At 70.9% G+C, this 57415-nt stretch carries 47 protein-coding genes and 1 tRNA gene (2 of these 48 only partly in view); 23 read left to right on the top strand and 25 right to left on the bottom strand.

Features of this window, described 5'->3' with window-relative positions; translation table 11 throughout:
* The 3 genes from gcvP to ASG60_RS04345 form a co-directional block, all read left to right on the top strand.
* Positions 1-1747, top strand: partial view of an aminomethyl-transferring glycine dehydrogenase gene (gene gcvP / locus ASG60_RS04355; protein WP_056384346.1) — the 3' portion only. 1100 nt of this gene lie to the left of the window's left edge; the window shows 1747 of its 2847 coding nt (coding positions 1101-2847); the start codon falls outside the window, past its left edge; the stop codon is at positions 1745-1747.
* Between the two features lie 63 nt (positions 1748-1810).
* On the top strand, positions 1811-2323 hold the full coding sequence (locus tag ASG60_RS04350) for a methylated-DNA--[protein]-cysteine S-methyltransferase (protein ID WP_056358174.1): 513 nt from the start codon (positions 1811-1813) through the stop codon (positions 2321-2323).
* Between the two features lie 177 nt (positions 2324-2500).
* Complete coding sequence (locus ASG60_RS04345) at positions 2501-4192, top strand: cyclic peptide export ABC transporter (protein WP_056171358.1); 1692 nt, start codon at positions 2501-2503, stop codon at positions 4190-4192.
* On the opposite strand, the gene ASG60_RS04340 is transcribed toward ASG60_RS04345, so the two are convergent.
* On the bottom strand, positions 4171-4869 hold the full coding sequence (locus tag ASG60_RS04340; protein WP_056171306.1) for a GyrI-like domain-containing protein: 699 nt from the start codon (positions 4867-4869) through the stop codon (positions 4171-4173). The genes ASG60_RS04345 and ASG60_RS04340 overlap by 22 nt on opposite strands.
* A 230-nt stretch (positions 4870-5099) precedes the next feature.
* Here ASG60_RS04340 and dapF point away from each other — a divergent pair, with 230 nt between their 5' ends.
* Together dapF and mtaB are read left to right on the top strand one after the other, a co-directional pair.
* Positions 5100-5987 carry a diaminopimelate epimerase gene (gene dapF, locus ASG60_RS04335; protein ID WP_056384345.1) on the top strand — a complete coding sequence of 296 codons (888 nt, stop codon included), beginning with the start codon at positions 5100-5102 and terminating at the stop codon, positions 5985-5987.
* A complete protein-coding gene (mtaB, locus tag ASG60_RS04330; RefSeq protein ID WP_056384344.1) occupies positions 5988-7229 on the top strand; it encodes a tRNA (N(6)-L-threonylcarbamoyladenosine(37)-C(2))-methylthiotransferase MtaB in 1242 nt (413 codons plus the stop codon).
* Between the two features lie 1150 nt (positions 7230-8379).
* Here the strand turns inward: mtaB and ASG60_RS04325 are convergent.
* Genes ASG60_RS04325 through ASG60_RS04310 form a run of 4 tightly spaced genes read right to left on the bottom strand, consistent with a single transcriptional unit; the run spans position 8380 to position 11789 of the window.
* Positions 8380-8985, bottom strand: a complete 606-nt coding sequence (locus tag ASG60_RS04325) for a pyridoxamine 5'-phosphate oxidase family protein (protein ID WP_056384343.1) — start codon at positions 8983-8985, stop codon at positions 8380-8382.
* Positions 8982-9302 carry a lipid-A-disaccharide synthase N-terminal domain-containing protein gene (locus ASG60_RS04320; RefSeq protein ID WP_056097410.1) on the bottom strand — a complete coding sequence of 107 codons (321 nt, stop codon included), beginning with the start codon at positions 9300-9302 and terminating at the stop codon, positions 8982-8984. Before ASG60_RS04320 ends, ASG60_RS04325 begins: the two co-directional genes overlap by 4 nt.
* A gap of 4 nt (positions 9303-9306) precedes the next feature.
* Positions 9307-10032, bottom strand: a complete 726-nt coding sequence (locus ASG60_RS04315; protein ID WP_056168039.1) for a glycosyltransferase — start codon at positions 10030-10032, stop codon at positions 9307-9309.
* Positions 10033-10049: 17 nt separating this feature from the next.
* Complete coding sequence (locus ASG60_RS04310; RefSeq protein WP_156398782.1) at positions 10050-11789, bottom strand: glycosyltransferase family 39 protein; 1740 nt, start codon at positions 11787-11789, stop codon at positions 10050-10052.
* Positions 11790-12039: 250 nt separating this feature from the next.
* Here ASG60_RS04310 and ASG60_RS04305 point away from each other — a divergent pair, with 250 nt between their 5' ends.
* The 6 genes from ASG60_RS04305 (at position 12040) to ASG60_RS04280 (ending at position 19749) form a co-directional block, all read left to right on the top strand.
* Positions 12040-12744 carry a DJ-1/PfpI family protein gene (locus tag ASG60_RS04305; protein ID WP_056384342.1) on the top strand — a complete coding sequence of 235 codons (705 nt, stop codon included), beginning with the start codon at positions 12040-12042 and terminating at the stop codon, positions 12742-12744.
* A gap of 153 nt (positions 12745-12897) precedes the next feature.
* Entirely contained in the window at positions 12898-14274 is a 1377-nt protein-coding gene (locus ASG60_RS04300; protein ID WP_056384341.1) for an O-antigen ligase, read from the top strand.
* A complete protein-coding gene (locus tag ASG60_RS04295; protein ID WP_056384340.1) occupies positions 14271-15440 on the top strand; it encodes an acyltransferase in 1170 nt (389 codons plus the stop codon). The genes ASG60_RS04300 and ASG60_RS04295 overlap by 4 nt, the downstream gene beginning before the upstream one ends.
* A 9-nt stretch (positions 15441-15449) precedes the next feature.
* Entirely contained in the window at positions 15450-17363 is a 1914-nt protein-coding gene (locus ASG60_RS04290) for an acyltransferase family protein (protein WP_082478826.1), read from the top strand.
* A gap of 121 nt (positions 17364-17484) precedes the next feature.
* A complete protein-coding gene (locus ASG60_RS04285; protein WP_056384339.1) occupies positions 17485-17820 on the top strand; it encodes a hypothetical protein in 336 nt (111 codons plus the stop codon).
* Between the two features lie 111 nt (positions 17821-17931).
* On the top strand, positions 17932-19749 hold the full coding sequence (locus tag ASG60_RS04280) for a methanol/ethanol family PQQ-dependent dehydrogenase (RefSeq protein ID WP_056384338.1): 1818 nt from the start codon (positions 17932-17934) through the stop codon (positions 19747-19749).
* A gap of 133 nt (positions 19750-19882) precedes the next feature.
* Here ASG60_RS04280 and ASG60_RS04275 read toward each other — a convergent pair whose 3' ends face one another.
* Entirely contained in the window at positions 19883-20341 is a 459-nt protein-coding gene (locus tag ASG60_RS04275; RefSeq protein WP_056384337.1) for a hypothetical protein, read from the bottom strand.
* Positions 20342-20454: 113 nt separating this feature from the next.
* A complete protein-coding gene (locus tag ASG60_RS04270; RefSeq protein WP_056384355.1) occupies positions 20455-21588 on the bottom strand; it encodes a replication protein RepA in 1134 nt (377 codons plus the stop codon).
* 539 nt (positions 21589-22127) lie between these two features.
* Between ASG60_RS04270 and mazG the strand changes: the two genes are divergently transcribed.
* Complete coding sequence (gene mazG, locus ASG60_RS04265) at positions 22128-22979, top strand: nucleoside triphosphate pyrophosphohydrolase (protein WP_056384336.1); 852 nt, start codon at positions 22128-22130, stop codon at positions 22977-22979.
* Between the two features lie 127 nt (positions 22980-23106).
* Here the strand turns inward: mazG and ASG60_RS04260 are convergent, their stop codons facing one another.
* The 4 genes from ASG60_RS04260 to pabB are packed head-to-tail and all read right to left on the bottom strand — an operon-like array spanning position 23107 to position 26327.
* Entirely contained in the window at positions 23107-23466 is a 360-nt protein-coding gene (locus ASG60_RS04260; RefSeq protein WP_056168124.1) for a DoxX family protein, read from the bottom strand.
* A gap of 41 nt (positions 23467-23507) precedes the next feature.
* Positions 23508-24326: an aminotransferase class IV gene (locus ASG60_RS04255; RefSeq protein WP_056384335.1), complete on the bottom strand. Its 819-nt coding sequence runs from the start codon at positions 24324-24326 to the stop codon at positions 23508-23510.
* Positions 24313-24936: an aminodeoxychorismate/anthranilate synthase component II gene (locus ASG60_RS04250; RefSeq protein ID WP_056303666.1), complete on the bottom strand. Its 624-nt coding sequence runs from the start codon at positions 24934-24936 to the stop codon at positions 24313-24315. Before ASG60_RS04250 ends, ASG60_RS04255 begins: the two co-directional genes overlap by 14 nt.
* Positions 24933-26327: an aminodeoxychorismate synthase component I gene (gene pabB / locus ASG60_RS04245; RefSeq protein WP_056384334.1), complete on the bottom strand. Its 1395-nt coding sequence runs from the start codon at positions 26325-26327 to the stop codon at positions 24933-24935. The genes ASG60_RS04250 and pabB overlap by 4 nt, the downstream gene beginning before the upstream one ends.
* A gap of 242 nt (positions 26328-26569) precedes the next feature.
* On the opposite strand from pabB, the gene rimO reads away from it, so the two are divergent.
* Positions 26570-27916: a 30S ribosomal protein S12 methylthiotransferase RimO gene (rimO, locus tag ASG60_RS04240; protein WP_056384333.1), complete on the top strand. Its 1347-nt coding sequence runs from the start codon at positions 26570-26572 to the stop codon at positions 27914-27916.
* Here the strand turns inward: rimO and pncA are convergent.
* The 3 genes from pncA to ASG60_RS04225 all read right to left on the bottom strand — a co-directional run bounded on the left by pncA (position 27898) and on the right by ASG60_RS04225 (position 31057).
* Positions 27898-28533, bottom strand: coding sequence for a bifunctional nicotinamidase/pyrazinamidase (gene pncA, locus ASG60_RS04235; RefSeq protein WP_056167998.1), 636 nt, complete (start codon positions 28531-28533; stop codon positions 27898-27900). The genes rimO and pncA overlap by 19 nt on opposite strands.
* A gap of 43 nt (positions 28534-28576) precedes the next feature.
* Positions 28577-29551 carry a quinone oxidoreductase gene (locus ASG60_RS04230; RefSeq protein ID WP_056384332.1) on the bottom strand — a complete coding sequence of 325 codons (975 nt, stop codon included), beginning with the start codon at positions 29549-29551 and terminating at the stop codon, positions 28577-28579.
* A gap of 114 nt (positions 29552-29665) precedes the next feature.
* On the bottom strand, positions 29666-31057 hold the full coding sequence (locus ASG60_RS04225; protein ID WP_056384354.1) for a GntP family permease: 1392 nt from the start codon (positions 31055-31057) through the stop codon (positions 29666-29668).
* Positions 31058-31280: 223 nt separating this feature from the next.
* Between ASG60_RS04225 and ASG60_RS04220 the strand changes: the two genes are divergently transcribed.
* The gene (locus tag ASG60_RS04220) at positions 31281-32474 is read left to right on the top strand and encodes an FAD-dependent monooxygenase (RefSeq protein WP_244476573.1); all 1194 of its coding nucleotides are present in this window, start codon (positions 31281-31283) and stop codon (positions 32472-32474) included.
* Positions 32475-32477: 3 nt separating this feature from the next.
* On the opposite strand, the gene ASG60_RS04215 is transcribed toward ASG60_RS04220, so the two are convergent.
* Positions 32478-33725, bottom strand: coding sequence for a patatin-like phospholipase family protein (locus tag ASG60_RS04215; RefSeq protein ID WP_082502496.1), 1248 nt, complete (start codon positions 33723-33725; stop codon positions 32478-32480).
* Positions 33726-33925: 200 nt separating this feature from the next.
* Here ASG60_RS04215 and ASG60_RS04210 point away from each other — a divergent pair, with 200 nt between their 5' ends.
* Positions 33926-34978: a CoA ester lyase gene (locus tag ASG60_RS04210; RefSeq protein WP_056263906.1), complete on the top strand. Its 1053-nt coding sequence runs from the start codon at positions 33926-33928 to the stop codon at positions 34976-34978.
* A 68-nt stretch (positions 34979-35046) separates the two neighbouring features.
* Positions 35047-35400, top strand: coding sequence for a heat shock protein HspQ (gene hspQ, locus ASG60_RS04205; RefSeq protein WP_056263904.1), 354 nt, complete (start codon positions 35047-35049; stop codon positions 35398-35400).
* Positions 35401-35507: 107 nt separating this feature from the next.
* On the opposite strand, the gene ASG60_RS04200 is transcribed toward hspQ, so the two are convergent.
* The gene (locus ASG60_RS04200; RefSeq protein WP_056167979.1) at positions 35508-36284 is read right to left on the bottom strand and encodes an invasion associated locus B family protein; all 777 of its coding nucleotides are present in this window, start codon (positions 36282-36284) and stop codon (positions 35508-35510) included.
* A 461-nt stretch (positions 36285-36745) separates the two neighbouring features.
* On the opposite strand from ASG60_RS04200, the gene ASG60_RS04195 reads away from it, so the two are divergent.
* Positions 36746-37954: an AMP-binding protein gene (locus ASG60_RS04195; RefSeq protein ID WP_244476572.1), complete on the top strand. Its 1209-nt coding sequence runs from the start codon at positions 36746-36748 to the stop codon at positions 37952-37954.
* Positions 37955-38243: 289 nt separating this feature from the next.
* Positions 38244-38585: a hypothetical protein gene (locus ASG60_RS04190; protein WP_056167974.1), complete on the top strand. Its 342-nt coding sequence runs from the start codon at positions 38244-38246 to the stop codon at positions 38583-38585.
* A gap of 127 nt (positions 38586-38712) precedes the next feature.
* On the opposite strand, the gene mfd is transcribed toward ASG60_RS04190, so the two are convergent.
* On the bottom strand, positions 38713-42312 hold the full coding sequence (mfd, locus tag ASG60_RS04185; RefSeq protein WP_056384331.1) for a transcription-repair coupling factor: 3600 nt from the start codon (positions 42310-42312) through the stop codon (positions 38713-38715).
* 104 nt (positions 42313-42416) lie between these two features.
* Positions 42417-42710 carry a succinate dehydrogenase assembly factor 2 gene (locus ASG60_RS04180; RefSeq protein WP_056097355.1) on the bottom strand — a complete coding sequence of 98 codons (294 nt, stop codon included), beginning with the start codon at positions 42708-42710 and terminating at the stop codon, positions 42417-42419.
* A 227-nt stretch (positions 42711-42937) separates the two neighbouring features.
* Here ASG60_RS04180 and recG point away from each other — a divergent pair, with 227 nt between their 5' ends.
* A complete protein-coding gene (gene recG / locus ASG60_RS04175) occupies positions 42938-45082 on the top strand; it encodes an ATP-dependent DNA helicase RecG (RefSeq protein ID WP_056384330.1) in 2145 nt (714 codons plus the stop codon).
* A 46-nt stretch (positions 45083-45128) separates the two neighbouring features.
* Here the strand turns inward: recG and ASG60_RS04170 are convergent, their stop codons facing one another.
* The 6 genes from ASG60_RS04170 to ASG60_RS22445 form a co-directional block, all read right to left on the bottom strand.
* A complete protein-coding gene (locus ASG60_RS04170) occupies positions 45129-45887 on the bottom strand; it encodes a DUF502 domain-containing protein (protein ID WP_056167963.1) in 759 nt (252 codons plus the stop codon).
* 123 nt (positions 45888-46010) lie between these two features.
* A complete protein-coding gene (locus ASG60_RS04165; protein WP_056384329.1) occupies positions 46011-47279 on the bottom strand; it encodes a PHB depolymerase family esterase in 1269 nt (422 codons plus the stop codon).
* Between the two features lie 28 nt (positions 47280-47307).
* Positions 47308-47727: a hypothetical protein gene (locus ASG60_RS04160; RefSeq protein ID WP_056358216.1), complete on the bottom strand. Its 420-nt coding sequence runs from the start codon at positions 47725-47727 to the stop codon at positions 47308-47310.
* Between the two features lie 143 nt (positions 47728-47870).
* Positions 47871-49712: a glutamine--fructose-6-phosphate transaminase (isomerizing) gene (glmS, locus tag ASG60_RS04155; RefSeq protein WP_056167954.1), complete on the bottom strand. Its 1842-nt coding sequence runs from the start codon at positions 49710-49712 to the stop codon at positions 47871-47873.
* Between the two features lie 149 nt (positions 49713-49861).
* Positions 49862-51238: a bifunctional UDP-N-acetylglucosamine diphosphorylase/glucosamine-1-phosphate N-acetyltransferase GlmU gene (gene glmU / locus ASG60_RS04150; RefSeq protein ID WP_056384328.1), complete on the bottom strand. Its 1377-nt coding sequence runs from the start codon at positions 51236-51238 to the stop codon at positions 49862-49864.
* Between the two features lie 144 nt (positions 51239-51382).
* A complete protein-coding gene (locus ASG60_RS22445; RefSeq protein WP_056167940.1) occupies positions 51383-51628 on the bottom strand; it encodes a hypothetical protein in 246 nt (81 codons plus the stop codon).
* Positions 51629-51931: 303 nt separating this feature from the next.
* On the opposite strand from ASG60_RS22445, the gene ASG60_RS04140 reads away from it, so the two are divergent.
* The 3 genes from ASG60_RS04140 to ASG60_RS04130 all read left to right on the top strand — a co-directional run bounded on the left by ASG60_RS04140 (position 51932) and on the right by ASG60_RS04130 (position 55787).
* Positions 51932-53479 (top strand): glucan biosynthesis protein D, encoded by a 1548-nt coding sequence (locus ASG60_RS04140; RefSeq protein WP_244476571.1) that lies wholly within the window; start codon positions 51932-51934, stop codon positions 53477-53479.
* Positions 53480-53529: 50 nt separating this feature from the next.
* A complete protein-coding gene (gene mdoH / locus ASG60_RS04135) occupies positions 53530-55626 on the top strand; it encodes a glucans biosynthesis glucosyltransferase MdoH (RefSeq protein WP_200947649.1) in 2097 nt (698 codons plus the stop codon).
* Between the two features lie 71 nt (positions 55627-55697).
* Positions 55698-55787: transfer RNA gene (locus ASG60_RS04130), tRNA-Ser, on the top strand.
* 222 nt (positions 55788-56009) lie between these two features.
* On the opposite strand, the gene aroQ is transcribed toward ASG60_RS04130, so the two are convergent.
* A complete protein-coding gene (gene aroQ, locus ASG60_RS04125; protein ID WP_056263070.1) occupies positions 56010-56462 on the bottom strand; it encodes a type II 3-dehydroquinate dehydratase in 453 nt (150 codons plus the stop codon).
* 205 nt (positions 56463-56667) lie between these two features.
* Here aroQ and ASG60_RS04120 point away from each other — a divergent pair, with 205 nt between their 5' ends.
* Positions 56668-57415, top strand: the 5' portion of a protein-coding gene (locus tag ASG60_RS04120; protein WP_056384325.1) for a 3-keto-5-aminohexanoate cleavage protein. It continues 83 nt past the right edge of the window; the window shows 748 of its 831 coding nt (coding positions 1-748); its start codon is at positions 56668-56670; the stop codon falls past the right edge of the window.

Here is a 57415-nt window from a genome sequence, read left to right as displayed (position 1 = left end):
GGTGGCGCAGGGGCTGGAGAGCCTGGGCTTCGCGATGGAATCCAAGACGTTCTTCGACACGGTCACCGTGCGGGTCGGCGCGTTCCAGGGCCTGATCCTGGCGAATGCGGTGGCCAACGGCATCAACCTGCGCAAGGTCGGCACCGACCGCATCGGCATCACCGTCGACGAGCGGACCCGCCCCGACATCGTCCAGGCCGTGTGGCGCGCCTTCGGCGGCGACCACCTCGCCTACGACGAGGCCTGGCCCGACCCGCGCCTGCCGGACGGGTCGATCCGCACCTCCCAATACCTCACCCACCCGATCTTCCACATGAACCGGGCCGAGAGCGAGATGACGCGCTACATGCGCCGCCTCAGCGACCGGGATCTCGCCCTCGACCGGGCCATGATCCCGCTCGGCTCCTGCACCATGAAGCTCAACGCCACCGCCGAGATGCTGCCGATCTCCTGGCCGGAGTTTTCCGAGATCCACCCCTTCGTGCCGGCGGATCAGGCCGCCGGCTATCACGAACTCCTGGCCGACTTCTCGCAAAAACTCTGCGCCATCACCGGCTACGACGCGATCTCGATGCAGCCGAATTCCGGCGCGCAGGGCGAGTATGCGGGGCTGCTCGCCATCCGCGCCTATCACCTGTCGCGGGGGGACGGACACCGCACCGTATGCCTCATCCCGTCCTCGGCCCACGGCACCAACCCGGCCTCGGCGCAGATGTGCGGCATGAGCGTCGTGGTGGTGGGCGCGGACGCCAAGGGCAACATCGACGTGGAGGATTTCCGCAGGAAGGCGGAGCTCCATTCCGAAAAACTCGCGGCCTGCATGATCACCTATCCGTCGACCCACGGGGTGTTCGAGGCGCGCGTGCGCGAACTCTGCGCCATCGTGCATTTCCACGGGGGCCAGGTGTACCTCGACGGGGCCAACCTCAACGCCATGGTGGGCCTCGCGCGCCCCGGCGACATCGGCGCCGACGTCAGCCACCTCAACCTGCACAAGACCTTCTGCATCCCGCATGGCGGCGGCGGCCCCGGCATGGGCCCCATCGGCGTCAAGACGCACCTCGTGCCGTTCCTGCCGGGGCATCCCGAGACCGGCGGGGAGGGGACGGTGTCGGCGGCCCCCTACGGCTCGGCCTCGATCCTGCCGATCTCGTGGAGCTACTGCCTGCTCATGGGCGGGCGCGGCCTGACGCAGGCCACCCGCATCGCCATCCTCAACGCGAACTACATCGCCGCCCGGCTCGGCGACGCCTACCCGGTGCTCTATTCCGGCGCGCACGGCCGCGTGGCGCACGAGTGCATCATCGACCTGCGCCCGTTCCAGAAGAGCGCCGGCGTCACCGTCGAGGACGTCGCCAAGCGCCTCATCGATTGCGGCTTCCACCCGCCGACCATGAGCTGGCCCGTGGCCGGCACCCTGATGATCGAGCCCACGGAATCCGAGACCAAGGGCGAGATCGACCGCTTCTGCGATGCCATGCTGGCGATCCGCGAGGAGATCCGCGCCATCGAGGAGGGCCGGATCGACCGGGCCGACAACCCCCTCAAGCACGCCCCCCACACGGTGCGGGACCTCATCGGCCCGTGGGAGCGGCCCTATTCCCGCGAAGCCGCGTGCTTTCCCACCGGCAGCCTCGGGATGGACAAGTACTGGCCGCCCATCAACCGGGTCGACAACGCCTTTGGCGACCGCAACCTCGTGTGCTCGTGCCCACCGGTGGAGGCGTACGGCGAGGCGGCGGAGTAGGGCCGTCGTCCGTCTCGTGGGTCGCGGAGGATGCGTCCCGATCGGCGCATGGTAGGCTCTGCCATGCGCCAGACAGCCTACACGATGCTCGCCAGCCCCATCGGCCCGCTCCTCCTCGGGGGAACCGATGACGGGTTGGCCTGCATCGGCTTTCCGAGCGGCAAGGGCGCCGTGACGCCGGGCGCGGACTGGCACCGGAACGACGCGGCCTTCGCCGAAGCGAGGGCGCAGCTCACGGCCTATTTCGACGGTCGTTTGACCCGGTTCGACCTCGCACTGGCGCCGCGCGGAACGCCGTTCCAGTTGACGGTCTGGCAGGCCCTCACGGAAATCCCGCCGGGCGAGACGATTTCCTACGGCGAACTCGCCCGCCGGATCGGGCGCCCGAGCGCGAGCCGCGCCGTGGGCGCGGCCAACGGCGCCAACCCGCTGCCCATCGTGGTGCCCTGCCACCGGGTGATCGGCGCCAGCGGGGCCCTGACGGGCTTCGCCGGCGGTGTCGAGACCAAGCGTTTCCTGCTCGCCCTGGAGGGCGGCCCGGCCGGGCCGGCACCCGCGCAACTCGGCCTGCTGTAAGGTATTCCTTCCCCGATCGCCCCAGGCGCCTTGTCACCGCAACGCCAGGATGCAATGAGCCCGGCCCGATGCTTCCGTGGTCCGTAGATCCGGGGTCACACGCCGGTCTGCATCGACGAGTGGCCGAACAAGGCGTGGGCGGGGCACCTCTGCCTCGGCTGGTCCGAGAGGATGTCGATGGCGGAGGCGCGTGCACGTTTGGGGCGGCTCGGACAGGATGCGGTGCGGCTCCTGCGCCCCCTCTGGCCGCTCGTCGCGGTCTCCTCGGTCATCGGCGCGGCGAGCGGGCTGGCGACAGCGGCGGTCCTGGCCCAGGTCAACACGGCGATCCACGCCGAGGGCGGCCTGCCGGAGAATTTTCTGGCGATCTTCCTCGGCCTCGTCGTCCTCGGCGTCGGCGGGTCCCTCGTCTCCGGGCTCGGCAGCAGCCTGGCGGGCGGGCGCATCAACGCGACCCTGAACCGGGATCTCGCGGACCTGATCCTGACCGCGCCGCTCTCCCGCATCGAACGGCTCGGCCGCCACCGCATCCTCGCCTCCCTGAACGAGGACGCCGGCACCCTCTCGCGGGTCATCGGGCTCCTGTCGGGCCTGATCATCCAGATCGGCGTGCTGACCGGCTGCCTCGCCTACCTGCTCTATCTCTCACCGACCCTGTTCGCGATCACCCTCGTCGGCTTCGGCCTCGGCAGCTACGGCGAGGCGGTCCTGCGCCGCCGGGCGATGGTTCATTTCCGAACGCGCCGGACCCTCGTGGAGACCCAGCAGAAGCACTATCAGACCCTCACGGAGGGGTGCCGGGAGTTGCGCCTCAACAAGGTGCGCCGCCTGCGCGTGCGCAACGTGGCCCTGGCCGGCTGCATCGAGGATCTGCGGCGCAACGCCTGGGCAACGCAGACGCTGTTCGAGTTCTCCTTCCTCACGAAGAAGCTCGCCCTGTTCGCCACCATCGCGGCCATCATCGCCTACAAGGCCGCCATCGGGATCGACAGTTCCGTCCTGTCGGGCTTCGTGCTGGTGCTGCTCTACGTGGAGACGCCGGTGAGCTATATCCTCGCCTGCCTGCCCGAGATCGGCCGCGCCGAGGTCGCCTATGGACGCATCGCCGCGTTCTCGGCGGACAGCGACGCCGCCGAGCCCGATCTCCTCACGCCGGCCGTCCCGCCCGTAGCGGACGCCATTGACACCATCGAATTGCGGGGCGTCAGCCACACCTTCCCATCTGTGGACGACGGGCCGGCCTTCACCCTCGGACCCCTCGACCTGACCATCCGGCGGGGCGAGATCCTGTTCATCGTCGGCGAGAACGGCTCGGGCAAGACCACCCTGATCAAGCTGATCCTCGGCCTCTACCCGCCGCAGACCGGCACGCTCCGCCTCGATGGCGTGCCGGTGACGGCGGAGACCCGCGACGCCTACCGCCAGCACTTCTCGGCGGTGTTCTTCGACTACACCCTGTTCGACGATCTGGTGATGCCCGCCGCCATCGGCCCGGAGGCGGGCCAGGCACTTCTCGAGACCCTCGATCTGGCCCGCAAGGTCGCGATCCGCGACGGCGCCTTCTCGACCACGGACCTGTCGGCGGGGCAGCGCAAGCGCCTCGCCCTGATCCAGGCCGCCCTCGAAGGACGCCCGGTCCTCGTCCTCGACGAGTGGGCGGCCGAGCAGGACCCGACCTTCCGGCGCCTGTTCTACGCCGAATTGCTGCCCGCCCTGAAGCGCCAGGGCCGCACCCTGGTGGTGATCAGCCACGACGACCGCTACTTCGACGCAGCCGATCGGGTGATCCACCTGGACGGCGGCCGCGCGACCGAGGCGCCGCGCGGGGCGCCGGCCCCGGCGAAATCCTACGGCTTCGGCAGCGCGTAGATGTTCACGTCGAGCTTCTCGTCGGCCTTGTCGTTGAGGTCGGTGACGTATTCCTCGATGAAGCGGTCCTGCACCACCACGTCCTTGGCGTCGAGGTAGGCGGTGAGCGTCTCGTAGGTGCCGTCGATCTCGTCGTAGGAACCCCGGTGCGGGAAGCGCAGGGCCTTGCCGCTCGGGGTGGTTCCGAAGCGCAGGCCGTCGGCCTCGGCGGGCTTCGGGTCCGGCATCGCCGCGATGGGGATCATCGCCTCGTACTGGAATCCGTCGTCGTCCGTCTTGGCGAAGACCGCGATGGGCCGGCCCGTGGGCGTGATGCCGGCCTTGGCGAGATCCGCCTCGATGCGCTGGAACGCGGCCTTCAGGCTCGGCACCGCCTCCTCCCATTTGGCGCGTCCCGACAGGATCGCGGCGGGTTTGGGCGGCAGGGACACCGCATCGACGTCGTTGGCGTCGCCGGGCGTCTCCACCAGGGTCTTTCGCGGCGCGGCCGTGGGGGGCGCGGCCGGGGCGGCGCCCGCCTGGGCGGGGACAGGCACGTCGGGCGTGCCCGGGCCGGCCGGGCCGGGCGTCGTGGTGGTGGGCAGGGGGGTGGCGACGGCCGGCGGCACCGCTTCCTGAGCGTGGGCGAGGCCGGCCGCGAGGCATCCGGCAAGGAGCGTCAGGCGAAAGCGAATCACGGCGGCGCTCCGGAGGATCGGCGGCCTCCCGGGGAAGCCGGGGGCAGTGGTCGCCAACGTAGTGACGAAGCCCGCCCCCCGCGAGGCGCATCGCGTGTCCGCGCGCACGAACGTGACCGGGCGCGGCGCTTCTGCAACGCAGCCCCCCGGCGGCCCCGCGTGCGCGGCCCCGGGCTTTCGCCTATATGCGGGGCCCGGGCCCTTCCACCGAGACAATCATCCGAAGAGACATGAGCGCACTCGCCCATCGACGGTTCCTGAAGATGAACGGCGCCGGCAACGCCATCGTGGTGCTGGACCTGCGCGGGTCGGACCTCACGGTCGCGGCCGGCGACGTCCGGGCCATCGCGAGGCACCCGGCCTCCGCCTTCGACCAGCTCATGGTGATCCACGACGCGCGCACCCCCGGCACCGACGCGGCCCTGCGCATCTACAACACCGACGGATCGGAAGCGGGCGCCTGCGGCAACGGCACCCGCTGCGTCGCCTACGCCATGCTCGACGACCCCGCCATGGCGCGGCCGGCCGAGAGCGGGCGCCTCACCCTGGAGACGCGGGGCGGCCTCGTGAGCGTCAAGCGCATGGCCGAGCGCGCCTTCACCGTCGACATGGGCCGGCCCAAGCTGAAGTGGGACGAGATCCCGCTCGCCGAACCGTTCCAGGACACGCGGCGCATCGAACTCCAGGTCGGCCCCATCGACGCGCCTGTGCTGCACTCGCCGGCGGTGGTCAACATGGGCAACCCGCACGCGATCTTCTTCATGGACCGCGACCCCGCGACCTACGACCTCGCCCGCATCGGCCCGATGCTGGAGAACCATCCCGTCTTTCCCGACCGCGCCAACATCTCGCTCGCCCGGGTGACCGGCCCCGACACCATCGTCCTGCGGGTGTGGGAGCGCGGCGCCGGCCTGACCCTGGCCTGCGGCACCGCCGCCTGCGCCACCGTGGTGGCGGCCGCGCGCCTGCGCATGATCGGCCGGGGCGCCACCGTGCACCTGCCCGGCGGCGACCTCGTCATCGAGTGGCGCGCCGACGACCACGTGCTCATGACCGGCCCCGTGGCGCTGGAATGGGACGGCACCTTCGATCCCGCCCTGTTCGCCGGGGCCGCCTGAATGGCGGTCGAGACCCTCACCTTCGGCTGCCGGCTCAACACCGTCGAGGCGGAGGTGATGCGCGGCCATGCCGCCCCCCATGCGGCGGACGACCTCGTCATCGTCAACACCTGCGCGGTGACGCAGGAGGCCGGGCGCCAGGCGCGCAAGGCCATCCGCCGGATCGCCCGCGACCGGCCGGCGGCCCGCATCGTCGTCACCGGCTGCGGCGCGCAGGTGGAGACCGCCCTCTACGCCGCCATGCCGGAGGTCGCCCGCCTCGTCGGCAACGACGCGAAGGGCCGGATGGAGACCTGGGCGCCTTCCCGCGTCCCCCCCGACCGCAATGCGGTGGACGACATCATGGCCGTGCGCACGGTCGCGCCCACCCGGATCGCCGCCATCGCGGGGCAGACCCGCGCCTTCGTGCCCGTGCAGAACGGCTGCGACCACCGCTGCACGTTCTGCGTCATCCCGTTCGGGCGCGGCAACTCGCGCTCCGTCGCGCAGGCGGACGTGGTCGATCAGGTCCGCCGCATCGTCGACCATGGCGGGCGGGAAGTGGTGCTCACGGGCGTCGATCTCACGGCCTACGGCCGCGATCTTTCGGACACATCGAGCCTCGGACGCCTGACGCAGGCGATCCTGTCCGGCGTGCCCGACCTCGCCCGCCTGCGCCTGTCCTCCATCGATTCCATCGAGGCCGACGACGCCCTCATGGATGCCATCGCCGGCGCGGCGCGGCTGATGCCGCATCTCCACCTCTCGCTCCAGGCCGGCGACGACCTCGTCCTCAAGCGGATGAAGCGTCGCCACACCCGCGCCGACGCGATCCGCTTCTGCGCCGAGGTACGCCGCCTGCGGCCGGAGGTGGTGTTCGGGGCCGACCTCATCGCGGGGTTCCCGACCGAGACGGAGGCGCAGTTCGTCCGCTCCCTCGACCTCGTGGTCGAATGCGGCCTGACCCATCTTCACGTCTTCCCGTACTCGCCGCGCCCCGGGACTCCGGCGGCGCGGATGCCGCCGGTGCCGGGGGATGTCGTCCGCGCGCGCGCCGCGCGGTTGCGCGCGGCCGGGGAAACGGCCCTGGCGGCGCATCTCGCGGCGCAGGTCGGGCGCACCCACCGGGTGCTGAGCGAGCGCGGCGGCATGGGGCGGACGGAGGGGTTCACCCAAGTGCGGCTAGAGCCGGACACCCCGGCCGGAGAGCTTCGGGACGTCAGCATCGCCGGCCACGACGGAACGATGTTGGTCGGGGCCTGACAAACCCTCCCCCCTCTGCGGGCTACGGGATTCACACGACGGTGAAGCCGGCGATTTCGACCGCTCGCCGAGCGGGTCCCGTGTGTCGGCGTGAAGCGCAACAGGCCCCCTCTCCTGAAAGGAGAGGGCTGAGGTGAGGTGAGAGGTCTCTCCGGAAAGGTCGTACACCTCACCCTGTCCCTCTCCTGGAAGGTGTTGGGGACCCGTGCCGCCCGCGAGAGGTGTGAATCCGGTAGCCTCCGCGGGAGAGAGCTATGTTCGGCCCGGAGCCGCTCGAGCACCGAAATTTCTTGACAATATTCCTATTTCGTGGTTCAGTCCGGGCACTCGCCTCCCACGCGGGAGGCCCCCCGGCGAACCGGGTCGGGGGGCTCGGGGGAGGAGACGGCGCCCCGCGTCGRTGGCCCGGTCTCGCCATCGCCCCGGGCCGCATCGGCGACGCAAGGTGTTCTGGACGGGGAGGAGCCGTGTTGAGGCGAGGAACCGGGACCCTGGAGCACGCACCGAAATTTCTTGACAATATTCCTATTTCGTGGTTCAGTCCGGGCACTCGCCTCCCACGCGGGAGGCCCCCCGGCGAACCGGGTCGGGGGGCTCGGGGGAGGAGACGGCGCCCCGCGTCGATGGCCCGGTCTCGCCATCGCCCCGGGCCGCATCGGCGACGCAAGGTGTTCTGGACGGGGAGGAGCCGTGTTGAGGCGAGGAACCGGGACCCTGGAGCACACCGAGACAACGGACGGTCCGCCCACTACGAGGCGGGCTCGGGGCTTGACCCTGATCAGTCGGCTGCCGCACCGGCGTTCCCGTAAGGGACGTCGCGTCGCGCGGAGGTGGGCCGCTACTAGCCGAGTCGCCGAGGCCGAGAAGACGCCGTGACGAAACGGATCGGTCCCGAAAGGGGCCGGGCCGGGGGACGCCGGGAGACCGGCTAAACTTACAAAAACAGGGTCTCGCGGCGTCCCGCGTCTCCCGTTTCCTCAGGCCGTCCCCCGCGCCGAACCGGCGGCGGGGCGCTNCGGGAGACCGGCTAAACTTACAAAAACAGGGTCTCGCGGCGTCCCGCGTCTCCCGTTTCCTCAGGCCGTCCCCCGCGCCGAACCGGCGGCGGGGCGCTGGCGCGTGGGGAGCGCCCCCGGAACAAGGGGCGGCGTCACGGCGCCAGCCAGGCGCCCGTCCACCCCGCCGCCCCGCGTTCCCACCCCGCCCGGCGGTGCCCGCGCCGGTCGAGGAACAGGAAGTCGAGGCGGGTCGCCGTCACCACCACGGCGCAGAAATTCGGGCGCGCGAGGTCCAGGTCGGCGCCGTCCTCGGGCTGGGTGTAGGCGTCGCCCGCGGGCAGCGCCGTGCCGGGGGCCGGAGCGATCCCGTAGCAGGTCCGGCTCATGACCCGCGAGGCGGCCCAGGCGGCCTCGGCCACGGCGTCGTCCGTGTGGAGGCGGGCCGGCCCCGAGACCCGGATCTGGATCTTCGAGGCGGTGTCGTAGCCGTGCAGGGCGGCCCGGCCGGTGGCGGCGATCTCGCCGGCCTTGGCCGAGCGGCGGTCGCAGTGGAACCGGAGCGTTCCCGCAGCGGGATCGGCTTCGCGCAGGACCACGGTCCGCACCTGGGGGTGCCCGCCGGCGTCGACGGTGGCGAGGGCCGGCATGTGGAAGGCGTTGCGGCGCAAGGCCGGCCCCTCGTGCAGGAGGCGCCAGAGTTCGAAGAAGCTGGCGTCGAGGTCGTCGTAGAACGCCGGCAGGGGCGCGAAGGCCGTCATCGGGCGCGCCGCTCGCGCAGGATGAGGACGACGTTGCGCAGGTAGATGAAGGTCGACAGCGCCTGCCCGAAGATGATCACGGGTTCGCGCCGCACGAGGCCGTAGACCAGGGTCATCAGGCCGCCCGCGATGGAGAGGAACCAGAACGCCAGGGGGATCACGCTGCGCCCCGCCCGCTCGGAGGCGAGCCACTGCACCACGAAGCGGGCGCCAAACACCGCCTGGGCGAGGATGCCGAAGACGAGCCACCCGTCGAAGCGCACCACGAAGACGTCGTAGACGTAGCCGCGGATATCCGCGGCGAGCTGGATCAGCATGGGGTCATGGTCCCGTGACGTCGGTGACCGAAGGCGTGACCCGCTTGCGGCGGATCAGCCACCACACCCCGGCGAGATCGAGGAGGCCGACCCAGAGCCGGTCGAACAGGCCGTATTTCGAGGCCCCGGTGAAGCGCGGGCGGTCGATCACGTCGCGGTGGACCACGGCGTAGCCCTCGCGGGCCACCAGCGCCGGCATGAAGCGGTGCAGCCCGTCGAAATACGGCAGGCGGGCATAGACCTCGCGGCGCACGAGCTTGTAGCCGCAGCCGGTGTCGCGGGTGGCATCCTTGAGGATGCGGACCCGCACCCCGTTGGCGATGCGCGACTGGAGGGTCTTCAACCGGCCGTCCTTGCGCCCGACGCGCTGCCCCTGGGCGAGGCCGACGCGCGGGCCGCCCTCCTCGAGGGCCGCCAGCAGGGTCGGCAGGTAGGCCGGATCGTTCTGGCCGTCGCCGTCGAGGAGGGCGCAGATCGCCCCGCGGGCGGCGGCGATGCCGGTCTGCACCCCGGCGGACTTGCCGGCCGTGCGGTCGTGGCGCAGCACCCGGAGCCAGGGCCGGTCGCGGCGGGCGAGGTCGAGGGCCGCGGCGGTGCCGTCGGTGGAGCCGTCGTCCACGTAGATCACCTCGAACGGCGCCAGGGACGCGCAGGCCGCGCCGATCTCGGCGACGAGGCTCGCGATGTTGCCGACCTCGTCCTTCACCGGCACGATCACGGAGAGACGCATGGGGGATTCCCGGGGGTTCAGGGCGTCGGTTCGGGGGCGTGGGCGTAGGCCGTGAGGTCGACCCTTCGTCCGCCGTTGATGTTGAAGCCCGAGACGGTGCCGACCGGGGCCGGCACGAACCCGACGCCCGCGGCGGCCTCGGCGAAGGCCGGGGCGAAGCGGCCCTCGACGTAGAGCAGGCGGCAGCCCTCGCCCCGGAGGAAGGCGGCGGCCTCGGCGGCCGTGTCCATCATCGCCAGATCCGTCCCGATGAGGAAGACGAAGCTCGGCTCGCGGTAGCCGAGGCTCGCCACCTTCGGCGCCGCGCAGGGCACGCGGTCGCGCAGGGCGGCGAGGCGGGGCGAGACCTTCAGGGCGGCCATCACCGGCTGGGTCAGGCCGAACACCGCCGGCGAAAGCAGGGCCGAGGCGAGGATGCCGAGGCACAGGGCCCGCTCCGCCGCCCCCCGGGCGAAGGCGCGCCAGGCGAGGAACGCCACGGCGCAGGCGGCCAGGAGCAGCGGCAGCCCGGCCCAGGGCAGCGTCCGGTCGTAGGTCCAGGCGAAGGCCGAGAGCCCCAGGGTCAGGCCCACCGGGATCAGCACCACGAGGCCGGCCGTGAGCCGCGCCCCCCGGCGTTCGGGGTCGAGGGCGCCGCGCGTCAGGGCGAGCACGGTGAGGATCGCGAGGGCCGGGAACAGGGGCAGCACGTAGTGCGGCAGCTTCGTCGGCACGATCTCGAACAGGAGCCAGGTCGGCACGATCCAGGCGAGGAGGAAGGCGATTCCCGCCTCGCGCCGGTTCGCCCAGGCGAAGGGCGCGCCGAGCGCCGCGAAGGCCGCGCCGGGCCAGAAGGTGCCGAACACCGCGAACAGGTAGGCGCCCGGTGGCGCCCAATGCTTCTCGGAGCCGCCCTGGACCTTGCTCATCATGTCGTGGCCGACGGCCTCGCCGTAGAAGGCGCCGCCGCTCTTCCAAGTGATGGCGACGAACCAGGGCGCCACGATGGAGAGCGTGAGCGGCAGGCCGAGGCCGGGCCGCAGCGCCTGCAGCCACCGGCCGGAGCGGGCGTGGAGCGACAGCACCAGGGCGGGCAGCCCACAGAACAGGGGCACCATCGGGCCCTTCACCAGGATGCCCACGGCGAGGCCGAGCCAGAAGGTCAGGACGGTGGCGGTGCCGAGGGTCCGGCCGGCCGATCCGTCGGCCCGGCCGAGCCAGGCCCGCGCCAGGGACCCGAAGGTCGCCATGGCGCAGGCACAGAGCAGCGCGTCGGTCTTGGCGAGGCGCGCTTCGGCGGAGAGCACCACGCAGGCGGCGAACAGGGCGGCGGCGAGCAGCGCGCTCCGCCGGGGCAGGAAGGCCAGGGCCGACCAGTAGGCGAGGAGCACCGCCCCGATGGCGCCGAGCAGCGAGGGCAGGCGATAGAGCGCGATGGTGGTGCGGGCGTTCGGGATGCCGAGGGCCTCGCCGGCCCCGACGAAGGCGGCCTGGGCCCAGTAGATCCCCACGGGCTTCTTGTGGCGCGCCTCGCCCTGGAAGCGGATGTCGACGAGGTCGCCGGTCTCCAGCATCTGCTTGGAGGCCTGGGCGAAGCGCGGCTCGTCCCGGTCCATGGGCTGGAGCGAGGCGAGCCCCGGCAGGAAGCAGACGAGGCAGAGCGCCACGAGGAGGGCACAGGCCCGGCCATGGCTCAGCGCCGCGGCGTCGAGGATCGCCTGCGGCCACGCGAACAGGTCGCGACGGCCCGGGCGAGACGCGAAGGCGCGGTCGGTCATGCGGGAGGACGGGCCGGAAAGGCGGGCATGCGGCTCCAGACTGGCACGCGCCCGGCGATTCCGGTCGATGCCGCGAAGGCCGGCGGTGTCGATGATGCGGCCCCGAATGTCAAATTCCGAACGGGCCCGGGCGGGGCCCGCGAGGAAGCGAGAAAAGCGGGCGCCCGGTCGTTTCGGTCCGGATATGATGGTGCGTGTGCGTGAGCCGGGGCGCCCCGCGAATCACGCACCCCAGAACCAGGGTCCTCACATGAGCCTCCACATCGGCCTCCTCGCCTTCCCGAACGTGCAGCAGCTCGATCTCACCGCGCCCTACGAGGTGTTCGCGATGATCCCGGGGGCGACGGTGCATCTCGTCGCCCCCGGCCTCGACCCGATCCGGAGCGCCACCGGCCTCGTGCTCGCCCCCACGGTGACCATGGCCGCGTGCCCGGTCCTCGACGTGCTGTGCGTCCCCGGCGGGGTCGGGGTGAACGCCCTGATGACCGATCCGGTCGTGCTGGCCTTCGTGCGCGAACGGGCGAAAACCGCCCGCTTCGTCACCTCCGTCTGCACCGGCGCCCTGGTGCTGGGCGCGGCCGGTCTCCTTCGGGGCCGGCGCGCCACCACCCACTGGGCCTCCCTCGACCTGCTCGCGGCCTTCGGCGCGACGCCCGTGGCCGAGCGCGTGGTGCGGGACGGCAACCTCGTCACCGGCGGCGGCGTCACGGCGGGGATCGACTTCGCCCTGGCGCTGGCCGCCGAACTCGTCGGTCAGGAGGAGGCGGAAGCGATCCAGCTCGGCCTCGAATACGCCCCCGCCCCGCCCTTCGACGCCGGCACGCCGGACACGGCGGCGGCGCCGGTGCTCGCCGCGGCCCGCGCGCGCCTCGCCGCCTCCCGGGCCGCGCGCGAGGCCCTGGTGCGGTCGATCACGGGCCGCGCGCCGGAGGTCTGGGGCAAGCCGGAATCCTGATCCGGACCGGGGTCCGGCCTTTGCGGGTTCTCAAGTATTCTGCCCGCAGGATACGGAGGACGGATCGCGCTATCCTGGGTGATCCTCGGGGCCGAGTTCCTGTCCCGATGGGGGGCTTTCCTGTCCCGACACAGTTCATGGGAGTTGCAGCCGATGACCACGGGAGTCGCCGTCCCCGCGCGACAGGTGTCCGCCCGTGCGCTGGGTCCCGACGCCCTGCGCGTCACCGCCATGGTGGCGATCCTCCTCGTGATGCTGGTGGGCGCCAACCCGTTCCACGACGGCACCGCGCCCGAGAACGCGGCCTCGGGGGCGGGCGGCAACCTCGGCAACCAGATCCTGTTCCTGATCATGGGCGGCCTCGCCGGCACGATTCTCTTCGCCCGGGGCGCCGCCGCCCTACGGCCGCTGGCCAGCCTGCCGATCCTGCTGATGCTCGCCTGGCTCGCCGTATCGACGGTGCTGTCCATCGAGCCCCTGGTCTCGGCCCGCCGCCTGGTCTCCCTCGTGATCGTCACCGCGGCGGCGGTGTCGCTTCTCGTGGCGGCGCGCGACGCGCGCCAGTTCGCCACGGTGCTGGGCGCCACGGTGCTGGGAATCGTGGGCATCAGTTATCTCGGCCTCGTGCTCGTGCCCGAGCGCGCCATGCACACGGCCTTCGACCTCATCGAGCCCGAGCACGCCGGCAGCTGGCGCGGGGTCTACGCGCACAAGAATGCGGCGGGCGCCGCCATGGGGGCGTTCGTGTTCGTCGGCCTGTTCTGGGCGGGGACGGGGCAGCGCATCCTCGGCTTCCTGCTCGCGGGCGCCGCCGCCCTGTTCCTCGTGTTCACGAACGCCAAGACCTCCGTCGCCATCACGCCCGCGGTGCTCGCCCTCACCTGGTTCTGCACGTGGTCCGGGGCGACCGTCTGGCGGCGCCTCGTGCTGCTCGCGCCCCTCGCCCTCCTCCTGACGGTGACGGTGGGGTCGGTCCTGGTGCCGGAGATCGGCGCCCTGGTGGCGCGTCTGGCCGGCGACCCGACCTTCACCGGCCGCACGGAGATCTGGGAGTTCGCCGCCGACAACATCGCCAGGCGTCCCATCGCCGGCTACGGCTACGGCGCGTTCTGGGAGAGCGTGTTCTACGGCGGCGGCGCCGACGCGGCGACCTGGGTCAACCGGGCCACGGACGCGCACAACGGCTACCTCAACACCGCCCTCGAATCCGGCCTCGTCGGCCTCGCCCTCACCCTGTGGTGGCTCGTCTGGGCGCCCGTGAGCGACCTCCAGGCCCGGGCCGGGGGCCGCTCCATCGACCCCCTGACGATGCTGTTCCTGCGCCTGTGGCTGTTCATCATCCTCGTGGCGGTGTTCGAATCGGTGTTCTACCAGGCCACCAACGGGCTCTATTTCCTCCTCGTGGTGTCGGTGCTGGGCCTGCGCTACCTGGCGCGGACCCGGGTGGTCGCGGGTGGGGACCGGGCGGAAGGGGACCGGGCGGAAGGGGACCGGGCGGAAGGGGACCGGGCGGAAGGGGACCGGGCATGACGCCGCGCGCGGACCAGGCCGACCCCGCGGGCCCCCATCCGGCGGTGGAGCCCCTGCCGGCGCTGACCTCCCTGCGCTTCGTGGCGGCGGCCTACGTCCTCGCCTTCCACTTCGCCGGCTACGAGGCAGGCCGTGCGGCGATGCCCGATGCGGTCTTCCTCGGTTACTCGGGCGTGACGTTCTTCTTCCTGCTGTCGGGCTTCATCCTGGCCTACAACTATCAGCGGGTGGACCTGTCGCCGCGCGCCGCGCGCCTGCGCTTCCTGCGCGCGCGGGTGGCACGGGTCTATCCCGTCTACCTCCTGGCCCTCGCCATCGGCTTGCCGTGGTTCGTCGTCTGGACGGCGAAGGTCGTGCCCCCGCTCCAGACCCTGATGGCCTCCGGCGCGGTGCTGGCGCCGCTCGGCCTCCACGCCTGGGTGCCGGGCGCGGCCTGCTCCCTCGACTGTCCGAGCTGGTCGGTCTCGGCGGAGCTGTTCTTCTACGCCCTGTTCCCCCTCCTCCTGCCGCTCGCCCTCAGGCGGCCGGGCCCGACGGCGCTCGTCACCCTCGCGGCCTGGGCCGCGTCCGTCGCCCTCGCGATCCTGGCCTGGAACCGCTTCGCCCCCGGCCTCTCCCTCATCGCGCCGACCGCGGACGCGGCGACCCTCCTGGCGCAGGCGATCAAATACAATCCCCTGCTGCGCCTGCCGGAATTCGTGGCCGGCCTGCTCCTGTTCGTCCTGTGGCGGCGGGTCCGCCTGCCCCTCGGGGTGCTCCTCACCTGGGCGGGAGTGGCGGCCCTGGCTCTCGTCGCAGGGGTCGAGACGATCCCCGAGCCGCTCATGCACAACGGGCTCACCGCCGTGGTCTGGGCACCGGTGATCCTGGCCGGCGCCCAGGTCCGCTCCGGCCCGCTCACGGCCGGGTGGTTCGTCTTCCTCGGCCGCATCTCCTTCGCCCTCTACCTCCTGCACGTGCCCGCCTACGCCTTCGTGTCGAGCCTCGACCGGACCGTCCTCGCCGGCCGCCTCGCCGGCACGGCCTGGCTCACCGTCGCGCTCGCGACGCTCCTGTCGCTCGCCGCCGCGAGCGCCGTGCACCTGGCGATCGAGGAACCGGCGCGCCGGCGCCTCCTTCGGCCCCGCGCGCCCGCGCGCGAGGCGGCGCCCCTGCCCTCGGCTTGACGAACCGGCATGTCGCAGCTCCCTCCGCAGGCCCATTCGCTCACCCTCGCGGCCGGTCCGCCTTCGGCGCCCCTGCACATGGCCTATCGCCCGGACATCGACGGCCTGCGCGCGGTGGCCGTCCTCGTGGTGCTGTTCTTCCATGCCGGCGTGCCGGGCCTGTCCGGCGGGTTCGTCGGCGTCGACGTGTTCTTCGTGATCTCGGGCTACGTGATCACCCGGGGCATCCTCGCCGACGTGGCGGCGGGCCGGTTCTCCCTCGTCCGGTTCTACGAGCGCCGCATCCGCCGCATCCTGCCGATGCTGGTGGCGACGATTCTGGCCACCTACGCCCTCGCCCTGCTCTATCTGCCTCCCGGCGCCATGGACGATTACGCCCGCAGCGTCGTGGCGGCCGCGGCCTTCGCCGCCAACGTGTTCTTCTGGAAGACCACCGGTTACTTCGACCTCGAGGCGCAGACCCGGCCCTTGCTGCACACCTGGTCGCTCTCCGTCGAGGAGCAGTTCTACCTCGTGGTGCCCATCGCCTTGCCGCTGCTCCTCGCCCGCTCGCGGCGGGTCGCGGCGGCGGCTCTTCTCGCGGCCCTGCTGGCCTCCCTCGCCCTCGGCATCGTCCTGACGAACAGCGCGCCCGGCGCCAACTTCTACCTCCTGCCCACCCGCGCCTGGGAACTCCTCGTCGGTGCCCTCCTGGCCTTCGCGGCCGACTGGACGCCGCCGCGCGCCCTGCGCGAGGCCATGGCGACGGGCGGCCTCGGTCTCGTCGCCACCGCGGTCCTGGCCTACGACGAGGCGACACCATTTCCCGGCCTGAACGCCCTGGCGCCGTGCCTCGGAGCAGCCCTCCTCATCGCCGCCGGGAATGGCCCGACCGCCATCGGCCGGGTCCTGTCGGCGCCGCCCTGCGCCGGCCTCGGGCGGATGTCCTACGCCCTCTACATGGTGCATTGGCCCGTGGTGGTGTTCGCTCGCTATGCCCTGCTGCGCGAGCCGGCCGGGTGGGAGATCTGTGCCGTCGTCGCGGCCTGCCTCGTCTTCGCCTACGCCGCCTGGCGCTGGATCGAGACGCCGTTCCGGTATGGGCGATCCACCGGAACACGGGACGGTCATCGTCCGCTCTTCGCCGCCACGGCCGCTGCCCTGACGGTCCTCGCGGCCCTCGGCCTCGCCGGCACCCTCGCGGAGGGCTTTCCCGCGCGCTTTCCCGACATTCGGCCGGGCGCCCTCGCGGCCCTCGAGCGGGCGGGCTGGAAGGGCGGGCGCTGCTTTCTCGAGAACCAGCGCGTCGCGGACTGGGCGGGAGCCGAGTGTCTGCTGGCCCGGGACGCGCCCGCCACCGCCCTGCTGTGGGGCGATTCCTACGCGGCCCATTACGTGCCCGGCCTCGTGCGCAACGCCCCCACCCTGAGCCACGCCATCCTCCAATACACCTTCGCCGGCTGCCCGCCGCTCCTCGCCTACGCCTCGCGGGCCAAACCCGGCTGCCGGGACTTCAACGCCCACGTCTTCGAGATCATCCGCGCCTACGGCATCGACAGCGTGGTGCTGGCCGCCCGCTGGGACCTCCTGCCCGCCCGGACGCTGGCCAACCTGCCCGACACCATCGCGCGTCTCACGGCGGCGGGGGTCGCCGTCTCGGTGATCGGCCCCTCGCCGCTGTTCGCGTTCGACGTGGGCGTGCTGGGCGCGCGCGGCGCCGGCACCCGGGTCGACGGCTCGGCGGCGTGGTTCGCCCACCGGGGCGATCCGGCGATCCGACGTCTGTCGGCGAAGGCCCGCTTCGCCGACCCCCTGCCGACCTTCTGCGACGGCCCCCTGTGCCGCTACCGCGCGGACGGCACCGACCTGTTCCTCGACACCGGCCACCTGTCGCAGGCGGGCAGCGAGCGGGCGGTGCGGGCATATTTTCCCCTCCTGCGCTGAGCCGGGGATCACAATCGCGCCCAGATCATGTCAGCGAGCGTTCAGCCGGGCGGGGGCATTTTGGTTGGCGATCCGGTCCTCGCGGCCGGATCGCCCTCACAACAGCAGAAGGGTCTGTTCCATGTCTGTGAACGCGCTCGTCGCGGCTGTCGCCGTCGCCTGCGGTGTCGGCCTCGCCTCGGCCGCCCATGCCGCTCCGCTGCCCCCGGCTCCCGCCGGCACCCTCGCGGCCCCGTTTGCCGGTTCCCCCACGGATGCCACGGTGCAGACCGTCGCCTTCGGTTGCGGCCCCGGTTGGGCGCCCAATCGCTGGGGACGGTGCCGGCCGATCTACCGGGGCTACGGCTACGGACCGCGTCCGTTCTACGGCCCCCGGCGCTTCTACGGGCCGGGCTACGCCTACGGACCACCGCGCCCGTTCTACGGCCCCCGCCCCGTCTACGGGCCGTTCTACTGATTCGGCTCCCGATCGAGGACGCGGGCGGGCTCTCCGCCCGCGTCCCTTCGCGCATGAGCCGTGAGGGTTGAAATCGCCTAGACCTCCCCGAACCACACCCGAGGGGATCCCATGCGTCGCGCGCTACCGCCCTGTCCCGGTCTTGGTCTTGGTCTTCTTGGTCTTGCCGCCCTGGCCGGAGCCACCCTCCCCGCGGGAGCCCAGGAGCCGGCCCAGGACGCGACGGGCGGGCCGGTGCTCCAGACCGTGGACGCGGCCAACACCCGCTATTCGCCCCTCGACGGGATCACGGCCGAGAACGTCGCCCGCCTCCAGGTCGCCTGGACCTTCTCGACGGGCGTGTTGCGTGGGCACGAAGGCGCCCCGCTGGTGGTCGGTGCGGTGATGTACGTCCACACGCCGTTCCCCAACATCGTCTATGCCCTGGACCTCGACCACGACGGCCGCATCCTCTGGAAGTACGAGCCCAAGCAGGATGCGTCCGTCGTCGCGATGCTGTGCTGCGACACGGTCAATCGGGGTCTGGCCTACGCGGATGGGGCGATTCTGCTGCACCAGGCCGACACCACGCTGGTGTCCCTCGACGCCGCGACCGGCCGGGTGAATTGGGCGGTCCGCAACGGCGATCCGGCCCGGGGCGAGACCAACACCGCCACGGTCCTGCCGGTGAAGGACAAGATCCTCGTCGGCCTTTCGGGCGGCGAGTTCGGCGTGCGCTGCCACCTCACCGCCTACGACGCGAAGACGGGCCGGCGCCTCTGGCGGGCTTACTCCATGGGCACGGACGCCGACATGCGCGTCGATCCCGAGACCACCACCGTGCTGGGCCGGCCCATCGGCCGGGATTCCTCCCTCGCCTCGTGGGAGGGCGACCAGTGGAAGACCGGCGGCGGCTGCACCTGGGGCTGGTACGCCTACGATGCCGCCCTGAACCTCATGTATTACGGCACCGGCAATCCCTCGACCTGGAACCCCGGCCAGCGCCCCGGCGACAACCGCTGGGCGCAGTCCATCGTCGCCCGCGATCCGGATACGGGCCGGGCGCGCTGGCTCTACCAGATGACGCCCCACGACCAGTGGGACTACGACGGCGTCAACGAGATGATCCTGACCGACCAGGCGATGGACGGCCGCATGCGGACGCTGCTCACCCATTTCGACCGCAACGGCTTCGCCTACACCCTGGACCGTGCCACGGGCGAACTCCTGGTGGCGGAGAAGTTCGATCCGGCGGTGAACTGGGCCACGCACATCGACCTCGACCGGGCCTCGAAAACCTACGGCCGGCCCGTCCTCGATCCGCGCTACGCCCCCGAGCGGACCGGCGAAGACGAGACCACCCCGGGCATCTGCCCCGGCGCCATCGGCGCCAAGAACCAGCAGCCGGCGGCCTACTCGCCCCGGACGCGCCTGTTCTACGTGCCGACCAACCACATCTGCATGACCTACGAGCCGTTCCGGGTGACCTACACGCCCGGCCTGCCCTATGTCGGCGCCACCCTGAGCCTGCAGCCGCCGCCGGGCGACGGCCACACCGGCAGCCTCACGGCCTGGGACGGGGTGCGCGGACGGATCGCCTGGTCGATCCCCGAGCCGTTCTCCGTGTGGTCGGGCGTCCTCGCCACCGCCGGGGACGTGGTGTTCTACGGAACCCTCGAAGGCCATCTCAAGGCCGTCGATGCCCGGACCGGCCGGGAACGCTACCGGTTCAAGACCCCGTCGGGCATCGTCGGCAACGTGACCACCTACACCCACAGGGGCCGGCAATACGTGGCGGTGCTCTCAGGAATCGGCGGCTGGGCCGGCATCGGGCTGGCCGCCGGTCTCACGGACCCCAACGACGGCGCCGGGGCGGTGGGCGGCTACGCGGCGCTCGCGAACTACACGGCGCTGGGGGGCCAGCTCACGGTGTTCGCCCTGCCGGACTGATGTCCGGGTTCGAAGGGTCGAGCCCTTCGCGGGTCCAGGCAAGAATTTACAAAGACCGGCCCTGGGTTCTGCGTCGGGCTCTGCCCGACACCCGCCGAAGGGGTGACCCCTTCGGGATCCCGGACCGGAAGGCTCACGCCCGATCGGCCTCCTCCTCCGAGGGTGCGTAGACCGCGTCGCCGAGGCGCCGCAGGGGGCCACCGGGGCCGGAGCGCTTCCACAGGCGGGTGTTGAGGGCGGCCACCGGATCGTGGCCGGGCAGGTCGAAACCCCGTGCCGTCAGGCCGGGCAGGATCTCGCCCGCATGCAGCGGCCGGTTGGCCTCGTGCAGGATGTCGAGGGCGGCGGCCACCAGGGCGCGCCCGTGGCGGCGGGCGGCGGCGATGTCCTCGCCCGGGCGTGCTTCGGGGGCCTCCGTCGGCGCTCGGGTGGGCTCGGCCGGGGCCGGTGTCGTCAAGGCCGCAGAACCGGCGCCGAGACGGCGGCCGAGTTCGAGGTAGAGGGCGTGGTCGGCGATCTGCCGGTCGAGGGCGTCGCGCTGGCGGCGCAGGGCGGCCAGGGCTGCTTCCGCCTCGACCTCGTTCAGGAACATGGATGCCTTCCTGGAATATTCTGGGATGATCCGGCCGATCGAGTCTAACAGAATATTCCGCTCCCGCAATCCATGCCCTTCTATTCCATATCTTCCATCGCTGCATGGGACGCTCAGGCGGCTGCCGCCTTCCGCGGGAGCTTGCCCGCGCGTGGCGGAATCAGCAGGGCGCCGGCATCGGCCGGCTGGAGCAGCATGCCGTTGTCGTCCAGCCGGATCGGCAGCTTCGGGAATACCTCCTGCAGATGGGCGAGATCCGCCTTGAAGGCCTGCCGGAAGCTGCGGATGCTGGCATTGTCGGCGCCGAACTGCCGGTGCAGGTTGTCCCAGGTGAGCCGGAGGGGACGCTGGAGCGCGCGCAGGCGGTAGCCGACCCAGAACAGCAGATCGAGCTTGCGCGCCGAGCCCGAGAACGCCCGAGCCGCGCGGATGTCCACCGGCAGGGCGTGCTGGATCAGATTGTCGTAGAAATCCTGGTGGAACTGGACGCTCTTCTGCCAGACCACCCCGTCGGCGCCCTGCGGCAGCCACAGGTCGAGCTGGCGGAACGGCGGGACGTTGAGGGTGCTGGCGCTGCCGGCCCCGTCCCACAGGCCGATCTGCAGGGTGCAGGCGGCGAGCCGCGCCAGCTGCTCCTTGAACTGCCGGATGGTGCCGCGCTCGCCGCCGGTGACGGCGAATCCCATCTCCTTCATGAAGCCCGACAGGCTGTCGGCCACCGCGATGGTGGGGCTTCGCTGGCGCACGGCCTCGGTGCAGAGGTGCAGGAGCACGAGGCGAGCCTTGGGGCCGTAGGGCAGGCCCTGGAACTCCATCTCGCCGGTGGCGGGGTTCTTCAGGCGTCCGGCCAGGAGACTGAGGGAATTCTTGCCGTATTCCCGGAAGAATTCGCGGGCTTCGCCGGGGTCCCGGTAGGGCAGGCCGCAGAGCGCCAGCACCGAGTGGATGTGCTGGAGGTTCTCGGGCCCCGTGGGCTCGTTCTCGATGACCTCGCGCACGGCGTCGCGCCGGCGCTGGTCGCGCGCCATGGCCTGCCGCCGCCCGGCGACGGCCCCGCGGGCGGCGGCCTCGGCGTCCCGCGCCCGCTGCCGGTGCAGGATGGTCTCCGCGATGGTAGCGAACAGGAAGCCGCCGCGCGCCGCCTCGACCTCGGCCAGGAGATCGGCGTCGCGGATGCCCGCCAATGTGTCCTCGATCCCCAAAAGCCGCGATCCCGAACCCGTACCGTCCGCGCCGAGGGGCGCCATGAGGACGGGACCATGCCCGATCCGGGGCATGGGAGTCTCACGGGCGGGCGGCGTCATCCCGGCTATCCACCGGTCGGGACTCGTGAATTCGATCCTGCGGGTCGCGCGTCCGGACCGGGCGAGGGCGGCACGCAGAGTTCGATACGGGGTCGGTTTTCGAACTATCCCCGGAGTTCACCGGCCGGATCCGGTTTCCACGCCGAACCCAATACGCGGATGCGCCGAATCCCATACGCCCACCCCCGTTTCCCACGCAGAGTTCGATACGGACCGGCGCAGAGTTCGATACGAAACCACGCAGAGTTCGATACGCGAACAGGGCTCAACCCCTTCCGCGCACGCAGGTTTTCGACTCTCCATATAACCTGCATAACTGACTCTCTGAGAATCTCTTACTGATACCTTTCCTAAGGGGATCGGGCGCCGTTCGGTTTAACGAACACGCCGGGCAAAGGGGGTTTTTGGGGGACTTTTGAAGGGATGCGCACCGCCTGTCCCGGATCTGTCCCCAGCCTCACCCCTCCCCGGCCGGATCGGCTATGGGTTCCTTCGCCCTCGCCGCAAACGTCCCGGAGTCTCCCTTGACCATCGACGCGCTCCTGACCCTGATGGCGGCCCTGCGCGACCCGGAGACGGGTTGCCCCTGGGACCTCGCCCAGACGCACGCCTCCATCGCACCCTACGCCGTGGAGGAGGCCCACGAGGTCGTGGACGCCATCGAACGGGACGACGCGGCGGATCTGCGCGACGAGCTCGGCGACCTGCTGCTCCAAGTCGTGTTCCACGCCCGGATCGCCGAGGAGACCGGGCGCTTCACCTTCGCGGACGTGGTGGACGCCATCGTCGCCAAGATGGTCCGGCGCCACCCGCACGTGTTCGCCCCCGACGGCGGCCCGGTACCGGCGGACTCATCCTTGCGCGATCCGGCGGCGGTGGAGCGGCAATGGGCGGCGATCAAGGCGGCCGAGCGGGCGGGGCGGCCGACGCAGCATACGGGTCCCCTCGACGGCATCGCCTGCGCCTTGCCCGCCCTCAGCCGCGCGGCAAAACTCTCGGCCCGGGCGGCGACCTACGGCTTCGACTGGTCGGACCCGGCCGACGTCGTCGCCAAGGTCCGCGAGGAGACCGACGAGGTCGCCGACGCCATGGCCAACGGCACCCCCGAGGACATGGCCGAGGAGGTCGGCGATCTGCTGTTCTCGGTGGCCAACCTCGCCCGCCATCTCGGGATCGATCCGGAATATTCCTTGAGATCAGGGAATACGAAGTTCGAGCGGCGCTTCACCGCCATGGCGGCCCGCCTCACGGCCGACGGGAATACGCTGGGCGACGCGTCCCTAGACACCATGGAGGCCGCCTGGACGGCGGTGAAGCGAGCCGAGAAGAGGTGAGAGTCAGGGTTCGAAGGGCTAGCCCTTCGCGGGTCCAGGGCGGAACCCTGGAGGTCTTCGTCGGGCTCTCCCCGACACCCGCCGAAGGGGTGACCCCTTCGGAATCCCGGACACGGACGCCCTGCCCTCACTTGGTCCGGCGGGGCCAGTCGATCACGTGGGTGGCGTAGAGGGCCCACCAGACGAAGACCGGCTGAAACGCGAGGCGCGGCCCGTGATACCACCACGAATCCGGCAGGCCGGCGACGGGGATGCCCTCCACCGCGTGCTTGATGTTGGCCGGGAACACGCAGACGGCGTAGAGGGCGAGCCCGATGCCGGCCCAGCGCCGGGTCGGCGGCCAGATCAGGCCGGCGACGCCGGCGAGTTCGCAGAGGCCCGTGAGGATCACCACGCGGCGCGGGGCCGGCACCCAGTCCGGCATGATCGGCAGGAACGCGTCGGGGGCGGCGAGATGCACGATCCCGATGAAGCCGTAGGCCGCCATCAGGGCGAGGCGCAGCCACCAGCGGTGATCGCGCGGCCCGGTCACGCTTGCATGGCCGCGCGCAGGGCCTCGCTCAAGGCCGTGACGGCCGGATGCTCGGCAAACGCCGTCGCGCCGACTGCCCGCGCGGGGGCCAGCCCGCGCAGGGAATTGGTGAGGAACACCGCCTCGGCGCCGAGGAAGTCCGGGAGTTCGAGGGGCCGCTCCTCGACCACGAGCCCGAGGCCCGGGGCCAATCCTAAAAGTTCGGCGCGGACGATGCCGGCGAGTACGCCCTCCGACAGGGGCGGGGTGACGAGGCGGGTGCCGAACACCGCGAACAGGTTGCCGGTGCCGGCGCAGGCGACGCGCCCGTGGGTGTTGCAGAACAGGGCCTCGTCGAACCCGGCCGCCCGCGCCTCGGCCGCCGCCAGCACGGCGTCGAGGTAGCCGAGCGTCTTCCAGCGCGCGGCCGGCGAGGTGTCGTTGCGGCGGATGTCCGTGGGATGCAGCGTCAGGGAGGCGAAGGGCAGGGCGGGCGGGAGCGGCGCCGCGCTCGCCCACAGGACCGGGCGCGGCTCGGCCGGGGGCGCGAGGCCGCGCGGTCCCGCGCCCCGGGTCACGGTAGTGCGGATCGCCGCCAGCTCCCCTGCCCCGTCGGCCACGGCCCGCATGGCTTGCGTGATGCGCGCCGGGTCGACGAAGAACCCGAGGGCCCGCGTGGCGGCGGCCAGACGCGCGACATGCGCGGCCTCGAACACGATGCGGCCGTCGCGGGCGAGCGCCGTGTCGAACACCCCGTCGCCCAGGGTCAGGCCCCGGTCGGCGAGGTCGAACTGGGCCGTCGGCCCCGCAATGAGGGCGCCGTCAAACCACGGCATGGGACCGCACCCGCTCCTGCCCCTCCCCCGCGCGCCAGGCGCGGGCCAACTCCAAAAAGTTGCCGAACAGGGCGTGGCCGTGCTCGGTCAGCACGGATTCCGGGTGGAACTGGATGCCCCAGGTCGGATGCTGCGTGTGGGACAGGGCCATCACCTCGCCCTCGGCCGAGACGGCGTCCACGGTGAGCGACCTTTCCATGCCGGGCTCCGGCGTGACGATGAGGGAATGGTAGCGTCCCACCTGCATCGGGCTCGGCAGGGCGGCGAACAGGCCTTGCCCCCTGTGGGTGATGGGGGTCGCCTGGCCATGGAGCGGCCGGCCTGCCCGTTCGACGCGACCGCCGAAGGCCGCCCCGATGGCCTGGTGGCCGAGGCAGACGCCGAGCAGGGGGATCGCGCCGGACAGCTCGCGGATGGCGGGGAGCGAGATGCCGGCCTCGGCGGGCGTGCAGGGGCCGGGCGAGATCACGATCGCCTCGGGGGCGAGCGCCCGGATGCCGGCGACATCGACGGCGTCGTTGCGCACCACCCGCACGGTCTGTCCGAGTTCCTCGAAGTACCGCACCACGTTGAAGACGAAGGAATCGTAATTGTCGATGACGAGGATCACGGCGCGCTCTCCCCGTCTGGCTCGAACGCCTGGAACACCCGCGCGGCCTTGGTCAGGGTCTCCTCGTATTCGCGGCCCGGGTCGGACAGCAGGGTGACGCCGCCGCCCGCCTGAAGCACGGCCGTGTGGCCCTCCATCACCACCGTGCGGATGGCGATGGAGGTGTCGAGGCTACCGTCGAAGCCCAGGGCCCCGATGGCGCCGCAATAGAGTTCGCGGGCGTCGCCCTCGATCTCGGTGATGATGTCCATGGCGCGCAGCTTCGGTGCTCCGGTGATGGAGCCGCCGGGGAAGGTCGCCTGGATCAGGTCGATGGCGTCCATCCCGTCCTTCAGGGTTCCGGTGACCACGGACACGAGATGGTGGACGGAGGCGTAGGATTCGAGCCCGCACAGGACCGGCACCCGCACGCTGTGCGGTTCGCAGATGCGCGAGAGGTCGTTGCGCAGGAGGTCGACGATCATGATGTTCTCGGCGCGCTCCTTGGGGTCGGCCTGGAGCGCGGCCCCCAGGCGCGCATCCTCCGCCAAGTCGGCGACGCGGCGCACCGTGCCCTTGATCGGGCGGGTCTCGATGTCCCGCCCCGAGAGCTTGAGGAAGCGCTCGGGGCTGCTCGAGGCGACGCGCAGGGTCTCGAAGGCGAGATAGGCGCCGAAGGTCGCCGGGTTGGTGGCGCGCAGGCGGCGGTAGAGACCGAGCGCATCGAAGCCCGCCGGCAGGCTGGCCTCGAAGCGCTGGGCGATGTTGGCCTGATAGATGTCTCCGGCGCGGATGTAGTCCCGCACCCGCTCCACCGCGGCCTCGTAGGCGCCCTTCGTGAAGTTGGAGTGCCAGACCAGGGGACCCTGCGCCGCCGGCTCGGGCGTCGGACGGGCGCCGGAGAGGCAATGCGCGAACAGGGCGAGGCGCGCCTGCGCCCGGGCCTGCCGGGCGGCGGGGTCTCGCTCGGGAAAGCCCGTGGCCATGAGCCGGCAGGTGCCGCTCTCGTGGTCGATGGTGAGCACCGTGTCGTAGAGGTTGAAGGCGATGTCGTCGCACAGGCCCGCGCGCCGGGCCGGGGCCGCCACCCGCTCCAGGCGTTCGCCGAGATCGTAGGCGAAGTAGCCGATGGCCCCGCCGGTGAAGCCCGGCTCGCCCGGCTCCGGGTCGATCCGATAGGGGGCGAGGCAGGCGCGCAGGGCGTCGAGGCCGGTACCGGGCACGGGCGCGCCGTCCAGGGTGGCCTGACCGTCGCGATACCGGAACCGGGCGAACGGGTCCGCCGCTAGGGTCGAGGTCCGGCCGAGGGTCGGGTGATGCATGGCGCTGTCGAGGAAGGCGAGCCCCGGCAGGTGCGCCAGGGCTTCTGCCGCCGCGACGGGATCGACGAACGGGATGTCTGCGGTCCACATGATGATGGGGGCTTAGAGAGTCACGCGGCAATGGGATACCCGCCCTGCCCTGCGGCAAGGATTCCGGGTTTTTCCGAGTTGGCACGTGCTTGGCCGCCGGGGAAGCGGTCGCGATGCATGGCGCGCCCGAAACGGTGAGGCTCGCAAGCCGGCCCGGATGCGGCTATAGAGTTGTCAACTCACCCGATTTCCTCGAATCACCGGCCGTTCGACACTCGTTCGACCGCGCCCGACGAGTGCCCATGACCGCTTCACCCCTGCTGCCGCCGGCGTCTTCGAAGGCCGCGCCCAAGATTTCGTTCGTGTCGCTGGGCTGCCCCAAGGCGCTGGTGGATTCCGAGCGCATCCTCACCCACCTGCGGGCGGAGGGCTACGAACTCGCCCGGCGCCACGACGGGGCGGACGTCGTCGTCGTCAACACCTGCGGCTTCCTCGATTCGGCGAAGGCCGAATCGCTCTCGGCCATCGGCGAGGCCATGGCGGAGAACGGCCGGGTCATCGTCACCGGCTGCATGGGCGCGCAGCCCGAGGAAATTCGCGAGAAGTACCCGAACCTCTTGGCCGTCACCGGCCCGCAGGCCTACGAATCCGTGGTGGCGGCGGTGCACGAGGCGGTGCCCCCGGCCCACGACCCGTTCCTCGACCTCGTGCCGCCGCAGGGTGTGAAGCTCACCCCGCGCCACTACGCTTACCTCAAGATTTCAGAGGGTTGCAACAATCGCTGCACCTTCTGCATCATCCCGTCCCTGCGTGGCGACCTCGTCAGCCGACCTGCGGGCGACGTGCTGCGCGAGGCGGAAAAACTGGTCAAAGCCGGCGTCAAGGAACTGCTGGTGGTCTCGCAGGACACCTCCGCGTACGGCGTCGACATCCGCTACGCCACGAGCCCGTGGCAGGGCCGCGAGGTCCGGGCGAAGTTCTACGATCTCGCCGCCGAGCTCGGCGAGCTCGGGGCCTGGGTGCGGATGCACTACGTCTATCCCTACCCGCACGTGGACGACGTCATCCCCCTGATGGCCGAGGGCAAGATCCTGCCCTATCTCGACATGCCGCTGCAGCACGCCTCACCCTCCGTGCTCAAGCGCATGCGCCGGCCGGGCAACCAGGAGAAGCAACTGGAGCGCATCCGGCGCTGGCGCGAGATCTGCCCGGATCTCGCCATCCGCTCGACCTTCATCGTCGGATTTCCCGGCGAGACCGAGACCGAGTTCGAGGAGCTGCTCGCCTGGATCAAGGAGGCGAAACTCGAGCGCGTCGGCTGCTTCGCCTACGAGCCGGTGAAGGGCGCGCCCGCCAACGAACTCGGTGACGCGGTTCCGCCGGAAGTCCAGGCCGAGCGCAAGCGCCGGTTCATGGAGGCGCAGCAGATCGTCTCCGCGCGCCTGCAGAAGGCGCGGGTCGGCAAGCGCCTGCCTGTCATCATCGATGCGGTGGAGGGCGGCATCGCCAAGGGGCGCTCGAAATACGACGCGCCGGAGATCGACGGCAACGTCCACGTCACCTCCCGCCGCCCGCTCCGCATCGGCGACATCGTCACCGTGAAGATCGAGCGGGCGGACGCCTACGATCTCTACGGCAGCGCGGTGTAGGCCGCGCTCTCGACGAAACCGACCCCGGCCGCCGCCATGGCGGCCATGGCGCGGGCGACCGAACCCTCGATGTCGATGCCCCTCACGGCATCGGTGACGACCACGGCCTCGAACCCCGCCGCGCGGGCGTCGAGGGCAGTCCAGCCGACGCAGTAATCCGTGGCGAGGCCGCACACGACCACGCGGGTGAACCCGCGCTCGCGCAGGTAGCCGGCGAGCCCGGTGGGCGTGGTCCGGTCGGCTTCCAGGAACGCCGAGTAGCTGTCGACATCGGATTGATGCCCCTTGCGGACCACCAGTTCGGCGCGTTCGGCTCGAAGCCCGGGGGCGAGGGCGGCACCGGCCGTTCCCCGCACGCAATGCTCCGGCCACAGCACCTGGCGGCCGTAGGGGAGCACCACGCTCTCGAACGCCGCCCGGCCCGGATGGCTGGTGGCGAAGGAGACGTGGCCCGGCGGGTGCCAGTCCTGGGTCACCACCACGTGGGCGAACCGGTCGATGAGGCGGTTGATCGGGGCGATCACCGCGTCGCCGTCCGGCACGGCGAGCGCCCCGCGGGCCAAGAAATCGACCTGCACGTCGACGACGAGGAGGATATCCGATGATCCGGGGATCACGGCGTCCTCCGATCCCGGGAGAACAGGATCCGAGTGGACAGGATCACGGGATCATCACCGTGGCGCCCGTGGTCTTGCGGCTGGCGAGATCGCGGTGGACCTGTGGCGCGTCCGACAGCTTCGCCTGGGCGTGGACGGGAATCGTCACCGCGCCGCTCGCCACCACGGAGAACAGGTTCTTGGCCATGGCGTCCAGGGTCTCGCGCTTGCCCGCATGGGCGAAGAGCGAGGGGCGGGTGGCGTAGAGCGAGCCTTTCTGGCCGAGGAGCGCGAGGCTGAAATCGTCCACGGGACCCGAGGCCGAGCCGAAACTCACAAAGAGACCCAGCGGGCTGATGCAGTCGAGGGACGCCGGGAAGGTGTCGCGGCCGACGCCATCGTAGACCACCGGCACGCCCTTGCCGCCGGTGATCTGCTTCACCCGGGCGGCGAAATCCTCGTCGCGGTAGAGGATGACGTGGTCGCAGCCGTTGGCCCGCGCGAGTTCCGCCTTCTCGGCCGAACCCACGGTGCCGATGACGGTGGCGCCGAGGTGCTTGGCCCATTGGCAGGCGATGAGGCCGACGCCGCCGGCGGCGGCATGGAACAGGATCGTGTCGCCGGCCTTCACCCGGTAGGTCCGGTGCAGGAGGTACTCGGCGGTGAGACCTTTCAGCATCATCGCGGCGGCGGTGGTGTCCTCCACCCCGTCGGCGAGGTGCACGGCGGCGCTGGCCTGGATCACCACCTCTTCCGCATAGGTGCCGGCGGCCGAGCCGTAGGCCACGCGCTCGCCGGCCCGGAACTCGGTCACGCCCTCGCCCACCGACACCACGGTGCCGGCGCCCTCATTGCCGGGGGTGAAGGGCAGTTGCGGCACCTTGTAGGCGCCCGAGCGGAAGTAGATGTCGATGAAGTTGACGCCGATGGCGCTCTGGCGGACGCGGATCTGCCCTGGGCCCGGCTCGGCCACCGTGACGTCCTCGTAGCGCATCACCTCGGGGCCGCCGTATTCGTGGACTCGGATCGCCTTCGGCATGGGGCTTAGCTCCTCGTGGTAGTCAGTTCAGAGCCGACATAGACGGTGTGCTGCGAAGGGCAATGGCGCATCGCCCCTGCCCGGCGGGTGAGCCGTTCGCGGAGCCCCTGCGCCTCATACGATCCCGGTGAGGTAGTAGATTCCGATCACCACGAACACGGCCGTCGTCTTGAGAACCGTGATGGCGAAGATGTCGGCGTAGGCCTGCCGATGGGTCAGTCCGGTGACGGAGAGAAGCGTGATCACGGCGCCGTTGTGAGGCAGCGTGTCCATGCCCCCGCTCGCCATGCTGGCCACCCGGTGCAGCACCTCCATGGGGATGCCGGCCCCTTGCGCCGCCGCGATGAAGGTGCCCGACACGGCTGCGAGCGCGATGCTCAAGCCGCCCGAGGCCGAACCGGTGATGCCGGCGAGCGCCGTCACGGTGACGGCCTCGTTCACCAGGGGGTTCGGGATCGCCGAGAGCGCCTCGCGGATGGCGAGGAAGCCCGGGAGTGCTGCGATGACCGCGCCGAAGCCGTACTCGGAGGCGGTGTTCATGGCGGCCAGTAGCGCACCCGCTACCGCCGCCCGGCTGCCCTCGGCGAAGCCCTGGGCGACGGGCTTCCAGGCGAAAGCCAGCACCGTGAGGATGCCGGCGAGCAGCGCCAGCTCAACGGCCCAAATGGCGGTGACCGAGGCGATCGTCGTCACGATGGGCTTGTCGAGGCCGGCGAGCGCCGTCTCGACCTTGGACCCGTAGAGGCGCGGGATCGCTGCCGTGAAGGCGAGGTTCGCGAGCCCCACCACCACGAGCGGCAGGAGGGCGATGGCCGGGTGCGCCCGCGCGGCGACATCCATCACCGCCGGTTCGTTGGTGTGGCCGCTGCCGTAGCCCTCGCCCCTCCGCTTGGCCGCCGCGATGCGCGCATCCAGATAGGCGACGCCGATGACGAGGATGAAGGCCGCGCCGATGAGCCCGAGCCAGGGGGCCGCCCAGGTGGTGGTGTTGAAGAAGGTGGTCGGGATGATGTTCTGGATCTGCGGCGTGCCCGGCAGGGCGTCCATGGTGTAGGAGAACGCGCCGAGCGCGATGGTGCCGGGGATCAGGCGCTTCGGGATGTCGGAGAGGCGAAACGCTTCGGCCGCGAACGGGTAGACCGCGAACACCACGACGAAGAGCGAGACGCCCCCATAGGTGAGCAGGTTGCACACCAGAACGATGGAGAGGACGGCCCGCCTGGCGCCGACGACCTCGATCACCGCCGTGACGATGGAGCGCGAGAAGCCCGACATCTCGATGACCTTGCCGAACACGGCGCCCAGCAGGAACACGGGCAAGTACAGCTTCACGAAGCCGACCATCTTCTCCATGAACAGGCCGGAGAACACCGGCAGCACGGCGGAGGGATCGGTGAGCAGCACGGCCGCGAGCGCCGCGATGGGGGCGAACAGGATGACGCTGAAGCCGCGATAGGCCACCAGCATGAGGAAGCCGAGCGCGAAGAGCGTGATGGCGAGGTTCACGGGCATCTCCGGCGCGGGCGGACGGGTGTTCTCGCCCGGGATGCTAACCGGCGCTGTTTTCCCGCACCATCGCGTCCCTTGACCGATCCGGGCTCCTCCCTCTGTAAGGGGTGACGGATCGGCCGGTCTGTCCCACGTCGACACCTGCCTTCGATCCCCGCATCGGATGGGCCGTGCCCAGGAGAACAGCCCCGTGGCCCCATCGCCTGATACCGTTTCGCGCGTGGGGGCCCCCTTCGCGGTGGCCGTCGTCGGCGCCGGGGCCGCCGGCCTCGGGGCCGCCCTGGCGCTCGCCCGCGACGGCATCCCCACCGCCCTCGTCGGCCGGCACGCGCCCGTGGCCGACGGGCGGACCGTGGCCCTCCTCGACGGGTCGGTGCGCTTCCTCAGGGCGCTCGGTGCCTGGGAGGGCATCGCTCCTCACGCGAGCCCGCTGGCCGAGCTTCACATCGTCGACGACACCGGCAGCTTGTTCCGGCCGCCCCCGGCCCGCTTCGTCGCGACCGAGATCGGCCTCGATGCCTTCGGCTGGAACGTCGAGAGCGCCCGGCTCGTCGAGAGCCTGCGGGCGCAGGCCCGGGGCATGGCCAACCTCACCCTGTTCGAGAGCGACGCGGTCGAGTTCCACGTGGGCGCGGAGGCCGCCGATCTCACCCTCGCGGACGGCACGCGCCTGTCCGCCCGCCTCGCGGTCGGGGCCGACGGTGCCCGCTCGAAGCTGCGGGCTGCCGCCGGTCTCGTCCCCCGGGAATGGTCCTACCCGCAGGCCGCCATCACCACGATCCTCGCCCACACCCGTCCGCACCGGGACGTCTCGACGGAGTTCCACACGCGGCAGGGGCCGTTCACCCTGGTTCCGCTGCCCGGTGGCCACCGCTCCAGCCTCGTTTGGGTGATGGACGACAGGCGGGCGCAGGCCATGGCGGCCCTCGACGAGGCCGGGCTCGCACGCGCCGTGGAGACCCAGGCGCAGGCGATGCTGGGGGCCATGCGGATCGACGGGCCGCGCGGCCTCGTCCCCATGCGCGGCCTCGCCCTGACGAGTCCGGTTTCCGCCCGCCTCGCCCTTGTCGGCGAGGCGGCCCATGTCTTCCCGCCCATCGGCGCGCAGGGCCTCAACCTCGGTCTGCGCGATGCGGCGGCCCTGCGGGACGCCGTCGTGGAGGCGGTGGGCGACGGACGCGACCCGGGCTCGCGGGCGGCACTGGCGGGGTTCGCCCGGGGTCGCAGTCGCGACGCGCGCCTGCGGACCCTGGCGGTGGACACCCTCAACCGAAGCCTGCTCACCGGCTTCCTGCCCGTGGACGCGCTGCGCGGCCTCGGGCTCCTCGCCATGACGACGATCGCACCCTTGCGCCGGATCGTCATGCGCGAGGGCGTGGTGCCGCGTCTCGGTGCCCCGAGCTTGATGCGGTGACGTTCAGCGCCGGGCCAAATCTTTGACGGCGTGGCCCGAGGACGTGTGCTGCGGCTCCGTCGCCCCCGGTCGCGAGACCGTCGGGCGATCGGCGTCGATGCCCTCCCCGGTGAACGCCGTGCCGGCCCGTCCCAGGGCCTCGCCGTGGGCGAACAGCGCCCTCATGTAGGTCTGGTCGAAGGGCACCGTGCTCGTCCGGGTGAAGCGCCCGTCGATTTCGGCGACACGAAGGTCGAGGCCCGTGCGCTGGGCGAACCCTCGGCTGAGCGCGAGGGCCGCGCGGGTCTGCGCCTTGATCGCCGCCGACATGGACCGGCCGAGCACGCTCAGGGTGGTGCGCGAGGCCATCTGGAAGTGCGGCGCAAGCGTGTTGTTGATCACGAGGTAGACCCGGTGGGTCGGCAGGGCGACCGGGTCGGCGGAGAGCAGCGTCGCTTCGGGGGCGAGGTAGTACGGTGCCGTGGTCCCGCCGTCGTCGTGCATCTCCTGGATCGGCCTGGACCCTGCCATGGCCTGCACCATCACCGGCGGAAACACCCCCGGCACCGCCGAGGACGCGAGGATGATGTCCCGGAACAGGGCGAGGGCCTTCGGGCCGCCCGTCGCGGCGATGGCGCCCATGTCCCACAGCACCGGCCGCTCGGAATCCACCGCCGTGGTGGCGATGAGGAGACGCCGTCCCTTTGCGTGCTCGGCCGCGATGGCCTGAAGCAGCTTCGGGGTCACCGATTGGTCGATGCGCCGCTTGAGCGGCCAGGTGTCGGTCAGGGCTTCGTTGGTGCCGCCGAATTCGAAGACGTCGGCGGCCGAGATGTCCGTGTAGGCCTTGTGCAAGGCTTCATCGCCGCCCGACCCGACGAAGGCGAAGGGGGCGATCATCGCACCCGTGCTGACGCCCGTGATCACGCCGAAGCTCGGCCGGGTGCCGGCCTCGCTCCACCCCTTGAGGAGACCGGCCGCGAAGGCGCCGTTCTCGCCGCCGCCCGAGAGCACCAGCCAGGGGTCGGCGACGGCCCGTGCGTCGTCGAGGAGCCGGGCGAAGGCGGCCGGATCGTCACCGGGGATGCGCAGGCCCGCGGGAAGTCCGTCGGGTCGCGCCGATGCGGCGTCCGCGGCGGTGAAGACGGTGCGTTCTGGGGGCCTGCCTCGCTCGGCGGCGGAACCCGGCTGTGGGAGGCCGAGACCGATGACGGCCGCGCACACGAGCGCCGTGGACCGGAGGCCGATACGGCTGATCGATGATCCGGACATGGGTCCGTCCTTCGTTCGTCGTCGAGGTGCCCGCCTCGTCCTCAGAACGTGAGGCGGCGGGTCTCGTTCCGGATGGTCCTCTCATCCCGGCCGCGTGGCAAATGGTTTGGTGTGTCCGCGCACCTTTACGACGGGGGCAGGCTTGAACTAACCGCTGGGGCGGGACCCCGACACACAAGAACACGGAGCCTGAGACGCCGATGAAATTGCCCCGCCGCTTCTTCCAGCCGCTCGCCACCGGCGCGCCCGCACCGTTCCGTGAGCTTCCGGTGAAGCTCGAGCGCATGATCCACTTCGTGCCGCCGCACAACGACAAGGTCCGCGCCCGCGTGCCCGAGCTTGCCGCCACCGTCGACGTTGTGCTGGGCAACCTCGAGGACGCCGTGCCCGTCGATCAGAAGGAGGCCGCGCGCAAGGGCTTCGTCGCCATGGCGCGGGCCACCGACTTCGCCGCGTCCGGCACCGGCCTGTGGACCCGCATCAATGCCCTGAACTCGCCTTGGATTCTCGACGACCTGTTCGAGATCGTCTCCCAGGTCGGCGACAAGCTCGACGTGGTGATGGTGCCCAAGGTCGAAGGGCCGTGGGACATCCACTACGTCGACCAGCTGCTCGCCCAGCTCGAGGCGAAGCACGGCGTGAAGAAGCCCATCCTCGTCCACGCCATCCTGGAGACGGCCGAGGGTGTGGCCAACGTCGATGCCATCGCCTCCGCCTCGCCGCGCATGCACGGCATGAGCCTCGGCCCCGCCGATCTCGCGGCGTCCCGCGGCATGAAGACCACCCGCGTCGGCGGCGGCCACCCGGATTACCGCGTCATTGCCGATCCGACTTCGGACGGCGCCGTCCGCGCCTCCGCCCAGCAGGATCTCTGGCACTACACAATTGCGAAAATGGTCGATGCCTGCATGGCCAACGGCCTCAAGGCCTTCTACGGCCCGTTCGGCGACTTCTCCGACGGGGACGCCTGCGAGGCTCAGTTCCGCAACGCCTTCCTCATGGGCTGCGCCGGGGCCTGGACACTGCACCCGAACCAGGTCGCCATCGCCAAGCGCGTGTTCGCGCCCGATCCGGCGGAGGTCGCCTTCGCGGTGCGCATCGTCGAGGCGATGCCCGACGGCACCGGCGCGGTGATGCTGGACGGCAAGATGCAGGACGACGCCACCTGGAAGCAGGCGAAGGTCATCGTCGATCTCGCCCGCCTCGTGGCCGACAAGGACCCGGAACTCGCCAAGACCTACGGTCTGACCTGAAGGCGTCGGTTGTCGTCGGCGGCATCGTCGCCGATGACAACCGCGGCGGGCCGGCTTATCTGACGGGGATGAGCGATACGATTTCCACCGCGCCCGAAATGAGAACCGCCAAGTTCGGCTTAGGCGCCGTGGTCCGGCACCGGATCTATCCGTTCCGCGGCATCGTGTTCGATGTCGATCCGGTGTTCGACAACACCGAGGAATGGTGGCTGGCGATTCCCGAGGAGGTTCGGCCGCGCAAGGACCAGCCGTTCTATCACCTGCTCGCCGAGAACGCCGAGAGCGAGTACGTCGCCTACGTCTCCGAGCAGAACCTTGTGCCGGATACCTCCGGCGAGGCCCTGCGCCACACCGGCATCGCCGAGGTGTTCGAGCGCGATGCGGAGGGCACCTACCGGATGCGGACGTCCCAGGCGAACTGACCGCAAGTTCGAAAGCCCCCGAAACGAGAAAGGCCGGGCGATCCTTCGCCCGGCCTTTCTCGTTTCGAATCCCAGCGGATCGCGGCGTGGCCGCGATCCGATCGCTCTCAAGGCTTGGGCGCGGCGGCCGGAGCCGGGGCAGCCGCACCACCGGTGGCGTTCTGCTGCTCGAGTTTCTTGCGCATGTCGTCGCTGCGCTTCTCCAGCTCGGACTGGAGCTTCTTCTGCTGCTCTTCCAGCACCTTCGGGTCGATGGCGGGGCCGTCGAAGGCCTTGCCGAAGCCGGCGAGCGGCACCGCGAAGGTGACCTCGCGCTGGGTCTGGTTCTGGACGCTGACGTTGAGGGTGGTGCCCTTCTTCATCGCGTTGACGACGTCGTTGCCGACGCCGCCGGCCTCGGCGAAGCAGCCATTGGGGAAGCAGACGGCGAACTTGCCCGGCGTGCCCTGCTGACCGTCGACGGTGAAGCGGATGCCCGGCTGCAGCAGCAGGCCCAGCGGCAGCAGGTAGCGCACCACGCGTACGTTCTGCTGGGCGTTCTTCATGTCGTAGACGGCGACGGCGAGGACCGGCTGGCCCTGATCGGAGACGAAGTCGCGGGTGGTGTAGCAAACGTCCGTTGCGCTCGCCTGGTCCTTGCCGCAGACCTTGGTCCACTCGGTTTGGGACGGCTCGGACTTCACGTTGACGGTTTGGGGACCGGTCTGCTGCTGCGCCATGCCGCCGCCCGCGGGAGCGGCCGGTGCCGTCGGGGCAGGGGCCGTCGGCGCAGGCGCGCCCGGCTTCGGCTTCGGAGCCTGCGCGAGGGCCGGTCCGGCAAGACCCGCCAGGGCAAGGAACGCGGCGATGCGCAGCGGGCGCGCGGGACGGTTGGCGAAGGACATCAGGTCTGGCCCCTTGGAATCTGGAAATCGACGGACTTGTATGGGAGGCGCGGCCGGGACGCGAGGTCCCGGTGGGCGTTTGGACGCGAAGCGACACGGTGACGACGGACTAGGACCCGCGCACCGGCTTGGCGGCCCAGCGCCGGCAGATCGGGTGTGTCCCGATCCCGCCTGAACGATTGCGCGCCTGCTTTCCTCAGGGAATGCGGCGAAGACATGACACCTGCCCCGTTCGGGCCGTTCGGGCAGGGCGGTTTAAGGCGCGCTTAACCCTAAGGGTTCATGAACGTGGGGCATCGGGAGTTCAAGCGCACGTGTCGGCGCAGCCAGCCATCTCATCCCCTTCACCGGGCTTCGCGACCGGCGCTGCCGCGCCGCGCGCTCCGGCCTCGCCCCGTCCCGCCCTGCTGAGCCTCCCGAGGTCCGCGGGCGATGCGACCGCCGCGCCGCGCGACCCCCTCTTGCGCGGCCAGCGCCTGTGCAGCCTGCTGGCCGCCACGGCCCATGCCCACCCGCAACGGATCGCCTTCGTCGATTCGCCGGATAAGCACCGCCGGAGTGGACGCCAATCCATCGTCTGGACCTACGCCGCCGCTGCCGAGATCGTGGCTCGCCTCGCCAACGGCCTCCGCGGCTGGCGGCTTCCGGCGGAGAGCCGGATCGGGATCGCCCTGCCGGACGCTATCGAGGGAGCCCTCGCCATCCTCGCGGTGGAAGCGGCCGGGCACGTTCCGGCCCTCCTGCCCGCAGCTCTGGACGAGGACGGCCTCGTCCTCGCCGTTCAGTCCGCCGGCATCAGCGCGGTCCTGACCCAGGCCCGCTTCGGCGCGACCCATCCGGCCGAGCGCCTGCGCCGGGTGGCCGCCCGGTATTTCGGCCTGCGCTACCTCGCCGCCTTCGGGCCGGACGTGCCCGACGGCGTCATCAACCTCGATGCCATGGTGCTCGACCAGTCCGGTGGCCCGTTCGCCCCGGGACCCGGCGGCTTGGTCAGCTTCGCCGGGGGCGATCCCGCCTGCCCGATCCACCGCAGCGCCGATGCCCTGGCGGCCGCCATCGCAGTGCATGGGATCACCGCCCGGATGGCGCCGGGCGAGCGTCTCCTCACACTCCTGCCCGGCAGCGACCTGCGCGGGCTCGTCACGGGTCTCGGTGCCGCCCTCGTGGCCGGCGCGACCTTCGAGGCGATGCCGATGTTCGAGGCGGCGGGATTCGCCGAGGCCCTGGCGCGCCCGGTGGCGACCCACCTCGTGGTGCCGGCGGCCTTGGAGGCCAACTTCGCCGCGAGCCACCTGCCTGCGACCCTTGCCAGTCTCGTACTCGTGCACCGCACGCCGAGCCGCTTCCCCCAGCGCCGCCTGTCCTCCCGTCCGGACGCGGTTCCGGTGATCGACGTGGTCGCCTTCGAGGAGATCGCCCTGCTCACCGGCGCACGCCGTGACAACGATGTCACCCTCACGTTGGCGGCTCCCGAACGGGCCGATCCCCGGTCCATCCTGATGAGCCTGCGCCGCGACCCCGATGGCGCCCTTGCCTTTCGGGGACTCGCCTGTCACGCGGGGCCGCTGCAACGCGGCATTCCCCAACCGGATTTCGCGGAGGGGTGGCTGCCCTCGTCGTTTCGCGTGCCCGTCGCCGGCGGCCGCGCCATGGGCGTCGAGGATCACTGAGGCATCGCACGCGAGCGCGTCACCAAATCGATCGCGTCACGTCATAAAATCGAGATCAAGCCGGATCCCAGTCAATCGAATCATCTGAATTTCAAAAATACCCTTTTGAGCAGTAGTTTGCCACGAGATCCGCAAGCCCCGCATGAAGGGTAGTTCTGGTTCGTTGCCCTCGGGCTCCCGTCCCATGATGTGAAAACCATGTTTTCATGTCGGCGAACCAATCGTCGCCGTGTGTGTTGTCACACGGGTCCCTTCCCAAGGGACGATGGATGGACTACCGCTGACGCTCATGGGTGCGCTGCAACAGGTTCTCGTTGTCGATGATGGCCGTCGGGCCATCGACCGATCGCTGGCTGCGGAGCTCGCGGAGCTCGGCTATGCCAGCGTCACCGCCTCCCTGGAGGCGGCACAGGACGTGCTCGCGGTTATCGCGCGCCCGGCTGCCATCCTGCTGCAGGTGTCTTCGCGCGATCCGGCCTATGCGTTGCTGTCCGAGCGCTTGCGCGAGCAGATGCGCCATGCCGGCATCCCGGTCATCGTCGTGGATGAGCTCATGGCCGGCCAAGCCGGAACCCGCATCGATCTGCAGAGCGAGATCGGCCCCTACGTGCTCAACGAGCCCGATCTCTAGAGGCCACCACAAAGCGATCCGGGCGATTCGGCTCTGAGAAAGAATGTGAGCGTTCGCCCGTAAGCCCTTTATAGAATTCACGGAATCAGGTTCGACGGGCGCGCTGCAAAGCGCGTCCGTTTCACGTTCAGGCCGCCTTCGCCTTCTTGACGCGTGCGATCTTCGACAATTCACGCAGGATCGTGGTGGTGATCTTGAGGCGCTCGGGGATCGAGTCGAGGTCGCGGATGAACACGATGCTCATGTCCGGACGCACCTTGGCGAAGGACGCTTGGCCGGCGACGTAGGCGACGAGGCCCTGCGGGTTGGCGAACGACCGGTCGCGGAAATGCACCACGGCGCCCTTTGGGCCGGCCTCGACCTTCTCGACGTTGCAGTCGCGACACAGGATCTTGATGGTGACGATCTTGAGGAGCTGCTCCACCTCCGGCGGCAGCGGCCCGAACCGATCGATGAGTTCGGCGCCGAAGCTTTCCATCTCGGCATCGTTCTCGAGGGTCGAGAGTCGGCGGTAGAGGCCGAGCCGCACGGTGAGATCCTCGACGTAGTCCTCCGGGATGGTGACCGGGGCGCCCAGCGCGATGGTGGGCGACCAAGCCTCCTCCACCGGCTCCTCGATGCCGGCCTTGAGCGCGGTGACGGCATCCTCCAGCATCTGCTGGTAAAGCTCGTAGCCGACCTCCTTGATGTGTCCCGACTGGGCGTCACCCAGCAGATTGCCGGCGCCGCGGATGTCGAGGTCGTGGGAGGCGAGCTGGAAGCCGGCGCCCAAGGTGTCGAGGGTCTGGAGCACCTTCAGGCGCTTGTCGGCCTGCACCGTCAGGGTGCGGTTGGCCGGCGTCGTGAACAGCGCGTAGGCCCGGGCCTTGGCGCGCCCGACGCGGCCGCGCAGCTGGTACAGCTGGGCGAGGCCGAACATGTCGGCCCGGTGCACGATCAACGTGTTGGCCGTCGGAATGTCGAGGCCGGATTCGACGATGGTCGTCGAGAGCAGAACATCGTACTTGCCCTCGTAGAACGCCGTCATCACGTCCTCGAGCTGGCCCGCCGCCATCTGGCCATGGGCGACCGCCACGGTCGTCTCGGGCATCTCGGTGTCGAGGAATTTCTTGACCTCGGCCAGATCCTCGATGCGTGGCACCACGTAGAACGACTGGCCGCCGCGATAGCGCTCGCGCAGCAGCGCCTCCCGGATCAGCAGGGGATCGAACGGCGTCACGGAGGTGCGCACGGCGAGGCGGTCCACCGGCGGCGTCGCGATGATGGAGAGTTCGCGGACCCCCGTCATGGCGAGCTGCAGGGTGCGGGGGATCGGCGTCGCCGAGAGGGTGAGCACGTGCACGTCGGCCTGGAGCGCCTTGAGGCGCTCCTTGTGGGCCACGCCGAAATGTTGCTCCTCGTCGACGATGATGAGGCCGAGATCCTTGAACGCCACGTTCTTGGCCAGCAGCGCGTGGGTGCCGATGACGATGTCGACGGTGCCGGCGGTGAGACCGTCGCGCACCCGCTTCATCTCGGTGTTGGAGACGAAGCGCGACATCTGGGCGACCTCGACGGGCAGGCCTTTGAAGCGCTCGGCGAAGGTCCGGTAGTGCTGGCGCGCCAGGAGCGTGGTGGGCACCACCACCGCCACCTGCTTGCCGCCCATGGCGCCGGCGAAGGCCGCACGCAGGGCCACCTCGGTCTTGCCGAAGCCGACGTCGCCGCACACCAGCCGGTCCATGGGCCGGCCGGCGTTGAGGTCGGTGAGCACCGCGTCGATGGCGTTGGCCTGGTCCTCGGTCTCGTTGAAGGCGAAGCGCGCCGCGAACTCGTCGGTGAGGCCTTCCGGCGCGTGCAGGCGCGGGGCCTGGCGCACGAAGCGCTCGGCCGCGACCCGGATGAGCTGGCCCGCCATCTCGAGGATGCGCTTCTTCATCTTGGCCTTGCGGGCCTGCCAGGCGCCGCCGCCGAGACGGTCGAGGGCGACCTCCGCATCCTCCGAGCCGTAGCGGGTCAGAAGCTCGATGTTCTCCACGGGCAGGAGCAGCAAGCCGCCCGCATACTGGATCTCGAGGCAATCGTGCGGTGCCCCCGCGGCCGTCACCGTCTTCAGGCCGACGAACCGGCCGATGCCGTGGTCGGCATGGACCACGAGGTCGCCGGCCTGGAGCGCCTGGACTTCGAGGATGATGTCCTGCGGGCGCTTGGCCTTGCGCTTCTGGCGCACCAGCCGGTCGCCGAGGATGTCGCCTTCCGAGATCACCGCGAGCTTGTCGACGGTAAAGCCGCTCTCCAGGCCCCACACCGCCACCGCCACGTCGGTGCCGCGCTTGAGTGCGTTCACCGCCGTCAGGGTGTTGATGGCGATGGGCTTCTTGAGCCCATGGTCGGAGAGCACGCTGCACAGGCGGTCGCGCGAGCCGTCGGACCAGGATCCAAGGATCACGTGATGACCGGATCCCTGCAGGTCCTTGACGTGCGCCACCGCTGCATCGAACACGCTGGCCGATTCGTCGGCGCGCTCGGCCGCGAAGGTGCGGCCTTGCCGACCCTCGCAATCGATGGTCAGGCGCTCCGAGTTTTCGGACAGGGTGAAGGGCGAAAGCCGGGCGATCGCTGCCGCCGCCACCCGGTCGCGCCACTCGTTGGGCGTCAGGTACAGGGCCGAGGGCTTGAGGGGCTTGTAGGGCGCGACCCCCGGGGACGGGGCCTTCACCGCCTCGGCGCGGGCATCGTAATAGTCGCGGATCAGGGTGAGGCGCTCGGTGGCGGCCTCGTCGACCTGCGCGTCGAACACCAGGGGCACGCCGGCGACGTAGTCGAACAGGGTGTCGAGATGGTCGTAGAACAGCGGCATCCAGTGCTCGAGGCCGGCGTAGCGCCGGCCCTCGCTGATGGTCTCGTAGAGACGGTCGTCACGGGTCGCGGCACCGAAGCTTCCGATGTAGCCCTGGCGGAAGCGCCGGATCGTCTCCGTGGTGAGCTGGACCTCGCTCATGGGGACGAGGTCGAGGGAGCGCAGCTGCCCGATGGTGCGCTGGGTCTCGGGGTCGAAGGCGCGGATCGATTCGAGGGTGTCGCCGAAGAAGTCGAGGCGGATCGGGTTCGGCAGGCCGGGCGGCGACAGGTCGAGGATGCCGCCGCGCACGGCGTACTCGCCGGTGTCCCGCACCGTCCCCGTGCGCAAGAAGCCGTTGGCCTCGACCCAGGCGGTGACCTGATCCATGGGCACCACGTTGCCGATGGCGGCCGAGAAGGTCTCGACGGCGATCTTCTCTTTGGGCGGCACCCTCTGAATCAAAGCATTGACCGTGGTGCACAGGATGCGCGGCTGCTCCTCCGACGAGCGTGACCGGGAGAGCCGCGACAGGGCGGTCATGCGCTGAGCCGCGATGGCGGCGTTGGGCGAGACGCGGTCGTAGGGCTGGCAGTCCCAGGCCGGGACGCTCATGGCCTCGATCTCGGGGGCGACGAACTTCAGGGCGTTGACGAAGGCCGCCGCGCGCCCGGAATCGCGCGCGACGTGGACGAGGACCGCCGGCCCCTCGACGTCGCGGCTCAGCGCCCGGGCGAGATCCGCCACCACGACGGCGTCGAACCCTTCCGGCACGTTGGCGAGCGTCGGGCTGTCGCCACGCTTGAGCGCCTCCAGCGCGCGGGCGAGGGGCCCGGATTTCGGCAGGGCGAAGCGCGCCACGGGGGGCTTTGGGGCGGGCGCGGGGGCTTTGGGTTGGGGTTTTGCCATCGGGTCGGGTGTCTGAACTCGTTCGGTGGGCGAGGCGCAACGCGGCATCCCTCCCCGTAGGGGGGATCGAGGGCGTCGGACGGTCCCGTGCGGTCGCGCGGTGTCTAGTGAATCGGCGCGTCGTGCTTATGGAACGCCTTGAGGCGGCGGTACACGGGGGTATCGTAGTTCTGCGGCGTCTCGTCCTCGCCCGTGAGCCAGCGGAACAGGTCGCGGTCCGGCACCTCGATGAGCGCCTCGAACAGGGTTAGTTCCTCCTCCGTCAGGGTGCCGATCTCGGCATCGGCGAAGCGGCCCATGATGAGGTCCATCTCGCGGATGCCGCGATGCCAGGCGCGGAAGAGGGTGCGGCGGCGGCGTGGATCGAGGTCCGCGCTGGTGCGGGTGGTTCCGGACATGGGCTCGCCTGTGATGCTGTGATCCGGGGATGACGGGAACTCGGTATCAAGGGATCCCGGGATCGGAGGATCTTCGGACCCGGGCCGATGCGGCATCCGCGCCGGGACCAAGCCTTTCAAGACGTATATAGAGGCACCGCGTCGCGTCACCATCCCGCCCGGCGCATGCGCCAACCTCTTAAGGCCACCGCCTTAGCGTCCGCGAAAACCGCCCTCGCCCGAGCCGCATGACCGACGACCCCCGCCCTGCCCCGCTCCGCCCGACCATCCTCGACCCGCTCTTCGCACCGGCGCGCGGCTTGCCGGGCATCGGACCGAAGATGGCGCCGATGATCGAGCGGCTGCTGGGCACCCCCGAGCAGCCGGCCCGCATCGTCGATCTCCTGTTCCACCTGCCCCAGGGCGGCGTGGTGCGAAAGCTCCTCGGCTCCATCGCGGAGGCGCCGCCCGGCGAGCCGGTGACCCTCGGCGTCACCGTGACCGAGTACCGCCCGCCCCAAGCCGGCGCCGGCAAGCGCCCGTTCCGGGTTCTGGTGGAAGATGCGACGGGCGACATCACCCTGGTGTTCTTCGGCATGCCGGCCCCCCGGGTGGAGAAGATGCTGCCGCTGGGCGCCCACCGCTACATCACCGGCCGCATCGACCTCTACGACGGCCACCGCCAGATGGTGCACCCGGCCCGCATCATCGACGAGGCGGGGCTCGCCGCCCTCCCCGCCGTCGAGCCGGTCTACGGCGCCACGGAGGGGCTAACCTCGCGGGCGATCTCGAAGCTGGCGCACGCGGCGCTGGAGCGCCTGCCGGTGCTGCCCGAATGGCAGGACCCGGCCTGGCTGGCCCGCGAGAGTTTGCCGACCTTCGCCGACGCATTGCGCGCCGAGCATCGCCCCGAGAACGCCCCGCCGCCCGTTCCGGACGGCGCGACGAGCGCACCCCGGACGCCTGCCCGGAGGCGTCTTGCCTACGACGAACTCCTGGCCTCGCAACTGGCGCTCGCGCTGCTCCGCGCCCGCAACCGCCGGGCACCGGGCCGGGCCAACGCGGGCGACGGGCACTTGAAGGACCGAATCGAGGCCGCCCTGCCCTTCGGGCTCACGGGTGCCCAGAAGCGCGCCGTCGCGGAGATCCGCGCCGATCTCGCCTCCGATCGGCGCATGCTGCGCCTGCTCCAGGGCGATGTCGGCTCGGGCAAGACCGCCGTGGCGCTGCTGGCCATGGCCTCCGCCATCGAGGTCGGGCGGCAAGCGGCGCTCATGGCCCCCACGGAAATCCTCGCCCGCCAGCATTTCGAGCGGCTCGGGCCCATGGCCGGGAGCCTGCGCCTGCGCCTCCTCACCGGGCGCGACCGGGCCGCCGAGCGCCGCGCGACGCTCGCAGACCTTGCGGCCGGCACCATCGACATCGTGGTCGGCACCCATGCCCTGTTCCAGGACAGCGTGGTCTTTCGCGATCTCGGCGTGGCCGTGGTGGACGAGCAGCACCGCTTCGGCGTCCACCAGCGCCTGGCGCTCGGGGCCAAGGGCCAGGCCGTGGACATCCTGGTGATGACCGCCACACCCATTCCCCGCACCCTGGCGCTGACCTGCTTTGGCGACATGGACGTCTCGGTGCTCGACGAGAAACCCGCCGGCCGCCAGGCCATCGTCACCCGCCTCGTCTCCACCGACCGCCTCGACGAGGTGGTGGCGGGGTTGGGCCGCGCGTTGGCGGCCGGCGACCGGGTCTACTGGATCTGTCCCCTGGTGGCCGAATCCGAATTCATCGATCTCGCGGCAGCGGAGGAGCGGTTCGCGGATCTGCGCCACAGCTTCGGCGACGCCGTCGGGTTGATCCACGGCAAGATGCCGGGGCCGGACAAGGACGCCGCTATGGAACGGTTCTCCGCCGGCGTCACGAAGATCCTCGTCTCCACCACCGTGGTCGAGGTCGGCGTCGACGTGCCGGAGGCGACCATCATGGTCATCGAGCATGCCGAGCGTTTCGGGCTGGCCCAGCTCCACCAGCTGCGCGGTCGGGTCGGGCGGGGCGCCAGGGCATCCACCTGCCTGCTGCTCTATCGCGGGCCGCTGGGGCAGGTCTCGCGGGCACGCCTGGAGATGATGCGCGAGACCGAGGACGGGTTTCGCATCGCCGAGGAGGACCTGCGCCTGCGCGGCGAGGGCGAGGTACTGGGCACGCGCCAATCCGGCCTGGCCGCCTTCCGCCTCGCGAGCCTGGAGACCGACGCCGAACTGCTGCAGGTCGCCCGCGACGACGCCCAACTCGTGGTCCAGCGCGATCCCGGCCTCAAGAGCGAGCGGGGCCGGGCCCTCAGGGTGCTGCTCTACCTGTTCGAGCGCGACGCTGCGATCCGTCTCCTCGGAGCCGGATGACCCCTCATACCGGTCGATCGCTTCGCGACGCGGATCTGGGCTTCGCTCAGGCGTCCACCGGGGCAGCGGGCTTCACCGCCGCTTCCTGCGCATGGCGCAAGGTGGCGGCCATGGCCTGGATCCGTGCGTGCGGATCGTCGGGCTGGATCACGCCCGCCGACATGACGAGTTTGGCCGCATCGTCCACGCTCATGGCGATCTCCACGATGTCGTGGCGCGGCAGATAGAAGAAGAACCCCGTGGTCGGATTGGGCGCGCAGGGCAGGAACACGCCGACATGGTCGCCGCCGGGCGCCAGGGCGTTCTGCACGTCGGGCGCGGCCGGCGCCGACAGGAACACCACCGACCAAGTGCCCTTCACCGGAAATTCCACGAGGCCGACAGTGCGGAACGAGGTGCCGTTGGCCGAAAACAGCGTCTCGAAGATCTGGCGCAGGCCCTTGTACAGCCCCGAGATCACCGGGGTCCGGGCGAGCAGCACCTCGCCGAACTCGACGACGCTGCGGCCGACGAGGTTGGCCGTGAGGAAGCCCAGCAGGGTCACCGCCAGGAAGGCGATGACGAGGCCGAGGCCTGGGATCGAGAACGGCAGGTAATGGTCGGGCAGGTAGCTCGCCGGCACCAGGGGCTTCACCCAGCCGTCGATGAGGCTGATGAACCACCACGTGATGTAGATGGTGATCGCCAGGGGGCCCGAGACGATGATGCCGGTGAGGAAGTAGGTCCGCAGGCGCCCGCGTGCGCTCACCCGGGGGCGGGCGCCTGCGGGCTCTGGTTCGGGGACCGGTGGGATGAGTGTCGCCACGGATGCACTTTCGGCGCGGGGAACGGCGCCCGAGGATCGTCGGCCGGCCCCGGCCCGCTTGCGTAGAGGTAGCCGCAGACGGTGCCGGGCTCAAGGTCGCGCCTGCGCGCCCGGCCCGCCGGTTCAGTGTCGGGTCGGGCGTTCCGCGAGCGTGTGCGCCAGGAAGAAGCGCACCATCTCGGCGCTGGCATCGGGGCCGCGCGGATCGGTGTAGGACCCGTCCGGGCTGCCGCCGGACCATGCGTGGCCGGTGCCGTGCAGGAGCCAATGCTCCAGCACGGCGCGACCGGCCTCGTCGGTCCGGACCGTGCGGGTGTAGCGGGTGCCCCCCGGCGCGGTGCCGTTGGTGACCGTGGTACCGAGAGCCTCGGCGGGCGTCGCCTGGGCGATGACCCGTTCGCCGTTGACGGGATGGACCGTGCGGTCGCCGTCGCCGTGGAACACGATGGTCGGCACGGCCGGGCCGTTCCCGCGCGCCTGGACCGCCCCGCCGCCGTTCATGGCCGCGAAGGCGGACGGCATGTCGCGGGCCGCCCCGCAGGCGAGGCCCGAATGGACGCCGACCGCCGCGAACAGGTCGGGATAGGTCGCGGCCATGATGGCCGCCGCCGCCCCGCCCGCCGAGAGGCCGGCGACGTAGACGCGGGTTGCGTCGCCGCCGAACTCGGCCACCACCGCCCGGGCGATACCGGCGATGAGGGCCGGTTCGCCGCCCTCGCGCTGCTGGTCGCCGGCGTTGAACCAGTTCCAGCATTTCTGCGCGTTGGCCGAGGGGGGCTGCGCCGGATAGGCCACGAGGAAGCCCTGCGTCTCGGCCAGCGCGTTCATGCGGGTACCGGCGGCGAAGTCGTCGGGCGACTGGGTGCAGCCGTGCAGCATCACGATCACGGGGAGCGTCTCGCCCGTCCGGCCACTCGGCACGTAGACCTTGTAGTCGCGGGCGCCCCCCGCACTGGTGAAGTGGCCTGTCTCGAAGCGGGCGCCCTCGGGCACCGGAATCGGCTTCGTGGCGGGGCCTCGGCCAAGTCCCTGACCGAGGCCCTGACCGAAACCTTCGAGGTTCGGCATCGCCGCCGCCAGACCGCCGGCCTTGGTGAAGCGCTCGGATAGGGCGCGCAGGGCCTGTGCGGGGTCGAGCCGTGCCGCCTGCGTGGGTGCGTCGGCAGTGGTGTCCCTGTCTGCCCCCGGCGCCGTCCAGGCCCCGGTGCCGTCCGTCGGGGCCACCATGTCGAGGATCGGGCGCGGGCGCTTCGTGTCCTTCGGTGCGTCCGCCTCGGGCGCAGGCTTGCCCTGGAGCAGGGCCATCGCCTCGGCGAGCCGCCCGGCCTGGGTCAGGCGGGTGACGGCGGCCATGTCGATGGCGGAGAAGTGGGTTGCGTCGAATGGGGCCATGGATCGGAATCCTTGTCGGTGAGGGAGTTCAGGCGATGCGGTCGGCGAGGGCCGCCTTGACCGCCGGGCTCGCCTGGAAGGCACCCAGCACCTGCACGGAGGCGATGGCGGCGCGGGCGAGTTCGGGGGTGACGTCGGGGGCGATGCTGGCGAGGCCGAGCACCTGGATGTGGAGCGGCGCGCCGGCGTCGCGCGCCGCCTCAAGGGCGGCGCGGCTGTAATGGGAGAGCCCGAGTTCGAGGCCCTTGCGGGCCACGGACTGGCGCACGGCCTCGCCCTGGCGTTCGAGCTGGTTGCGCACGGCGGTGCGGATGAAGTCGGCCCGGTTGGCGAAGAAGCCGTCGCGAACCATCAGATCGATGTGCCCGAGGTCGACGAAGCCGAGATTGACCGTGACCTTCTCGCTGTCGGGCAGCTTCGGCCGCAGGGCGTGAACGTTGTCTTCCATCTCTCGAACCCCTCCAGGCCATCCGGTTGGATGGTCTGAAGATGGCGACGGGATGGAAAAGCGCAAGGGTCCGCGATCAGTCGCCGTGGGCGGGACCGTGTTTCAGGGCGGGCTGGTGATGGAGCGGGACGATTCCCGCGCGGTTATTCCACCGTCACGGATTTCGCGAGGTTGCGCGGCTGGTCCACGTCTTTCCCCATGAACACCGCCGTATGGTAGGCGATGAGCTGGATCGGCACGGCGTAGACGATGGGCGCCACCACCGGATCGCAGTCGGGCATGGTCACCGTCGCCATGGTCTCGAGGCCGGCCGCCGCGGCGCCCTTGGCGTCGCCGATGAGGATGATGCGGCCGCCGCGCGCCGCCACCTCCTGCATGTTCGACACGGTCTTCTCGAAGATCGCGTCATGGGGGGCGATGACGATGACCGGCACGCTCTCGTCGATGAGGGCGATGGGGCCGTGCTTGAGTTCGCCCGCCGCATACCCTTCGGCGTGGATGTAGCTGATTTCCTTCAGCTTCAGGGCGCCCTCCAGCGCCATCGGGTAGCTGGTGCCGCGCCCCAGATAGAGCACGTCACGGGCCTTCGAGACCTCGCGGGCCAAAACCTCGATCTCGCCCTCGCGCTTGGCCGCCTCGGCCATGAGGCCCGGCACGGTGATGAGGGCGTCGACCAAGCCGCGCTCGCGCTCCGCGCTCAGGGTGCCGCGCGCCCGGCCCGCCGCGATGGCGAGGCACAGGAGCACGGTGAGCTGGCACGAGAACGCCTTGGTGGAGGCGACGCCGATCTCCGGGCCGGCCAGGGTCGGCACCACGGCGGAGGCCTCGCGGGCGATGGTCGAGGTCGGCACGTTGACCACCGCCAGGGTGTGCTGGCCTTGGCTCTTGGCGTAGCGCAGGGAGGCCAGTGTGTCGGCGGTCTCGCCCGATTGCGAGATCACCAGGGTGAGGCCGTCGCGGTCGAGGGGCGGCTCGCGGTAGCGCGCCTCGGAGGCGACGTCGATCTCCACGGGCAGGCGCGCCAGGGTCTCGAACCAGTATTTGGCCACGAGCCCGGCGTAGTAGGCCGTGCCGCAGGCGGTGATGGACAGCCGCGAGAGCGTGGCGAAATCGAACGGCAGGTCCCCCGGCAGGGCGACGCGGCCATTGGCCAGATCGACGTAGTGGGCGAGGGTCCGGCCCACGACCTCCGGCTGCTCGTGGATCTCCTTCGCCATGAAGTGGCGGTGGTTGCCCTTCTCGACCCGGTAGGCCTGGGCGACGATGCGCTGGCGCGGGCGTTCGACCATGGCCCCGCCGATGTCGCGGATCTCGGCGCCCGCGCGGGACAGGACCGCCCAGTCGCCCTCCTCCAGGTAGGTGATCTCCTCGGTGAACGGCGCCAGCGCCAGGGCGTCGGAGCCGAGATAGGTCTCGCCTATCCCTGCTTCCCTTTGGCCGAACCCGATGGCGAGCGGCGCGCCGTGGCGGGCGCCGATGAGCAGGTCGTCGTGGCCGGCGAACAGGATGCCGAGGGCGAAAGCGCCGTGCAGGCGCGGCAGGCAGGCGGCCACGGCCTCGATGGGGCTTAAGCCCCCCTCCATGGCGTGGCTGATAAGCTGGGCCACGACCTCGGTGTCGGTCTCGCTCTCGAAGCGGACCCCGAGGCCCTGCAGCTCGGCCTTGAGTTCGCGGAAATTCTCGATGATGCCGTTGTGGACCACGGCGAGGCGCGCCGTGGCGTGTGGGTGTGCGTTGGTCTCGTTGGGGCGCCCATGGGTCGCCCAGCGGGTGTGGCCGATGCCGATGGCGCCGGCGAGGGGCTCGTCGCGCAGGCGCGCCTCGAGGTTGGCGAGCTTGCCCTCCGCGCGCCTGCGTTCCAGGCGCCCCTGCGTCAGGGTGGCGATGCCGGCCGAATCGTAGCCGCGATACTCGAGCCGGCGCAGGGCCTCCACGAGCTGCCCGGCCACGGCGTCCCGTCCGACGATGCCAACGATTCCGCACATGGGTCGTGTCTCTCACAAACGGGCCGCCAAACCGCGGCCGAGCCGGGCTTGTATCGGATTGGAACAGGCGCGCCACCCGGTCGACGCCAAGGGTCGCCGGCAAACCCTCAACGCAAGCTTGAGGCAATCGGCCCAACCGCCCGCATGGTTTACGATTTTGCGCGCTTGGCCTTCTCGGCGGCCAGAGCCGCACGCTTGCCCGGCGCCCATCCGGCGAGGTTGCGCTGGCGCGCCCGCGAGACGGCCAGCGCGTCCTTGGGGACATCGGCCGCGATCACCGAGCCCGCCCCGACGATGGCACCGGCCCCCACGGTGACGGGGGCGACGAGGGCGGTGTTCGAGCCGATGAAGGCGCCCGCCCCGATGGTGGTGCGATGCTTGTTCACTCCGTCGTAGTTGCAGGTGATGGTGCCGGCCCCGACATTGGCGCCCGCCCCGATCTCGGCGTCGCCGAGGTAGCTCAGGTGGTTGGCCTTGGCGCCGGCGCCGAGGCGCGCGTTCTTGATCTCGACGAAGTTGCCGACCCGTGCGCCCGCCTCCAGCACCGCGCCGGGGCGCAGGCGGGCATAGGGACCGATCTGGACGCCCGGCGCCAGGGTGGCGCCTTCGAGATGCGAGAAGGCGTGGACGACAGAGCCGTCACCGACGGTGACGCCAGGGCCGAACACCACATGAGGTTCCACTAGAACGTCCCGGCCCAAAACCGTGTCGACACTGAAGAAAACCGTCTCAGGGGCGATCAGGGTCGCCCCGCCGAGCTGCGCTGCGCGCCGCAGGCGACTCTGGATCTCGGCCTCGGCGACGGCGAGTTGGATCCGGTCGTTGACGCCCTGCGCCTCGGCTTCGTCCACGGCCACCACGGCTACGGTGAGCCCGTCCGCGACGGCGAGGGCGACGGCGTCGGGCAGATAGTACTCGCCGGCCGCGTTGGCGTTGCCGATGCGGGCGAGGAGGTCGAGGGCGTGCCGGCCCGAGAGCGCCATCAGCCCGGCATTGCACAGGGTCACGGCCCGCTCTGGGGGGGTGGCGTCCTTCTCCTCCCGGATGGCCACCACCCGTCCGCCGTCCGTCAGCACGCGGCCGTAGCCCGTGGGGTTCGGACTGTCGAAGGCCAGCACCGCCACGGCGGCGCCGTCGGCCAGGGGCGCGCGCAGGCGCGCGAGGGTGGCGCCGGTGACGAGGGGGGTGTCGCCGAAGGCGACGATCACGTCGTCGTCGCCGGCCGTCAGGGCGTCGCGGGCGGCCAGCACCGCGTGGGCGGTGCCGAGGCGCTCGGCCTGGGGAAACACGGCGGCGCCCGGGGCCATCCGCTCGATCTCCCGGGCGACGGCCGCCTGCCCCGGCTCCACCACCACGGCGATGCGGCCCGCGCCGGCCTCGCGGGCGGCGGTGAGCACGTGGCCGAGCATGGTCCGCCCGGCCACGGCGTGGAGGACCTTGGGCCGATCCGAGCGCATCCGCGTGCCCTTGCCGGCGGCCAGCACGATGGCGGTGAGGCTGCGCCCGGTCGTCGTCGCTGCATCCATCGGTCGGTCCCAGTCCTTACGCGCGCTGCCGGTGCGCTACTGCGCCACCGCCGGGTCTGGCAAGGCCCCGGCTGACTCCCGCCGGGTTCGCAAACACCTTCCCTGGAACAAGCGCCTTCACTGGAACAAGCACCGCCCTCGGAATCAGCGACCGGAGAGGATCAGCGTGATCAGCACGGCGGCGACGCAGACGAACATGACGCAGCCCAGCGCCAGGCTCGCCAGAGTCGTCGTGGAGATGTAGGTGCCGGCGACGTGGCCCAGCACCCGGGCGATGCCGCCGCCTCCGCCCCGCGGGGAATGCTCCTGACCGGGATGGCCGCAGGCGGGGCAAGCCAAGGCCTGCGTGGACACACGGTGCGTGCAGGCGGGGCATGGAATCAGTGCCATGAAGAGCCTCCGTTGCGGCGTCGACGATGACCATCGACGGTCTCGATGTGCCATAAGCGCGCCGGCTCGGCCAGACGGCCAGGCTTGTGGGGGGCGAACCGGCTCCGACGCGTCGAACGGGACCGGGGACTTGGGCGTTGTGTGACACTTAATCTCCAGTTCAGGCCGACGCATGGTAGACCCTGCGCCTGAGCCGCGCTCTCCATCAATCCGGCGCCCGAGCGCGCCCAAACGACAGGTCCCATGACGCTGCCGCTCCCAGGTTCCCACGCTGCCGTTGCTCACCCGTCCGACGCTCCCGCGATGGCAGGTTCCCAGGACCATACCCGCCGCGATCTTCTCCGTGGGGCCGGCGTGGTGGCGTTGTCCGGAGGGCTCGCCGCCCTGCCCGCGCGCGCCTTCGCCGACGAGGCTCCGTCCCTTCCGGCGGCCGGCACGCCATTCCAGGCCGGATTGGTCACCGACCTCGCCCGGGCACTGGCCGCGCGCGCCTACGTCGCCCCGCGCACGGACGATTTGCCCGAGGCCCTGACGGGCCTCAACCGCGAGCAATACGCCGGGATTCGGACCGTGCCGGGGAGCGCGGTCTGGGCCGACGCCGACCTCGGCTTCACCATCGAACCGCTCCATCGCGGCTCGGTGTTCAGGGGACGGGTCGCCCTGGCGCTCATCGAGGACGGGGTCGTGCGCCCCGTGGCCTACGACCGCGCCCGCTTCGAGACGGACACCACCCAGATCCCGACGTTCAAGGACGACCCGGGGTATTCCGGTTTCAAGCTCCGGGCCCGGTTCGCGGGCGGCGAGCTCACGGATTTCGCTTACCTCCAGGGCGCTTCGTTCTTCCGCCTCGTCGCGGCCGGCCAGGGCTTCGGCGTCACCGCGCGCGCCCTCACCCTGCGACCGGCCGATGCACGGGGTGAGGAATTTCCCGAGTGGCGTGCCGTCTGGATCGAACGGCCCGGTCCCGGCGGCCCCCTCGTCCTGCATGCCCTGGTCGATTCGCCGTCCGCCACGGCGGCCCTGCGCATGAGCCTGCGCCCGGGAGCGGCTTCGCTCTGCGACGTCGAGGGGACGGTGTTCGCGCGGACCGCCATCGATCACCTCGGACTCGGGGGCATGACGACGAGCTACCTGTTCGGTCCCCACGACCGTCGCGGCGCCGACGATGCGCGCGCCGCCGTCCATTCCTCGGGCGGCTTGCAGATCCGCACGGGCTCCGGCGAGGCGATCTGGCGCCCGGCGCGCAACCCCGAGACCCTGCAGGTCTCGTCCTTCGTCGACGACAGCCCGAAGGGCTTCGGGCTGATGCAGCGGGCGCGGGATTACCGCAGCTTCCAGGACGACATCCAGCATTGGGAATGGCGCCCGTCCCTGTGGCTCGAGCCCCTCTCCGCCTGGGGACCGGGGTCCGTGACCTTGCTCGAAATCCCGAGCGATTCCGAATTCAACGAGAACATCCTAGCCTATTGGCGGCCGAAAGCCGGCCTCGCGGCGGGGGCCGAGCGGGCGTTCAGCTACCGCCAGCACTGGTGCTGGCAGCCACCCGAGCCGGTGCCTGTGGCCGTGGTTTCCGGCACCCGCGCCGGGCGCGGGACGAACGACAACCGGCGCCTCTTCCTGGTCGACTTCACCGGGGAGGGTCTGGCCGAAGCCGGCGACCTGCGGACCCAGCTCTCGGTCGGCCCCGGCGCCATCACGGCGAGCACCCTCTACCGCTACCCCGACCGCAAGACCGTGCGCGTCGCCTTCGAGCTCGACCCGCGTGGCGAGAAGGCGTGCGAACTGCGCCTCGCCCTGCAACGGGGCGACACCCCCCTCACCGAAACCTGGCTCTACCGTTGGACACCGTGAACGCACCCGCGCCTCAAGTCGCCCCGGCACCCGCCCCGTTCCGTCCGGCGATGCCACCCGAGGCGCCCCTGGCCATGCCGGTGCAGCGCCTCGACACCTGGGACGGGGCCGCCGGCCACGTGCCTTCGGTCCGCCATGGAAAGCCGTGGCTGGCCCGCCTCTTCGTGTTTGGCGCGGCAGCACTCCTCACCGCCTACGGCGCCATGCAGATGTACGAGGTGGTGGCGGTCTCGGGCGGCACCACGGCCCTGCAATACGTGCTGCTCGCCCTGTTCACCCTGAACTTCTCCTGGATCGCGCTCGCTTTCACCGGCGCGATCCTGGGCTTCTTGGTGCTCCTGCGCCGCCCCAAGGCCCCTGCCCTGCCGACGGCGCTCACCACCCGCACGGCGGTGGTGATGCCGGTCTACAACGAGGCCACGGCCCGGACCTTCGCCGCCATCGAGGCCATGCGCGTCGAGATCGATGCCACCGGCCTGGGCCACGCCTTCGACTATTTCGTGCTGTCGGATTCGACGTTGAGCGATGCCTGGATCGCCGAGGAGCGCGCGTTCCTCGATCTTCGCGCCCGCTGGGGCGACGACGCCCGCCTGTACTACCGCCACCGGCCGAAGAACCACCACCGCAAGGCCGGCAACATCGGCGACTTCGTCTCGCGCTGGGGTGCCACCTACGACCACATGCTGGTGCTCGATGCCGACAGCCTGATGACGGGCACGTGCGTGGTGCATCTGGCCGCCGCCATGGAGGCCGACCCGGATTCCGGCATCATCCAGTCGCTGCCGCTCATCATCAACCGCAACACCCTGTTCGCGCGCGTCCAGCAATTTGCCGCGCGGATCTACGGGCCGGTCATCGCCACCGGCTTGTCGGTGTGGTCGGGCCGCGACGGCAATTACTGGGGCCACAACGCCATCATCCGCACGAAGGCCTTCGCCGCCGCCTGCGGCCTGCCGGACCTGCCCGGCAAGCCGCCCTTTGGCGGCCATGTGCTCAGCCACGACTTCGTGGAAGCCGCCCTGATCCGGCGCGCCGGCTGGAGCGTGACCATGCTGCCCGACCTTCCCGGCTCCTACGAGGAGAGCCCGCCCTCCCTCATCGATGTGGCCGTGCGCGACCGGCGCTGGGCGCAGGGCAACCTTCAGCACAGCCGCATCATCGGGGCCGCCGGTCTGAAAACCGCGTCGCGCCAGCACTTCGCCACGGGCATCGCGGGTTACGTCGCCTCGCCGCTCTGGCTGGCCCAGCTCGTGGTCGGTATCGCCCTCGTGCTGCAGACCGCCTACGTGCGGCCGGAATACTTCACGAGCGAGTTCGGGCTCTACCCGGTCTGGCCGCGCTTCGATCCCGTTCGCGCGCTCCGGCTGTTCGGGATCACCATGGGCATCCTGCTCGCCCCGAAGTTTCTGGGGCTCATCCTGGCGCTGATCGACGGCCCCGTGCGACGGGCCTGCGGGGGCGCCGTCCGCCTCGTTCTGTCGAGCCTGATCGAGATCCTGCTCTCGGCCCTCATCGCGCCCATCGCCATGCTGATCCAGTCGGGCTCGGTGTTCCAGATCCTCGTCGGGCGCGACACCGGCTGGAACCCGCAGCGGCGCGACGACGGCTCGATCCCGTGGAGCGACATCGTCCGCCGCCACCGCTGGCACATGGCGCTCGGCCTCGTCACCGGGATCGCCGCCTTCGCCATCGCGACCTCCCTGTTCCTCTGGATGTCGCCGACGATCCTCGGCCTCGTGCTCGCGATCCCGATCTCGTGGGCGAGCGGTCAGCTCGCTTGGGGGCTGGCCCTCAAGCGGCTCGGCCTGCTCATGACCCCGGAGGAGCGCGACCCGCCCGCCATCGCCACACAGGCGGGCCGCCTCGCCGCCCGCAATGCCGCGCAGGGCCTCGACGATGCGGACGCCCTGCGGGCCCTCCACGCCGAGCCCGCTTTCGCAGAGGCCCACGCCGCCATGCTGCCCCAGGCCGCACCCCGGCCGCGCGGCGTCATCGACACGGACCGGGCGCTGGCCCAGGCCAAGGTGGTGGAAGCCCACACCCTCGACGAGGCCGCCGCCTGGCTCTCGCCGAAGGAGCGCATGGCCCTCCTGCACGACCGCGCGCTTCTCGACCGCCTGAGCCGCCTCGAGGCCAGCGCCGCCTGAGTTTTCGATTTCCGACCGCGGCGTTCTCCGTTAGAACCCTCCCACCCCGCCGGCTCCGCGCCGGCGCGGACGGAAGGGTGGCCGAGTGGTTTAAGGCAGCGGTCTTGAAAACCGCCGTGGGGGCAACTCCACCGTGGGTTCGAATCCCACCCCTTCCGCCAAGTTTTTCGACCGGCAAGGTTTTCGTAGGGCTCTCGACCCAAGCCATGGGTCAAGCCATGGCTTGGGTGGAAGAACTTCCGATATAGGCGTGAGGCTGGGGTCGGCCGCCCGTATCGCTTCGGCGTGACTTCGATGGGCGACGGAGCCACCCGCAAGCCGCGGCCTTTTTGTGCCCGAGGACGCTCGACCCGCTCAAGACCGGGCGCGGCGGCCTGATCGCGTCAGACTTGGCCCTGCAACCCGCGAAGATGGGCGATGTGGCGAACCGCCAGAACGTAGCCGTGCGTGCCGAAGCCGGCCAGCACCGCAGTCGCGGCGAGCGAGACGTAGGAATGGTGCCGGAAGGCCTCGCGCTTGTGGACGTTGGAGATGTGGCACTCGACGATGGGAACCTCGCACGTGGCGAGGGCGTCGAGGATCGCGATCGACGTGTGGGTGAAGGCCCCCGGATTGATGACGATCCCCGCCGATCCGACCCGGTACTGGTGGATCCAGTCGATGATCTGGTGCTCGGCATTGCTCTGGTGGAAGGCGACCGTGAGCCCGAACGCCTCGGCCTCGGCCCGGCAGAGCGCTTCGACATCGCCGAGGGTCTCGTGCCCGTAGATCTCGGGCTGGCGCTTGCCGAGGAGGTTCAGGTTGGGGCCGTTGAGGATCAGGATGGTGTCGTTCATGGAAGGCTCCATCGTTGAAGGGTCCTGACAACGGCCGTTGCACGGACGCGCAGGTCCCGTCGCGGCTTGCCAAGCCCGCCTTTACGTCTCCGCCGGCCCCGAGGCCACCGCTGCCGTCGGCCTCCCCCTGTCGGGTGACGGTAGGGCGTCCCTTCGGCATCCGACGCCCCGCTGCCGCGTTGACGAAAGCAGGGAGACCCACGCCATGAGCCAGCCCGTCGTCGTCGCCGTCGCGATCACCGGTTCCGTGCCGCGCAAGGCGGACAATCCCGCCCTGCCCGTCACGGTGTCCGAGCAGATCGAATCCACCCATGCCGCCTACGAGGCCGGCGCGACGCTGGCCCACATCCATGTCCGCAACGATGACGAGACCCCCTCCTCCGATCCGGACCGGTTCGCCGCCGTCCAGGCGGGCCTGCGCACGCATTGCCCGGGCATGATCGTGCAGTTCTCCACCGGCGGGCGCGGACGCGACCCGGCGAGCCGGGGGCTCTCCCTCCAGCATGCCCCCGACATGGCCTCGCTCTCGACGGGCTCGGTCAACTTCCCCACCATCGTGTACGAGAACCCGGCCGCCCTCGTCGCCGATCTCGCAGGTCGGATGAAGCGTTTCGGGGTGAGACCCGAGATCGAGATCTTCGATCTCTCGCACCTGCACGGCACCAGGCGCCTCGTGGAGGCCGGGCTGATGGACGACCGGCCCCACGTCCAGTTCGTCATGGGCGTGCAGAACGCGATGCCGGCCGACGAACACCTCCTCGACATTCTGCTCACTGAGCTGCGCCGCGTGCTGCCGAAGGCGACGTGGACGGCCGCCGGCATCGGACGCCATCAGGCGCCCGTGATGGATTGGGCCCTGGCACGCGGCGCAGACGCCGTCCGCACCGGGCTCGAGGACAACATCCGCCTCACCAAGGATCGGCTCGCCGCTGGCAACGCCGAACTCGTCGGCC

Origin of the sequence: Methylobacterium sp. Leaf469 (assembly GCF_001424745.1) — a bacterium.
GTDB lineage: Bacteria > Pseudomonadota > Alphaproteobacteria > Rhizobiales > Beijerinckiaceae > Methylobacterium.
This window is presented reverse-complemented; position numbering and strand designations above follow the sequence as displayed.

Coding starts and splice junctions, on each gene's coding strand:
- ASG60_RS04350 (WP_056358174.1), top strand. CDS start 1,811: ATGCGCCAGACAGCCTACACGATGCTCGCCAGCCCCATCGGCCCGCTC.
- ASG60_RS04345 (WP_056171358.1), top strand. CDS start 2,501: ATGGCGGAGGCGCGTGCACGTTTGGGGCGGCTCGGACAGGATGCGGTG.
- dapF (WP_056384345.1), top strand. CDS start 5,100: ATGAGCGCACTCGCCCATCGACGGTTCCTGAAGATGAACGGCGCCGGC.
- mtaB (WP_056384344.1), top strand. CDS start 5,988: ATGGCGGTCGAGACCCTCACCTTCGGCTGCCGGCTCAACACCGTCGAG.
- ASG60_RS04325 (WP_056384343.1), bottom strand. CDS start 8,985: ATGACGGCCTTCGCGCCCCTGCCGGCGTTCTACGACGACCTCGACGCC.
- ASG60_RS04320 (WP_056097410.1), bottom strand. CDS start 9,302: ATGCTGATCCAGCTCGCCGCGGATATCCGCGGCTACGTCTACGACGTC.
- ASG60_RS04315 (WP_056168039.1), bottom strand. CDS start 10,032: ATGCGTCTCTCCGTGATCGTGCCGGTGAAGGACGAGGTCGGCAACATC.
- ASG60_RS04310 (WP_156398782.1), bottom strand. CDS start 11,789: ATGACCGACCGCGCCTTCGCGTCTCGCCCGGGCCGTCGCGACCTGTTC.
- ASG60_RS04305 (WP_056384342.1), top strand. CDS start 12,040: ATGAGCCTCCACATCGGCCTCCTCGCCTTCCCGAACGTGCAGCAGCTC.
- ASG60_RS04300 (WP_056384341.1), top strand. CDS start 12,898: ATGACCACGGGAGTCGCCGTCCCCGCGCGACAGGTGTCCGCCCGTGCG.
- ASG60_RS04295 (WP_056384340.1), top strand. CDS start 14,271: ATGACGCCGCGCGCGGACCAGGCCGACCCCGCGGGCCCCCATCCGGCG.
- ASG60_RS04290 (WP_082478826.1), top strand. CDS start 15,450: ATGTCGCAGCTCCCTCCGCAGGCCCATTCGCTCACCCTCGCGGCCGGT.
- ASG60_RS04285 (WP_056384339.1), top strand. CDS start 17,485: ATGTCTGTGAACGCGCTCGTCGCGGCTGTCGCCGTCGCCTGCGGTGTC.
- ASG60_RS04280 (WP_056384338.1), top strand. CDS start 17,932: ATGCGTCGCGCGCTACCGCCCTGTCCCGGTCTTGGTCTTGGTCTTCTT.
- ASG60_RS04275 (WP_056384337.1), bottom strand. CDS start 20,341: ATGTTCCTGAACGAGGTCGAGGCGGAAGCAGCCCTGGCCGCCCTGCGC.
- ASG60_RS04270 (WP_056384355.1), bottom strand. CDS start 21,588: ATGGCGCCCCTCGGCGCGGACGGTACGGGTTCGGGATCGCGGCTTTTG.
- mazG (WP_056384336.1), top strand. CDS start 22,128: ATGGGTTCCTTCGCCCTCGCCGCAAACGTCCCGGAGTCTCCCTTGACC.
- ASG60_RS04260 (WP_056168124.1), bottom strand. CDS start 23,466: ATGGCGGCCTACGGCTTCATCGGGATCGTGCATCTCGCCGCCCCCGAC.
- ASG60_RS04255 (WP_056384335.1), bottom strand. CDS start 24,326: ATGCCGTGGTTTGACGGCGCCCTCATTGCGGGGCCGACGGCCCAGTTC.
- pabB (WP_056384334.1), bottom strand. CDS start 26,327: ATGTGGACCGCAGACATCCCGTTCGTCGATCCCGTCGCGGCGGCAGAA.
- rimO (WP_056384333.1), top strand. CDS start 26,570: ATGACCGCTTCACCCCTGCTGCCGCCGGCGTCTTCGAAGGCCGCGCCC.
- ASG60_RS04230 (WP_056384332.1), bottom strand. CDS start 29,551: ATGCCGAAGGCGATCCGAGTCCACGAATACGGCGGCCCCGAGGTGATG.
- ASG60_RS04215 (WP_082502496.1), bottom strand. CDS start 33,725: ATGTCCGGATCATCGATCAGCCGTATCGGCCTCCGGTCCACGGCGCTC.
- ASG60_RS04210 (WP_056263906.1), top strand. CDS start 33,926: ATGAAATTGCCCCGCCGCTTCTTCCAGCCGCTCGCCACCGGCGCGCCC.
- hspQ (WP_056263904.1), top strand. CDS start 35,047: ATGAGCGATACGATTTCCACCGCGCCCGAAATGAGAACCGCCAAGTTC.
- ASG60_RS04200 (WP_056167979.1), bottom strand. CDS start 36,284: ATGTCCTTCGCCAACCGTCCCGCGCGCCCGCTGCGCATCGCCGCGTTC.
- ASG60_RS04190 (WP_056167974.1), top strand. CDS start 38,244: ATGGGTGCGCTGCAACAGGTTCTCGTTGTCGATGATGGCCGTCGGGCC.
- mfd (WP_056384331.1), bottom strand. CDS start 42,312: ATGGCAAAACCCCAACCCAAAGCCCCCGCGCCCGCCCCAAAGCCCCCC.
- ASG60_RS04180 (WP_056097355.1), bottom strand. CDS start 42,710: ATGTCCGGAACCACCCGCACCAGCGCGGACCTCGATCCACGCCGCCGC.
- recG (WP_056384330.1), top strand. CDS start 42,938: ATGACCGACGACCCCCGCCCTGCCCCGCTCCGCCCGACCATCCTCGAC.
- ASG60_RS04165 (WP_056384329.1), bottom strand. CDS start 47,279: ATGGCCCCATTCGACGCAACCCACTTCTCCGCCATCGACATGGCCGCC.
- ASG60_RS04160 (WP_056358216.1), bottom strand. CDS start 47,727: ATGGAAGACAACGTTCACGCCCTGCGGCCGAAGCTGCCCGACAGCGAG.
- glmS (WP_056167954.1), bottom strand. CDS start 49,712: ATGTGCGGAATCGTTGGCATCGTCGGACGGGACGCCGTGGCCGGGCAG.
- glmU (WP_056384328.1), bottom strand. CDS start 51,238: ATGGATGCAGCGACGACGACCGGGCGCAGCCTCACCGCCATCGTGCTG.
- ASG60_RS22445 (WP_056167940.1), bottom strand. CDS start 51,628: ATGGCACTGATTCCATGCCCCGCCTGCACGCACCGTGTGTCCACGCAG.
- ASG60_RS04140 (WP_244476571.1), top strand. CDS start 51,932: ATGGCAGGTTCCCAGGACCATACCCGCCGCGATCTTCTCCGTGGGGCC.
- mdoH (WP_200947649.1), top strand. CDS start 53,530: ATGCCACCCGAGGCGCCCCTGGCCATGCCGGTGCAGCGCCTCGACACC.
- aroQ (WP_056263070.1), bottom strand. CDS start 56,462: ATGAACGACACCATCCTGATCCTCAACGGCCCCAACCTGAACCTCCTC.